58 protein-coding genes, 1 tRNA gene and 1 pseudogene are annotated in these 55,065 nt (G+C 71.8%); 31 read left to right on the top strand and 29 right to left on the bottom strand.

Going from position 1 to position 55,065, the window contains the following annotated elements; all coding sequences use genetic code 11:
* The first annotated feature begins 87 nt into the window (after positions 1–87).
* Positions 88–852 carry an MBL fold metallo-hydrolase gene (locus RIN75_RS23380; RefSeq protein ID WP_309114139.1) on the top strand — a complete coding sequence of 255 codons (765 nt, stop codon included), beginning with the start codon at positions 88–90 and terminating at the stop codon, positions 850–852.
* Positions 853–1,165: 313 nt separating this feature from the next.
* Here the strand turns inward: RIN75_RS23380 and RIN75_RS23375 are convergent, their stop codons facing one another.
* Positions 1,166–2,011, bottom strand: a complete 846-nt coding sequence (locus tag RIN75_RS23375; protein WP_309114138.1) for an SMP-30/gluconolactonase/LRE family protein — start codon at positions 2,009–2,011, stop codon at positions 1,166–1,168.
* Positions 2,012–2,185: 174 nt separating this feature from the next.
* On the opposite strand from RIN75_RS23375, the gene RIN75_RS23370 reads away from it, so the two are divergent.
* The 6 genes from RIN75_RS23370 (at position 2,186) to RIN75_RS23345 (ending at position 5,530) form a co-directional block, all read left to right on the top strand.
* Positions 2,186–2,431 carry a hypothetical protein gene (locus RIN75_RS23370; protein WP_309114137.1) on the top strand — a complete coding sequence of 82 codons (246 nt, stop codon included), beginning with the start codon at positions 2,186–2,188 and terminating at the stop codon, positions 2,429–2,431.
* Positions 2,432–2,468: 37 nt separating this feature from the next.
* Entirely contained in the window at positions 2,469–3,077 is a 609-nt protein-coding gene (locus RIN75_RS23365) for a rhomboid family intramembrane serine protease (RefSeq protein WP_309114136.1), read from the top strand.
* Entirely contained in the window at positions 3,074–3,868 is a 795-nt protein-coding gene (murI, locus tag RIN75_RS23360; RefSeq protein ID WP_309114135.1) for a glutamate racemase, read from the top strand. The genes RIN75_RS23365 and murI overlap by 4 nt, the downstream gene beginning before the upstream one ends.
* Positions 3,869–3,885: 17 nt before the next feature.
* On the top strand, positions 3,886–4,692 hold the full coding sequence (locus tag RIN75_RS23355; protein ID WP_309114134.1) for an MBL fold metallo-hydrolase: 807 nt from the start codon (positions 3,886–3,888) through the stop codon (positions 4,690–4,692).
* Between the two features lie 65 nt (positions 4,693–4,757).
* On the top strand, positions 4,758–5,153 hold the full coding sequence (locus RIN75_RS23350; protein WP_309114133.1) for an OsmC family protein: 396 nt from the start codon (positions 4,758–4,760) through the stop codon (positions 5,151–5,153).
* Entirely contained in the window at positions 5,150–5,530 is a 381-nt protein-coding gene (locus RIN75_RS23345; protein WP_309114132.1) for an SRPBCC domain-containing protein, read from the top strand. The genes RIN75_RS23350 and RIN75_RS23345 overlap by 4 nt, the downstream gene beginning before the upstream one ends.
* Here RIN75_RS23345 and RIN75_RS23340 read toward each other — a convergent pair whose 3' ends face one another.
* The gene (locus RIN75_RS23340) at positions 5,531–6,046 is read right to left on the bottom strand and encodes a DUF2231 domain-containing protein (RefSeq protein ID WP_309114131.1); all 516 of its coding nucleotides are present in this window, start codon (positions 6,044–6,046) and stop codon (positions 5,531–5,533) included.
* A gap of 54 nt (positions 6,047–6,100) precedes the next feature.
* On the opposite strand from RIN75_RS23340, the gene rph reads away from it, so the two are divergent.
* Both rph and rdgB read left to right on the top strand, forming a co-directional pair.
* Complete coding sequence (rph, locus tag RIN75_RS23335; protein WP_309114130.1) at positions 6,101–6,865, top strand: ribonuclease PH; 765 nt, start codon at positions 6,101–6,103, stop codon at positions 6,863–6,865.
* Complete coding sequence (gene rdgB / locus RIN75_RS23330; RefSeq protein WP_309114129.1) at positions 6,862–7,470, top strand: RdgB/HAM1 family non-canonical purine NTP pyrophosphatase; 609 nt, start codon at positions 6,862–6,864, stop codon at positions 7,468–7,470. The genes rph and rdgB overlap by 4 nt, the downstream gene beginning before the upstream one ends.
* Here the strand turns inward: rdgB and RIN75_RS23325 are convergent.
* The 5 genes from RIN75_RS23325 to RIN75_RS23305 form a co-directional block, all read right to left on the bottom strand.
* Positions 7,454–8,026: a hypothetical protein gene (locus tag RIN75_RS23325; protein WP_375296009.1), complete on the bottom strand. Its 573-nt coding sequence runs from the start codon at positions 8,024–8,026 to the stop codon at positions 7,454–7,456. The two genes, rdgB and RIN75_RS23325, sit on opposite strands and share 17 nt — an antisense overlap.
* A 66-nt stretch (positions 8,027–8,092) precedes the next feature.
* Positions 8,093–8,419, bottom strand: coding sequence for a multidrug efflux SMR transporter (locus tag RIN75_RS23320; RefSeq protein ID WP_309114127.1), 327 nt, complete (start codon positions 8,417–8,419; stop codon positions 8,093–8,095).
* Between the two features lie 223 nt (positions 8,420–8,642).
* A complete protein-coding gene (gene bcp, locus RIN75_RS23315; RefSeq protein ID WP_309114126.1) occupies positions 8,643–9,116 on the bottom strand; it encodes a thioredoxin-dependent thiol peroxidase in 474 nt (157 codons plus the stop codon).
* Positions 9,117–9,154: 38 nt separating this feature from the next.
* Entirely contained in the window at positions 9,155–9,688 is a 534-nt protein-coding gene (locus RIN75_RS23310) for a hypothetical protein (protein WP_309114125.1), read from the bottom strand.
* 288 nt (positions 9,689–9,976) lie between these two features.
* Positions 9,977–11,011: an LLM class flavin-dependent oxidoreductase gene (locus tag RIN75_RS23305; protein ID WP_309114124.1), complete on the bottom strand. Its 1,035-nt coding sequence runs from the start codon at positions 11,009–11,011 to the stop codon at positions 9,977–9,979.
* A gap of 156 nt (positions 11,012–11,167) precedes the next feature.
* Between RIN75_RS23305 and RIN75_RS23300 the strand changes: the two genes are divergently transcribed.
* Complete coding sequence (locus tag RIN75_RS23300) at positions 11,168–12,205, top strand: FAD-dependent oxidoreductase (protein WP_309114123.1); 1,038 nt, start codon at positions 11,168–11,170, stop codon at positions 12,203–12,205.
* On the opposite strand, the gene RIN75_RS23295 is transcribed toward RIN75_RS23300, so the two are convergent.
* Positions 12,183–13,481: a styrene monooxygenase/indole monooxygenase family protein gene (locus RIN75_RS23295; protein ID WP_309114122.1), complete on the bottom strand. Its 1,299-nt coding sequence runs from the start codon at positions 13,479–13,481 to the stop codon at positions 12,183–12,185. The genes RIN75_RS23300 and RIN75_RS23295 overlap by 23 nt on opposite strands.
* Before the next feature lie 67 nt (positions 13,482–13,548).
* Between RIN75_RS23295 and RIN75_RS23290 the strand changes: the two genes are divergently transcribed.
* Together RIN75_RS23290 and RIN75_RS23285 are read left to right on the top strand one after the other, a co-directional pair.
* Positions 13,549–14,619, top strand: coding sequence for a histidine kinase (locus RIN75_RS23290; RefSeq protein ID WP_309114121.1), 1,071 nt, complete (start codon positions 13,549–13,551; stop codon positions 14,617–14,619).
* Complete coding sequence (locus RIN75_RS23285) at positions 14,610–15,248, top strand: response regulator transcription factor (RefSeq protein WP_309114120.1); 639 nt, start codon at positions 14,610–14,612, stop codon at positions 15,246–15,248. Before RIN75_RS23290 ends, RIN75_RS23285 begins: the two co-directional genes overlap by 10 nt.
* Here RIN75_RS23285 and RIN75_RS23280 read toward each other — a convergent pair.
* The gene (locus tag RIN75_RS23280; protein ID WP_309114119.1) at positions 15,233–15,847 is read right to left on the bottom strand and encodes a DedA family protein; all 615 of its coding nucleotides are present in this window, start codon (positions 15,845–15,847) and stop codon (positions 15,233–15,235) included. The two genes, RIN75_RS23285 and RIN75_RS23280, sit on opposite strands and share 16 nt — an antisense overlap.
* A gap of 70 nt (positions 15,848–15,917) precedes the next feature.
* Positions 15,918–16,346 carry an SRPBCC family protein gene (locus RIN75_RS23275; protein ID WP_309114118.1) on the bottom strand — a complete coding sequence of 143 codons (429 nt, stop codon included), beginning with the start codon at positions 16,344–16,346 and terminating at the stop codon, positions 15,918–15,920.
* Between the two features lie 23 nt (positions 16,347–16,369).
* On the opposite strand from RIN75_RS23275, the gene RIN75_RS23270 reads away from it, so the two are divergent.
* From RIN75_RS23270 to RIN75_RS23260, 3 genes are all read left to right on the top strand, one after another.
* On the top strand, positions 16,370–16,918 hold the full coding sequence (locus RIN75_RS23270; protein WP_309114117.1) for a TetR/AcrR family transcriptional regulator: 549 nt from the start codon (positions 16,370–16,372) through the stop codon (positions 16,916–16,918).
* Between the two features lie 677 nt (positions 16,919–17,595).
* The gene (locus RIN75_RS23265; RefSeq protein WP_309114116.1) at positions 17,596–18,795 is read left to right on the top strand and encodes an ISAs1 family transposase; all 1,200 of its coding nucleotides are present in this window, start codon (positions 17,596–17,598) and stop codon (positions 18,793–18,795) included.
* Between the two features lie 284 nt (positions 18,796–19,079).
* Positions 19,080–20,045: a GTP-binding protein gene (locus tag RIN75_RS23260; RefSeq protein ID WP_309114115.1), complete on the top strand. Its 966-nt coding sequence runs from the start codon at positions 19,080–19,082 to the stop codon at positions 20,043–20,045.
* Here the strand turns inward: RIN75_RS23260 and RIN75_RS23255 are convergent.
* The gene (locus RIN75_RS23255; protein WP_309114114.1) at positions 20,030–20,608 is read right to left on the bottom strand and encodes a TIGR03086 family metal-binding protein; all 579 of its coding nucleotides are present in this window, start codon (positions 20,606–20,608) and stop codon (positions 20,030–20,032) included. The two genes, RIN75_RS23260 and RIN75_RS23255, sit on opposite strands and share 16 nt — an antisense overlap.
* A 64-nt stretch (positions 20,609–20,672) precedes the next feature.
* Between RIN75_RS23255 and RIN75_RS23250 the strand changes: the two genes are divergently transcribed.
* Positions 20,673–21,416, top strand: a complete 744-nt coding sequence (locus RIN75_RS23250) for a helix-turn-helix domain-containing protein (RefSeq protein WP_309114113.1) — start codon at positions 20,673–20,675, stop codon at positions 21,414–21,416.
* Positions 21,417–21,517: 101 nt separating this feature from the next.
* Here the strand turns inward: RIN75_RS23250 and RIN75_RS23245 are convergent.
* A pseudogene (locus RIN75_RS23245) lies at positions 21,518–21,673 on the bottom strand (XRE family transcriptional regulator); the annotation flags it as partial.
* A 5-nt stretch (positions 21,674–21,678) separates the two neighbouring features.
* Between RIN75_RS23245 and RIN75_RS23240 the strand changes: the two are divergent.
* Positions 21,679–22,158 carry a hypothetical protein gene (locus tag RIN75_RS23240; RefSeq protein ID WP_309114112.1) on the top strand — a complete coding sequence of 160 codons (480 nt, stop codon included), beginning with the start codon at positions 21,679–21,681 and terminating at the stop codon, positions 22,156–22,158.
* Between the two features lie 44 nt (positions 22,159–22,202).
* Here the strand turns inward: RIN75_RS23240 and RIN75_RS23235 are convergent.
* Both RIN75_RS23235 and RIN75_RS23230 read right to left on the bottom strand, forming a co-directional pair.
* Positions 22,203–22,279, bottom strand: a tRNA-Leu gene (locus RIN75_RS23235).
* Positions 22,270–22,713, bottom strand: a complete 444-nt coding sequence (locus tag RIN75_RS23230) for a hypothetical protein (protein WP_309114111.1) — start codon at positions 22,711–22,713, stop codon at positions 22,270–22,272. Before RIN75_RS23230 ends, RIN75_RS23235 begins: the two co-directional genes overlap by 10 nt.
* Before the next feature lie 117 nt (positions 22,714–22,830).
* Between RIN75_RS23230 and RIN75_RS23225 the strand changes: the two genes are divergently transcribed.
* Complete coding sequence (locus RIN75_RS23225; protein ID WP_121222506.1) at positions 22,831–23,052, top strand: DUF3618 domain-containing protein; 222 nt, start codon at positions 22,831–22,833, stop codon at positions 23,050–23,052.
* 6 nt (positions 23,053–23,058) lie between these two features.
* Here the strand turns inward: RIN75_RS23225 and RIN75_RS23220 are convergent, their stop codons facing one another.
* Together RIN75_RS23220 and RIN75_RS23215 are read right to left on the bottom strand one after the other, a co-directional pair.
* Positions 23,059–23,673 (bottom strand): TetR/AcrR family transcriptional regulator, encoded by a 615-nt coding sequence (locus RIN75_RS23220; protein ID WP_309114110.1) that lies wholly within the window; start codon positions 23,671–23,673, stop codon positions 23,059–23,061.
* Between the two features lie 52 nt (positions 23,674–23,725).
* Positions 23,726–24,016: a hypothetical protein gene (locus tag RIN75_RS23215; protein WP_309114109.1), complete on the bottom strand. Its 291-nt coding sequence runs from the start codon at positions 24,014–24,016 to the stop codon at positions 23,726–23,728.
* A gap of 201 nt (positions 24,017–24,217) precedes the next feature.
* Here RIN75_RS23215 and RIN75_RS23210 point away from each other — a divergent pair, with 201 nt between their 5' ends.
* The 3 genes from RIN75_RS23210 to RIN75_RS23200 all read left to right on the top strand — a co-directional run bounded on the left by RIN75_RS23210 (position 24,218) and on the right by RIN75_RS23200 (position 28,562).
* Positions 24,218–26,479: a Tat pathway signal sequence domain protein gene (locus RIN75_RS23210; protein WP_309114108.1), complete on the top strand. Its 2,262-nt coding sequence runs from the start codon at positions 24,218–24,220 to the stop codon at positions 26,477–26,479.
* A gap of 123 nt (positions 26,480–26,602) precedes the next feature.
* A complete protein-coding gene (locus RIN75_RS23205) occupies positions 26,603–27,343 on the top strand; it encodes an LPXTG cell wall anchor domain-containing protein (protein WP_309114107.1) in 741 nt (246 codons plus the stop codon).
* Positions 27,344–27,527: 184 nt separating this feature from the next.
* Positions 27,528–28,562 (top strand): alcohol dehydrogenase catalytic domain-containing protein, encoded by a 1,035-nt coding sequence (locus RIN75_RS23200; RefSeq protein WP_309114106.1) that lies wholly within the window; start codon positions 27,528–27,530, stop codon positions 28,560–28,562.
* Here the strand turns inward: RIN75_RS23200 and RIN75_RS23195 are convergent.
* Positions 28,552–29,130: a TetR/AcrR family transcriptional regulator gene (locus RIN75_RS23195; RefSeq protein ID WP_309114198.1), complete on the bottom strand. Its 579-nt coding sequence runs from the start codon at positions 29,128–29,130 to the stop codon at positions 28,552–28,554. The genes RIN75_RS23200 and RIN75_RS23195 overlap by 11 nt on opposite strands.
* 113 nt (positions 29,131–29,243) lie before the next feature.
* Here RIN75_RS23195 and RIN75_RS23190 point away from each other — a divergent pair, with 113 nt between their 5' ends.
* Positions 29,244–30,731 (top strand): NAD(P)/FAD-dependent oxidoreductase, encoded by a 1,488-nt coding sequence (locus RIN75_RS23190; RefSeq protein ID WP_309114105.1) that lies wholly within the window; start codon positions 29,244–29,246, stop codon positions 30,729–30,731.
* A gap of 862 nt (positions 30,732–31,593) precedes the next feature.
* Positions 31,594–32,136: a hypothetical protein gene (locus RIN75_RS23185; protein ID WP_309114104.1), complete on the top strand. Its 543-nt coding sequence runs from the start codon at positions 31,594–31,596 to the stop codon at positions 32,134–32,136.
* 44 nt (positions 32,137–32,180) lie between these two features.
* On the opposite strand, the gene RIN75_RS23180 is transcribed toward RIN75_RS23185, so the two are convergent.
* The 5 genes from RIN75_RS23180 to RIN75_RS23160 all read right to left on the bottom strand — a co-directional run bounded on the left by RIN75_RS23180 (position 32,181) and on the right by RIN75_RS23160 (position 36,972).
* On the bottom strand, positions 32,181–32,891 hold the full coding sequence (locus RIN75_RS23180; protein WP_309114103.1) for a glutamine amidotransferase: 711 nt from the start codon (positions 32,889–32,891) through the stop codon (positions 32,181–32,183).
* Positions 32,888–34,066: a MurT ligase domain-containing protein gene (locus tag RIN75_RS23175; protein WP_309114102.1), complete on the bottom strand. Its 1,179-nt coding sequence runs from the start codon at positions 34,064–34,066 to the stop codon at positions 32,888–32,890. Before RIN75_RS23175 ends, RIN75_RS23180 begins: the two co-directional genes overlap by 4 nt.
* Positions 34,067–34,181: 115 nt before the next feature.
* On the bottom strand, positions 34,182–34,664 hold the full coding sequence (locus RIN75_RS23170) for a helix-turn-helix transcriptional regulator (protein WP_309114101.1): 483 nt from the start codon (positions 34,662–34,664) through the stop codon (positions 34,182–34,184).
* Between the two features lie 133 nt (positions 34,665–34,797).
* Positions 34,798–35,463: an ElyC/SanA/YdcF family protein gene (locus tag RIN75_RS23165; protein ID WP_309114100.1), complete on the bottom strand. Its 666-nt coding sequence runs from the start codon at positions 35,461–35,463 to the stop codon at positions 34,798–34,800.
* A gap of 21 nt (positions 35,464–35,484) precedes the next feature.
* Complete coding sequence (locus RIN75_RS23160) at positions 35,485–36,972, bottom strand: LCP family protein (protein ID WP_309114099.1); 1,488 nt, start codon at positions 36,970–36,972, stop codon at positions 35,485–35,487.
* Between the two features lie 974 nt (positions 36,973–37,946).
* Here RIN75_RS23160 and RIN75_RS23155 point away from each other — a divergent pair.
* Positions 37,947–40,901 (top strand): glycine--tRNA ligase, encoded by a 2,955-nt coding sequence (locus tag RIN75_RS23155; RefSeq protein WP_309114197.1) that lies wholly within the window; start codon positions 37,947–37,949, stop codon positions 40,899–40,901.
* A 109-nt stretch (positions 40,902–41,010) separates the two neighbouring features.
* Here RIN75_RS23155 and RIN75_RS23150 read toward each other — a convergent pair whose 3' ends face one another.
* Positions 41,011–42,732: a S8 family serine peptidase gene (locus RIN75_RS23150; RefSeq protein ID WP_309114098.1), complete on the bottom strand. Its 1,722-nt coding sequence runs from the start codon at positions 42,730–42,732 to the stop codon at positions 41,011–41,013.
* A 313-nt stretch (positions 42,733–43,045) separates the two neighbouring features.
* Here RIN75_RS23150 and RIN75_RS23145 point away from each other — a divergent pair, with 313 nt between their 5' ends.
* Entirely contained in the window at positions 43,046–44,164 is a 1,119-nt protein-coding gene (locus tag RIN75_RS23145; RefSeq protein ID WP_309114097.1) for a substrate-binding domain-containing protein, read from the top strand.
* Here the strand turns inward: RIN75_RS23145 and RIN75_RS23140 are convergent.
* Both RIN75_RS23140 and RIN75_RS23135 read right to left on the bottom strand, forming a co-directional pair.
* Positions 44,161–44,883: a hypothetical protein gene (locus RIN75_RS23140; protein WP_309114096.1), complete on the bottom strand. Its 723-nt coding sequence runs from the start codon at positions 44,881–44,883 to the stop codon at positions 44,161–44,163. The two genes, RIN75_RS23145 and RIN75_RS23140, sit on opposite strands and share 4 nt — an antisense overlap.
* Positions 44,884–44,906: 23 nt before the next feature.
* Entirely contained in the window at positions 44,907–45,239 is a 333-nt protein-coding gene (locus tag RIN75_RS23135; RefSeq protein ID WP_309114095.1) for a hypothetical protein, read from the bottom strand.
* A gap of 247 nt (positions 45,240–45,486) precedes the next feature.
* Between RIN75_RS23135 and RIN75_RS23130 the strand changes: the two genes are divergently transcribed.
* The gene (locus RIN75_RS23130; protein ID WP_309114094.1) at positions 45,487–45,693 is read left to right on the top strand and encodes a cold-shock protein; all 207 of its coding nucleotides are present in this window, start codon (positions 45,487–45,489) and stop codon (positions 45,691–45,693) included.
* Position 45,694: 1 nt separating this feature from the next.
* Here the strand turns inward: RIN75_RS23130 and RIN75_RS23125 are convergent, their stop codons facing one another.
* Positions 45,695–46,114 carry a nuclear transport factor 2 family protein gene (locus tag RIN75_RS23125; RefSeq protein ID WP_309114093.1) on the bottom strand — a complete coding sequence of 140 codons (420 nt, stop codon included), beginning with the start codon at positions 46,112–46,114 and terminating at the stop codon, positions 45,695–45,697.
* A 116-nt stretch (positions 46,115–46,230) separates the two neighbouring features.
* Positions 46,231–47,940, bottom strand: a complete 1,710-nt coding sequence (locus RIN75_RS23120; RefSeq protein ID WP_309114092.1) for an acyl-CoA dehydrogenase — start codon at positions 47,938–47,940, stop codon at positions 46,231–46,233.
* 465 nt (positions 47,941–48,405) lie between these two features.
* Between RIN75_RS23120 and RIN75_RS23115 the strand changes: the two genes are divergently transcribed.
* On the top strand, positions 48,406–49,464 hold the full coding sequence (locus RIN75_RS23115) for an exo-alpha-sialidase (RefSeq protein ID WP_309114091.1): 1,059 nt from the start codon (positions 48,406–48,408) through the stop codon (positions 49,462–49,464).
* A complete protein-coding gene (locus tag RIN75_RS23110) occupies positions 49,465–49,749 on the top strand; it encodes a MoaD/ThiS family protein (protein ID WP_309114090.1) in 285 nt (94 codons plus the stop codon).
* A gap of 25 nt (positions 49,750–49,774) precedes the next feature.
* On the opposite strand, the gene RIN75_RS23105 is transcribed toward RIN75_RS23110, so the two are convergent.
* Together RIN75_RS23105 and RIN75_RS23100 are read right to left on the bottom strand one after the other, a co-directional pair.
* Complete coding sequence (locus RIN75_RS23105) at positions 49,775–50,596, bottom strand: SWIM zinc finger family protein (RefSeq protein WP_309114089.1); 822 nt, start codon at positions 50,594–50,596, stop codon at positions 49,775–49,777.
* On the bottom strand, positions 50,589–53,474 hold the full coding sequence (locus RIN75_RS23100) for a DEAD/DEAH box helicase (RefSeq protein ID WP_309114088.1): 2,886 nt from the start codon (positions 53,472–53,474) through the stop codon (positions 50,589–50,591). The genes RIN75_RS23105 and RIN75_RS23100 overlap by 8 nt, the downstream gene beginning before the upstream one ends.
* Positions 53,475–53,547: 73 nt before the next feature.
* On the opposite strand from RIN75_RS23100, the gene RIN75_RS23095 reads away from it, so the two are divergent.
* The 3 genes from RIN75_RS23095 to RIN75_RS23085 all read left to right on the top strand — a co-directional run.
* Positions 53,548–54,282, top strand: a complete 735-nt coding sequence (locus RIN75_RS23095; protein ID WP_309114087.1) for a hypothetical protein — start codon at positions 53,548–53,550, stop codon at positions 54,280–54,282.
* Positions 54,272–54,718 carry a very short patch repair endonuclease gene (locus tag RIN75_RS23090; protein WP_309114086.1) on the top strand — a complete coding sequence of 149 codons (447 nt, stop codon included), beginning with the start codon at positions 54,272–54,274 and terminating at the stop codon, positions 54,716–54,718. Before RIN75_RS23095 ends, RIN75_RS23090 begins: the two co-directional genes overlap by 11 nt.
* A gap of 232 nt (positions 54,719–54,950) precedes the next feature.
* On the top strand, positions 54,951–55,065 hold a 115-nt coding region (locus RIN75_RS23085; protein ID WP_309114196.1), incomplete at its 3' end, for a DNA cytosine methyltransferase.

The following is a 55,065-nucleotide window of genomic DNA, read 5'->3' as shown; positions in this document are numbered from 1 at the left end:
GTCTCGTTCGGATGAATTGCCCGAGTGGTTTTGGTCCACCCGGTTTCCGCAATTTTGCCGTGCCCGCGGACTGCTATCGTTTCGACCATGCAATTGACCGTCCTCGGCTGCGCGGGAAGTGCTCCCGGACCCGATCTGCCCACGTCCGGGTACCTGGTCGAGGCGGGTGGCGTGCGGCTCGCGGTGGAGCTGGGCGGCGGGGTTTTCGGGGCGCTCCAGCGCTACTGCGACCCGTACCGGCTGAACGCGGTCCTGCTGTCGCACCTGCACCTGGACCACTGCGCCGACTTCAGCGCGCTGACGACGTACCTGCGCCACCACCCGTCCCCGCCGCCGTCGTTCGGCCGGCTGCCGGTGTTCGCGCCCTCTCACGCGCCCGGGCGGCTGGCCAACGCGCACGCGTCGTCGGAGGAGGAGCTGGCGTCGCTGCGGTTGACGGACACCTACGACTTCGTGCCGTTGCAGGCGGGTCGGTTCGAGGTGGGGGAGGTGTCGGTCGACGTGGCGCCGATGCGGCACATCTGCGAGGCGTACGCGTTCCGGGTGGGGATCGCGGGGAAGTCGCTGGTGTTCACCGGGGACACGGTGCCTTGTCCCGAGTTGGTGGAGCTGGCGCGCGGGGCGGACTTGCTGTTGGCGGATGCGGCTTGGCGGGAGCAGGCGGGGCGGGCGAACTACCTGCACATGAGCGGGCACGAGGCGGGGGCGGTCGCGGCGGAGGCGGGGGTGGGGCGGTTGGTGCTGACGCACGTGCTGCCCTGGTCGGACCGGGACGGGGTGTTGACGGATGCGACGGAGTCTTTCCCGGGGCCGGTGACGTTGGCCGAGCCGGGCGCGGTGTACACGGTGTAGCGCGGCGGGCCAGCTGGCCGGTCTGTGCGGCGGGGTTGTCGATCGGTCTGTGGGCCGGGACTGCCGGCCGATTGGTCTGTCGGCTCCGGCCGGTCTGTCGTCTGCCGGTCGGCCGGCGGAATTGTCGGTGCCTGCCGGAAGAATGAGCCCCGGGGGCGCTGAGATCGGGATTGTCGTACCCCGGTGAGATAATGGAACCGGGGGCGGCAGCCAGTCCAGTGCGTGCGGCTTGTCGGTGTCGGGCAGGCGTGTTCGGGCCGGGTGCGATCCGCCAGTGACGTCGAACCCGAGTCCGCCGGCCTGAGCCGGGACGTCAGCCGGCGAAGGAGTGGGACATCTGGCCCTCGCCCGCGCCCCCGATGACCAACACCGAACCGGCCAACTCGGTCAGAGCCTCCCCCGACAACCCCGACCGCGCCGTCGTCACGTACAGATCGGTCAAGTCCGGCCCACCGAACGCACACGCAGTCGGCTGCCCCACCGGCAACTCGATCTCCGTGTCCAACCGGCCATCCGGCGTGTACCGCCGCACCGCCGACCCACCCCACAGCGCCACCCAGATCGCACCGGAAGCATCGACGCACAACCCGTCCGGCAACCCCCGGTCCACCTCCACCACCGTCCGCCGGTTGACCGCGCTGCCGGAGTCGCGGTCGTAGTCCAGCACGTCGATGCGGCGGGTGGCGGAATCCACGTAGTACATGGCTGTCGCGTCGGGGCTCCAGCCGATGCCGTTGCTGACGCGCACGTTGTCCACGACCACCTTCGCGTCACCGCTCGGCTCGACCCGCACCAGCCAACCGCCCGGGTCCTCGTCGTAGCGCATGGTCCCGGCCCACAGCCGCCCGGCCGGGTCGACGGCCGCGTCATTGCCGCGGTAGCCGTCGCGGGCCCAGTAGACGAGCCACGTCTTGGTGCCGTCCGGGTCCACCAACGCGATGCCGTCGCGCAGGTTCAGCACCAGACCGCCGCGGGTGCGGGGCTTGGCGGCACCCACGTGCTGGGGGACGTCGAGCACCGCGTCCTCGTCGCGGGATGGGGAGTAGCGGTGGACCTCACTCCTGAGAACGTCGACCCACAGGAGGGTGCCGCTGCCGTGGTCCCACGTCGGACCTTCTCCCAGTTCGGCTTCCGCCCGCACCGCAACGTCGATCGACACCGGACCAGCGTAGGCGTCGGCGGAGCCCCGTCTGACCGCATCGATGTGACTTGCTACACCGTCGAGACGGGGATTCCACCCGGATGGCCGCGTCGGAGACGACGAGCCAAAGGACGGCCAACCATCCGGCGCGGCCGACTGGTGGTACCGGCAAGGACGTCGGACGGGGGAGCGGTGGAATTACCCGAGGAGTTCGTCGCGAGGGCTTCGCCGCGCCTGTTGCGCATCGCCCACCGGAGGGTGGTGGTCGGCGGCGACACGGTTCTCGACACCAGCCACCACGACCACTGGCTCACCGCGTGGCACGACTACGCCGGCATCGACCTCTCGAACGTGCCGCCGGGGCAGCCGGTGGAGATCAGCGCGCTGCCGGCGGCGGCGCACGGCGACTGGTTGGTGATGCTGGCGGAGAAGGACTGACGCGCCCAACGCCGCCGAACGCACGTAGCCTGGAGGTGTGCACCCGGTCCCAGCGGCGCAGAAGTCGCCCGCCCAGCGCGTGATCCCGCCCAGACCGCTGCTCTCGGCGGTCGTGGTGGCGGGGTTCGTCGGGCTGCTGTTCGTGGTCGAGGCGGTGGACACCGTGTTGTTCGGCGCGCTGGACGACGACGGGGTCATCCCGCGCGACTTCACCGAGTGGGACAACATCATCTGGGCGCCGCTGCTGCACGGCGGCTGGGAGCACCTGACCAGCAACGCCGTGCCGCTGCTGATCCTGGGCTTCCTGGCGACCTCCGGCGGCATCAAGCAGTTCGCCCAGGTCACCGTCGTCATCTGGCTGACCGCGGGCCTGGGCACGTGGGTCATCGGCGCGGACGGCAGCCACATCGGCGCGTCCGGGCTGGTGTTCGGGTTCCTGGTGTTCCTGCTGGTGCGCGGCCTGTTCGTGCGGTCGCCGTGGCAGGTCGTGGTGGCCGCCGTCGTGTTCGCCGCCTACGGCGCGGTGCTGTGGGGCGTGCTGCCGGGCCAGCCGGGGATCTCCTGGGAGGGGCACCTGTTCGGCGCGCTCGGCGGGGTCCTCGCGGCGTGGGGCGTGGCGCGCGACGCGAAACGGGCGGTCGCGTGAGCGCCGCGGACGCGCCCATCGGGATCTTCGACTCCGGTGTCGGCGGGCTGACCGTCGCGCGGGCGATCATGGACCAGTTGCCGCAGGAGAGCATCCGGTACGTCGGCGACACCGCCAACGGCCCCTACGGGCCGCTGCCGATCGCCCAGGTGCGCAAGAACGCCCTGGAGGTGGCCGACCGGATCGTCGAGGACGGCGCCAAGCTGCTCGTCATCGCCTGCAACACCGCGTCGTCGGCGTGCCTGCGCGACGCCCGCGAGCGCTACGACATCCCGGTGGTGGAGGTGGTGCTGCCGGCCGTGCGGCGGGCGGTCGCCACCACGCGCACCGGCCGGGTCGGCGTGATCGGCACGCAGAGCACCATCACCTCCGGCGCCTACCAGGACTCGTTCGCCGCGGCCCGGGACCTGGACGTCACCGCGGTCGCGTGCCCGCGGTTCGTGGACTTCGTCGAGCAGGGCACCACCTCCGGCCGCCAGGTCCTCGGCCTCGCGCAGGCCTACCTGGAGCCGCTCCAGCGCGCCGACGTCGACACCGTCGTCCTGGGGTGCACGCACTACCCGCTGCTCACCGGCGTGATCCAGATCGTCATGGGTGACGGGGTGAGCCTCGTCTCCAGCGCCGAGGAGACGGTGAAGGACGTGGTCCGCGTGCTCAACGAGCGGGACCTCTTCCGCAGCGGACCGCCCGACCTGCGGTTCGCCAGCACCGGCCCGGTGGACAAGTTCACCAGGCTCGCCCACCGATTCCTGCCCGGCCTGGAAAGAGCCACCTTCCACCCCCACGAATGATTTGGCACTCTCCAACGGTGCTGTTGACCATCCTCGGCTGCTCGGGCAGCCTGCCGGGGCCACAGGGCCCCGCATCCGGCTACCTCGTCGAGGCGGACGGCTACCGGCTGGCCATCGACCTGGGCAACGGTGTGCTCGCGGCGCTCCAGGTGCACTGCGACCCGTTCTCCCTGGACGCGCTGCTGTTCTCGCACCTGCACCCGGACCACTGCGCGGACTTCACCACGCTGGCCGTCATGCGCCGCTACCACACCCACCCGCCGCACGACACGTCCGCGCGCCGGCTGCCGGTGCACGCCCCGTCCGACGCGCCGCGCCGCTTCGCCCGCGCCTACGCCGAGAGCGACGAAGAACTCCGCACCGCCGACCTCTCCGACGTCTTCGACTTCCACCCGCTGACCGCGCGGCCGACCACCGTCGGCCCGTTCACCATCACCGCGGCCCGCGTCGACCACCCCGGCGAGTGCTACGGCTTCCGCATCGCCACGGCCGGCGCGGTCCTGGCGTTCACCGGCGACTCGGGGCCGTGCGACGCGCTGCGCTCGCTGGCCGACGGCGCGGACGTGCTGCTGTCCGAGGCGACCTGGACCCACGCCGACGACCGCCCGCCCGGCGTGCACCTGTCCGGGACCGATGCGGGCCGCCTCGCCACGGACGCCGGTGTCGGCCGGTTGCTGCTGACCCACATCGCGCCCTGGACCGATCCGGACGCCGTGCTGGCCGAGGCGCGGGCGGAGTTCGCCGGACCGGTGGAAGTCGTGCGGCAGGGCGGGAAGTACGAGGTCGACGAGCCGGTCGTGCGGCGGATCGGCGGCAGCGCCTGATCGCCGGCTGGAGGTGCGCAAGATCGCAAGGGCCGGCGCCGACCGCATCGGCTAACGTCGGTGGGGTGTCGAACGTCGAGGTGCGCCGGGTCGGACAGCACGATTTCGTGGCCACGAACGACCGGGGCGCCTCGGTGCGCGTCGGCCGGTCGGGCGCGGAGGGCGCGTTCACGCCCGTCGAGCTGCTGCTGGCCGCCGCGGCGGGGTGCGCGATCGTGACCGCCGAGACCCTGGTCACGCGCCGGGTGGGCGGCGAGCTGACCGCGCGGGCGGACGACGTGCGGCCCGCCGGCGCGCACGAACTGGACGAAGTGCCGGTGACCCTGGACTACGACGTGTCGCGGTTGGACGAACAGCAGCGCGCGGCGCTGGAAGTCGCGGTGCGGCGGGCGATCGACCAGCTGTGCACGGTCACCCGGACGCTGAAGAAGACCCCGCCGACGCCGCTGCACCTGCCGTGATCGACGAGTCGGTCACGATCGCCGCGCCACCGTCCGACGTGTGGCGGGCGCTGGTGTCCCCGGAGGGCTGGTGGCCGCACATGCGGCTGTCGGCGACCTCCTTCGAGGAGCGCTGGACCGACTCCGACGGCACCCGCAAGGTCACCTCCGGCCAGGTCGTCGGCCGCGAGGAACCGAAGCGGCTGGCGTTGACGTGGGCGGACGAGGACTGGCCCACGCACACCGAGGTCGAGGTGACCCTGACCCCGGTGCCCGGCGGCACCTTGGTCCGCGTGCGCCACACCGGCTGGGCGTCCCTGCTCGCGGAAGTGGTCGAGGCACACCGCGAGGGCTGGCGAGCCCACCTCACCAACCTGAAAGCCTGGGTCGAGCGTTAACTACTGCCCGACTCCCGTCCACACGGCCGTCGAGCCGCTGTGGCCGATGCGAACGGTTTGGACGGTCGCGGCCGTTCCTGCGGCGATGACCAGGACGGCCACCACCACCGAGATCCGCCGCCACGTCTTGGGCACGTTCGTGTCGTCCGCCGCCGCGGCCCGTTCGCGGTCCGCCAGCCGCCCCGCGACCAGCAGGGCCACCACCACCACGAAGAACCCGAGCGCGAACGGCAGCAGGTCGTTGCCCAGCTCGGCGTGCCGCTGGATGAGCGGGTTCTCCAGGTTCGCCAGCCGGGCCTCCAACTGCTCGCCCGCCTTCTGCGCGGGCAGGACCGCGCCGACGCCGAGCACCGTGACGCCGAGCAGCGGCCACGCGTAGCGCTGCCGCCAGCGGGGCACCACGGCCAGCGCCGCGGCGGCCACCGCGGCCAGCGGCAGGAGCACCACGACCGCGTGGACCAGCAGCGGGTGCGCGGGCAGACCGAAGATCGTCACCAGGTCGTCTGCGAGTGCCATGCCTCTCCCTACGCCAGTGGGACGTTCCCGGGTTCAGCGCCTTAGGGTAGTGCCGTGCTGAGGACCGATGGCAGGAACGACGACGTGCTGCGCGACATCCGGATCACGCGGGGCTACCAGCAGTGGCCCGCGGGTTCGGTCCTGATCGAGTTCGGCAACACGCGGGTGCTGTGCGCGGCGAGCGTGACCGAGGGCGTCCCCCGGTGGAGGTCGGGTTCGGGCCTTGGCTGGGTGACGGCCGAGTACGCCATGCTCCCGTCCGCGACCCACAGCCGCAGCGACCGCGAGTCGGTGAAGGGCCGCATCGGCGGTCGCACGCACGAGATCTCCCGGCTGATCGGCCGGTCCCTGCGGGCGTGCATCGACCTGGCGGCGCTGGGCGAGAACACCATCGTCATCGACTGCGACGTCATCCAGGCCGACGGCGGCACCCGGACCGCCGCCATCACCGGCGCGTACGTCGCGCTGGCCGACGCCGTCACCTGGTTGGGGGCGGCGGGCCGGCTGGCCGACCCGCAGCCGCTGTCGTGCGCGGTGTCGGCGGTGTCGGTGGGCGTGGTGGACGGCCGGGTCCGGCTGGACCTGCCCTACGAGGAGGACTCGCGGGCGGAGGTCGATATGAACGTCGTCGCCACCGACGCGGGCACGCTGATCGAGATCCAGGGCACCGGCGAGGGCGCGACCTTCGCCCGGTCCACTCTGGACAAGATGCTGGACCTGGCGCTGCAGGGCTGCGCCGAGCTGAACCGCATCCAGTCGCAGGCGCTGGCCCTGCCCTACCCCGGCGTGCTGCCCGAGCCGAAGGGCAAGAAGAAGTGAAGCTCCTGCTGGCGTCCCGCAACGCCAAGAAGCTCGGCGAACTGCGCCGCATCCTGGCCTTCGAGGGCCTGGAGGGCATCGAGGTGGTGGGGTTGTCCGACGTGCCGGAGTTCCCGGAGGCGCCGGAGACCGAGCCGACGTTCGAGGGCAACGCCCTCCTCAAGGCCCGGGACGCCTTCAACGCCACCGGCCTGCCGTCCGTCGCCGACGACTCGGGCATCGCGATCGACGCGCTCAACGGGATGCCCGGCGTGCTGTCCGCCCGCTGGTCCGGCAGGCACGGCGACGACCTGGCCAACCTGGAACTGGTGCTCGGGCAGTTGAGGGACGTCCCCGACGAGCGGCGCGGCGCGGCGTTCGTGTGCACGGCGGCGCTGGTCGGCCCGGGCGGCCTGGAGACCGTGGTGCGCGGCGAGTGGCGCGGCGAGATCACGCGGGAACCGCGCGGTACCAACGGTTTCGGCTACGACCCGATCTTCCGGCCGGAGGGGCGCGAGGTGACGTCGGCCGAGCTGACCCCGGAGGAGAAGGACAAGCTCTCCCACCGGGGCCGTGCCCTGCGCCTGCTGCTCCCGGAGTTGCGCAAGCTCAACGCCGGTACGTGATCTTGACGCCGGGACCAGCCGCCCGGTACAGCTCCATCCGGCTCTGCGGAAGCTCGGACGCCCGCCCCAGGTTCAACGCGCACAGCAACGGGCTCGCGGTCAGCGCCCGCAGGTGCGGCCGGTTCCCCAACTGGCGCAACAACCTGCGCTCTGCCTCCGGCAGGTCCTCCGGCGCGCACGGCAGGGAGTCGGCGTCCCGCGCGGCCTCGTGCCGACGGCGCAGGAAGGTGCGGACGTCGTTGGGGTTCATCTGGTCCAGCACCACCGAGCCGAAACCCTCGTCGGCCGGCCACCGCTGGTCGGCGGCGGCCGGGCGGCGGTCACGGCGAGCCAGTCCAGCAGGGTCGTCTTGCCGGAACTTGGCCGCCAGCAACGGTTCCAGCTGGTCGCCGACCTGGTGGCCGATGCCCTCCACCAGGTGCTCCAGGCGGGCGCGGTGCCGGGTCGAAGACAGCTCCTCGGCGGCGAGCTGCGCCAGCGTGGCGGTGCGCTCGTGCTTCTTGCGGCGGCGTTCCCGCCAGGACTTGGCGGCGTGCTGCGCCACCGCCTGGCCGATCTTCCCGGCCGCGGCCTCCGGTCGGGTGATGGCCCCTCCCCTGGTCCCGCGGACCAGGTTAGTGGGTCACGTGGCGGCGGCGGTCGACACGACGCCCACCCCCACGGCGATCAGGGCCATGCCCGCGAGCACGGCCGGGCTGATGGGGTCGGCGAACAGCACGCGGCCCATGACGGCGACCAGCGCGATGCCGGCGCCCGCCCACACCGCGTAGGTCGTCGCGACCGGCAGGCCGAGCCGGATCACCTGGGACTCCAGGTAGAAGGCGGCGGCGTAGCCGGTGATCAGACCGAGGGTGGGGAGGGTCTTGGTGAAGCCGTCGGAGGCCTTCAGGCACAGCGTGGCGAAGACCTCGAAGCCGATGGCGACGGTGAGCAGGATCCACTTCAACATGTCGGGTGTCCCGAGCGGTGGTTTCGGTTGTGTGAGGGCGTGGTGGAACGCCCGCGTCAACCGCCGCGAGTGGGGAAGTGGACCCGGAGGACGAACTTGGAACGGGGGGCGTCGGGTGTCGTCGCGCGACACACGGTTATCACCCTTACGAGAGGTCTGAGCGGCCCTTGTGGCCTGTCCTCGGACCCCAGTGTACCCGGCGGCCCCCGTTCGGCGGCCCTCGTCAGGCGGGGAGTTCGCGCAGCAGCTTGGCGACGTGGCCGGTGGCGCGGACGTTGTACATGGCCTTGACGACCTTGCCCTCGGGGTCGACGAGGAAGGTCGAGCGGATCACGCCCATGACCGTCTTGCCGTAGTTCTGCTTCTCCCCGAACGCGCCCCACTCGGCGAGCACCTTGCGCTCCGGGTCGGACAGCAGCGGGAAGTTCACGCCCTCGGCCGCGGCGAACTTGGCCAGTTTCTCCGGCTTGTCGGGGGAGATGCCGACGACGTCGTAACCGGCCTGCGCGAGGTCGCCGATGCTGTCCCGGAAGTCGCACGCCTGCTTGGTGCACCCGGGCGTGCCCGCGGCCGGGTAGAAGTACACGACCACCGACCGGCCGAGGTAGTCGGAGAGCGAGACGGGCTTGCCCTCGCTGTCGGGCAGGGTGAACGCCGGGGCCTGGTCGCCGGGGGACAGGCGCTTCTGCTCGGTCATGCCGCAGACGCTACAGGTGCTGCGCGGGACGCCCGGGTCTAGGCGAGGCCTTCGAAGGTCGCGTTGGGCTCTTGGTTCGCCCCGTTGGGCTCGACCACGAGTTGCAGCCGCACGGGTCCTTCGGGGACGGCGAAGGCCAAGGTCAGCTTGGTGTCCGCGCCGGGGGCCACCTCGGTGACCGCCGCGGAGAGGCCGTTGAGGCCTTGCACGGTGTCCAGGACCTCGGGGACCGGGGTGCCGCCGACGGTCGCCCGGACGGCGAGCTGGCCGGTCCGGTAAGGGGTGCCGGTGCCGTTGACCAGGGTCACCACGAACACGGCCGTGCGCGGGGACTTGGGGAACGAGGTGTCGCTGGGCTTGAGCGACTTGGGCGGGGAGACGGTGATCGACAGGCCGTTGCCCCACACCCGTTGGGCGCCGAAGGCGGTGAACGTCGAGGCGGGGGGCGCCGGGTCCTGGTTCGCGGAGGAGGAGGTCGGCTCGGGGACGGCGTCGGCGAGCCCGGAGGGGTCCGCACATCCCGCCAAGGCCCCCGCCAGGCACAGGCCGGCGGCCAGTCTGGCGAATCTCACGAACCTCCCCTTCCCGCCCCGGCGGTGGGCTAGCAGCGACTCCCACCACCATGACGGGGTGTCGGGGCGCTCGGGGGCGGATGAGGGGGCTTGAAGCGGACCTGGTGCCTGCCTGTGGCCAAGCCGTGATGCCGCGTGTCCGCCCGCGTGGGCAGCGCCACAATTGGTGCGGCGCCACCCACGCGGACCGCGGCGGCGGTCGTGCTCCGGGCGCGGGGCCCGGGAGTTGGAGAGCGCGTCGGGGGGCGTGCGCGCTCACTCCAATGATCGCTGCCCTTCGGCTCTCTGCTACACCTCGACTTCAGTCTTCACTCGTTCGGGTGAACGTGAGATTCCTGCGAGTTCGGCCAGCAGCTCGTAGGAGCGCAGGCGGTCGGACTGCTCGGCGACCATCGTGGTGACCATCAGCTCGTCGGCCGCCGTGTCCTCCAGCAGTTGCTCCAGCTGCGCGCTGACCTGCTTCGGGTCGCCGATGACCTGCGTGGACAGGCGGTCCTCCACGATCAGCCGGTCCAGGTCGGTGTACGCGTAGTCGGCGGCCTCGGCGTTGGTGGCGAGCGGTTCGGGTCGGCCCGAGCGCAGCCGCAGGAACGCCAGCGCGCCGGGGCCCGAGATGTACCGGGCGTGCTCCGCCGAGTCGGCGACGATGACCGACGCGCAGACCATCGCGTACGGCTCGCTGAGCACCTCGGAGGGGCGGAACCGCTGCCGGTAGAGCGCGAGGGCGGGGAGGGTGTTCTCGGCGCTGAAGTGGTGTGCGAACGCGAACGGCAGCCCGAGCGCCCCCGCGACCTGCGCGCTGTAGCCGCTGGACCCGAGCAGCCACACGTCCGGCTTGTTGCCCTCGGCGGGCATGGCCTTGAGGTCCTCGGTGCCGTCGAAGTACCCGATCAGCTCGCTGAGCTGCTGCGGGAAGTCGTCCACCGACAACGGCCCGCTCGTCCGTCGCAACGCCTGCGCGGTCTTCTGGTCCGTGCCCGGCGCGCGCCCGATGCCGAGGTCGATCCGGTCCGGGTGCAGCGCGCCGAGCGTGCCGAACTGCTCGGCCACGACCAGCGGCGGGTGGTTGGGCAGCATCACGCCGCCGGAGCCGACGCGCAGGGTGGTGGTGGCGTCGGCGACGTGGCCGATGAGGATCGTGGGGGAGGAACTGGCGATGCCGGGCATGTTGTGGTGCTCGGCCAGCCAGAACCGGTGGTAGCCGAGGGCTTCGACGCGCTGCGCCAGCTCGCGGGTGTGGCGCAGCGCCGTCCGCGCGTCCGTGGCGGTCGTGACCGGGGCGAGGTCGAGCACGGACAGCGGGATGTCACGAAGTCGGCTCATACCGGCACCAACACCGGTCCCCCCGAATGCCTTCCGACTGTGACCCAGTGCTCAGGGCGAGAGGACGGCGGGTGTGCCCGGTGGACCGTGTGTTCGGTCGTTGACTCGTCCGTCACACCGGGGAAGCGCGCTTGCTCGTCGGACGTTGATCGGGTCATGGACGTGGTCGTCATCGGTGCTGGTCAGGCAGGTCTGTCGGCGGCCTACTTCCTCAAGCGGGCCGGGCTTGAGCACGTCGTGCTGGACGCGGACGAAGGGCCGGGAGGGGCGTGGCGGCACCGGTGGCCGACGTTGCGGATGGCCACCGTGCACGGGATCCACGACCTGCCCGGGATGCCGTTCGCCGAACCGGACCCCACCGCGCCCGCCAACGAAGTCCTCCCCGCCTACTTCGCCGACTTCGAGCAGCGCAACGGCATCGACGTCCGCCGCCCGGTCCACGTCCACGCCGTCCGCAACGAAGGCGACCTCCTCAAAGTCGAGACCGACAAAGGTGACTGGCTGACCAAAGCCCTGGTCAACGCCACCGGCACCTGGACCCGCCCCTTCTGGCCCCGCTACCCCGGCCAGGAACTCTTCAAGGGCCGCCAACTGCACTCCTCGCAGTACAAGGGACCCGAAGAGTTCGCGGGCAAGCGGGTGATCGTGGTCGGCGGCGGCACGAGTGCGGTTCAGCAGCTGTTGGAGATCGCGACCGTGGCCACCACCACCTGGGTCACCCGGCGCGAACCGGTCTTCCGCGACGAACCCTTCACCCCCGAAGTCGGTCGGGCCGCCGTCGCACTCGTCGAGGAACGCGTCCGCAATGGGCTGCCGCCGCGCAGCGTGGTCAGCGTCACCGGGTTGAGCCTCACCCCGCAGGTCCGCCAAGCACTCGAAGACCACACGCTCGACCGGAAGCCGATGTTCGCCCGCATCACAGAGAACGGCGTCGTCCGGCCGGACGGCACCACACAAGAAGCCGACGCCATCCTGTGGGCCACCGGTTTCCGCGCCGCCCTCGACCACCTCGCCCCGCTCGGCCTGCGCGGCCCCGGCGGCGGGATCAAGCTCGACGGCACGGAAGTCGTCGGCGACCCCCGCATCCACCTCGTCGGCTACGGCCCCTCGGCCAGCACGGTCGGCGCGACGCGGGCCGGCCGGGCCGCCGCCAAGAGCCTCAAGGACCTGCTCACGCGGGAGCTGGCCGCCTGAAAACCTTGCGCGCCAACACCTTGCGGGCCACCGCCGCCTTCAACCGCAGCACGTCCCACCGCCCGACCCCGCGCGTCCCCAGGTAAGCCCACGCGGCCGGCGCGTCGAAGAACCACGGGAACAGCGACGACGGGTCGTTGAACCCCTCCCACACCCGCTCCCCGATCACCGGGTCCCGCGACGCCGCCAGCAGCACCGCCTTCTGGTAGGACCTCAACGGCGCGAGCATCCCGTCGGTGAACGCGTTGGCGTACCGCCCGGTCTCCCACCACTGGTCGAACCGCGCCCGCAGCCACTCGGCCGTCCCGTCGTAGGAGTCCAGCCGGGCCGCGAAGAACCGGGCCATCCGGGTCGCGTTGTTCGCACCCTGCCCGGCCAGCGGGTCGTTGAGCACCACCGCGTCACCCAACCCCAGCACGTGCCGACCCGACGGCAGCACCGCGACCGGGTCCCGCACCACCGGCGTCACGGCACCCTTGAGCCAGGCCGAAGTCGGCGCGGCACCGGCCAGGAAGTCCGACCGCACGGGGAAGAACTCGTCCACCAGCGACCGCAAGGCCGCCAGCCCCTCGGACGCCGACGTCACATCCCGGAACCGGTCCGCGCGCCCGCCCGGCACCGCCTCCACCAGGATCGACCGCGACTCGCCGACGTCCTTGTCCCAGAACGGGACCCAGAACACCTCCACCGTCCCGGGCACCAACGTGAACACGATGTCCCGGTGCTCCGGATAAGCCCCCAGGTCGTACCCGTGCACGTTCACCATCAGGAGCTGCCGCTGCGCCGACGAGTGCGTGCTGCGGGCGTCGTCACGCGCGAACAACCCGGTGAAAGCCTTGTGCCCCACCGTCACCACGACCAGGTCGTGCGTCGCGGCCAACGAGTCCAGGTCACCCGTCGACACCGAACCGGTCACCACCCGCACCCCGCGCCGCGCCAACTCCCGCAGCCCGAACGCGAACTTCAACCGCTGGTCCACGGCCAGCGCCGGCCCCCGCAACGGCGCGTCGACGGAGAACAGCACCGACCCGCCGTCCTCGTGCAGGTCCAGGCGGATGCGGTGCGCGCGCGGGGCCTCGGGCCAGAAGTCCAGCCCCAGTTCGGCTTCGCAGGCCACCTGGTCGCCGAACAGGCACGCGGTGGGCCGCCCGGGCGTCTCCAGGTACTCGTCGGCGGTGAGGTCCGAGCACAGCGTGACCCGCCACCCGGCCGCGACCAGCGCCGCCGACAACACGATCCCCGCCTGCCCCGCCCCGACCCGCGCGATCGACCGCATCGGATGATCCTTCAGCGGCCCGCCGAGCGCTGCCAATCCGACGTTCGGGTCGTCCAACCTCGACCACGTGCTTCGGGGGGTGCGCGTCGTCGCCGGACTGCTGCTCGGGTTCGCGACCGGGATCGGCGGTCTGCTGGTGGTGGTGTTCGCGCGCCCGGTGGCGACCCGGTACGCCGACCTGGAGCGGTGGCGGCTGCGGCGATTCCTGGAGATCGACAGCGCCGCGCCGACCCGGCCGCAGGCGGTGAAGTACCTGGCCGTGCGCGCCCCGGTCGGGCTGTTCGGCGGGGTCGTGCCGGCGTGGCTGTTCTACGGCATCGCCCTAGGGGTGATCGCCGGCGTGCGGATCGTGCGCAACGGCTTGGACGGCATCGAGTTGCGGGACGACGTGGCCGCCACGCTCTGGACGGCGCTGGTCGGCGGCGTGCTGCTCTACATCGAGGTCCAGGGCATCCGCGGGGTGGTGGCGCTGGAGCGCGGCGTGGCGCGCCGCTACCTCGGGCCCAGCGAGGCCGAGCTGCTGCGCCGGCGCATCGAGGAGCTGTCGCTGAGCCGGGCGGGCATCGTGGCGGCGGTGGACGCCGAGCGCCGGCGGATCGAGCGCGACCTGCACGACGGCGTCCAGCAGCGGCTGGTGGCGCTGGGGATGCTGCTGGGCCGCGCGCGCCGGCACCCCGACCACGCCGACGACCTGCTGCGGCAGGCCCACGAGGAGTCCCAGCACGTGCTGGAGGACCTGCGCGAGGTCGCCTGGCGGGTGTACCCGGCCGCGCTGGACGCCCTGGGTTTGGCCGAGGCGCTGGAGGCGGTGGCGGACCGGTCGTCCATCCCGGTGCGGATCCACTGTGGACGGTTCCGGACCGGGCCGGAGGTGGAGACGGCGGTGTACTTCGTGGTGTCGGAGGCGGTGACGAACGCGGTCAAGCACTCGGGTGCGACGATGATCCGCGTGGACATCACCGACGACGAGCGCGCCGTGCGGGTGCGGGTCGAGGACGACGGCGGCGGGGGCGCGGACCCGGCGGGCGGCGGCCTCGCGGGCCTGTCCCGGCGGGTGCTGGCGCTGGACGGGACGTTCGCCGTGCACAGCCCGGTCGGCGGCCCGACCGTGATCACCGCGGAGGTCCCGTGCGGGTGATCCTGGCCGAGGACTCGACGCTGCTGCGCGAGGGCCTGGCACGGCTGCTGGCGGAGGAGGGCCACGAGGTCGTGGCCTCGGTCGGCGACGCGGAGGCCCTGCTCAAGGCCGTCGCCGCGCACCGGCCGGACGTGGTGGTCACCGACGTCCGGATGCCGCCCACGCACACCGACGAAGGCCTCAAAGCGGCCCTGGAGATCCGGCGCGACCTGCCGGACGTGGGCGTGCTCGTGCTGTCGCAGTACGTGGAGCAGCGCTACGCCTCCGACCTGTTCGGTGAGCACGCCGGCGGCGTCGGCTACCTGCTGAAGGACCGGGTCGTGCAGGTGGAGGAGTTCCTCGACGCGCTGCGCCGGGTCGGCGCGGGCGGCGCCGCGTTCGACCCGGAGGTGGTGCGCCGCCTGCTCGCGCGCACCGGGCACCCGCTGGACGTGCTCACCGAGCGGGAGCGGGAGGTGCCGGCGCACATGGCCGAGGGGCACACCAACAACGCGATCGCGGCGAAGCTGCACGTCTCGCGCAGCGCCGTGGAGAAGCACGTGAACTCGATCTTCGACAAGCTGCGGCTGTCCGACGTGGACGGTTACAGCCGGCGGGTGCTGGCGATCCTGCGCTACCTGCGTTCCTGAACCTTCTGGCGGTTGACCAGCCGCGACACCACGAACCACACCACGGCCAGCACGACGACGCCGACCACGACCTTGGACGCGATGCCCGTGTAGCGCTCCACCAGGTGCCAGTTCTCGCCCAGCGCGTAGCCGGCGAGGATGAGGGCGGTGTTCCAGATCGCGCTGCCCGCGGCGGTGAACACGAGGAAGGTGGGCAGCGGCATGCGTTCCACCCCGGCGGGGATGGAGATCAGGCTGCGGAAGATCGGGACCATCCGGCCGAAGAACACCGTGGCGCGGCCGTGCCGGCGGAACCAGTCCTCGGTCTTGTCCACGTCGGAGACCTTGACCAGCGGCATCTTCTCCGCGATCCGCCGCACCCGGTCCCGCCCGAGCAGCGCGCCCACGTAGTACAGCACCAGCGCGCCCGCCACCGAGCCGGCCGTGGTCCACAGGATCGCGGCCAGCAGGCTCATGCCGCCGCGGGACGCGGTGAACCCGGCCAGCGGCAGGAACACCTCGCTGGGCAGCGGCGGGAACAGGTTCTCCAGCGCGATCGCCAGGCCCGCGCCCGGCGCGCCGAACGACTCCATCAGGTCGATGACCCACTTGACATCCATGATCCTCACGCTATGGACGCACGGGGGTCCCCGGCCATGAGGCGGACCGCACACCGGGGTGTGGAAAACCTCAGTTCTCGGCGTGCGCGGCCAACCCCTTGGCGTACTGGGTGATCACCAGTCGCAACACGCGTCGGTAGAGCCACCCGGTGCCGGGCACCTTGGGGTGGAACGACGAGTGCCAGCGGATGCGGGTGCCTTCCCCCTCGGGCTCCAGGTCGATGAAGGCCCGGTAGTCGCGGATGGCCAGGCCGGACAGCAAGACGTAGCCGACCCTGCGGTTCGGCGTGAGTTCGACCACCTCCTCGCGCGTGGGGTTCCTCCTGCCGCGGTTGTGAAACACCCGCACCTCGCCCACGCCGTGCGAGTCGCCCGCCTTCTCGCGCTCGTAGCGCAGCACGGGGGACCAGTCCGGCCAGGTCGAACTGTCCGCCGCGAACCGGTACACCCGCGCCGGCGGTGCGGCGCTGTGCACGGTGACGTCCACTCTCTGTACCATGTGGTACATGTACCATCTGGTACATGGGTGAACAAGAGGCCAGAACCCGTCTGCTCGACCAGGTCGTCGACCACCTGTCCCGACACGGCCTGGGCGACCTCAGTCTCCGCCAGATCGCCGCCGCTGTGAACACCAGCCATCGAATGCTCATCTACCACTTCGGGTCGAAGGAGGGCCTGCTGGTCGAAGTGGTGCGGGCGGTGGAGGCGAACCAGCGCGCCTTGCTGTCCTCCCTGAAGGCCACCGACCACGCCGACCTGGCCCGCCAGTTCTGGCGCGCCCTGACCGACCCGGCCCTACGGGCCCACGAACGCCTCTTCTTCGAACTGTACGGCCAAGCCGCTCAAGGCCGGAAAGGCACGACCGCCCTGATGGACGGCATCGTCGAGTCCTGGGTCGAGCCGATCGCCGAGTTCGAACGCGCCCGCGGCTACCCACCCGAGCAAGCCGAGGTCCGCGCCAGACTGGGCCTGGCGGTCACCCGAGGCCTCCTGCTGGACCTGGTCGCGACCGACGACGTCGAGGCAGTGACGGCCGCCATGGACATGTTCATCGACTTCATGTCCTCGTGACCCACTCCACCCACTCACAGCGCCTCGCTCTTCCGCGCAGCGCACGCTTCAGGCGCGCAGCGCACGCTTCAGGCGCGTAGCGCCTGCTTTGGGCGCGCAGCGCCGTCGGGCAGTGCCGCCGGGGCACACACCCCAACCCGGGCTTCTTGCTTGTGTCATCCCCGTATGGCCCGCCCGAAGGGCTACCACAGATTTCCCGGGTGCAGCCGAAAAGTTTTGCGAGGAACGAGCAAAAGTTTTTAGCGGCACCCGGGAAATCTGTGGTCGGCTTTGCCGGGCCATGCGGGGATGACACAAGCAAGAAGCCCCGCTCTTGCAGTTGTGTCATCCTTGGCGGCTCGCCCGCCGGCGAGGCGCTTCTAATCTTTAAACCGGCGCTCACCTGCTCAAATCCACGCTTCGCGCGTGTAGACGCAACGCGCTCCGCGCTACTGGAGGAGGAACGCGCTCCGCGCTCTAGAAGCCGCGCTGCGCGCTCTCAAGCGGACGCGCTCCGCGCTCTCAAGATCAAAAGCTTGAAAGATCAAAAGCTACAAGCGGCGCTCGCCGCGCGGCAGGCCCCCGGGGGGTGGCAGGGTTCCGGCAAAGTCGTTGTGGCTGGTGTGCCCCGGTGTGGGTCGGGCACGACGCCTGGTTGATCATGTGAGTGTCTAGGTCCCATGATCGGGTGAGGTGTCGTGCCCGCTGGTTTATCGTGCCCGATCCCGGATGTGGTGGTCGGGTTGGGGTCGGTTCCGGTGGACGAGGTGCCGGATCTGCGGGGGTTTCTGGAGGCGGTGCCGGACCCGCGTGACCCTCGTGGTGTGCGGCATTCGCTGGTGTCGGTGCTGGTGGTGGCCGCGGCGGCGGTGGCGGCCGGGGCGAGGTCGTTCGCGGCGATCGGGGAGTGGGCGGCGGATGCGCCGCAGGCGTTGCTGGCCCGTTTGGGGGTGCGGGTGGACCCGCGCGGCGGCCGGTGGGTGGCGCCGGGGGAGTCCACGATCCGGAGGGTGTTGTCGCGGGTGGACGGTGACGCGGTGGACGCCGCGGTCTCGGCCTGGACCGCCCGACGCGAACCCGCACGCGAACCCGACGGGCCGGTGGTGGTGGCGGTGGACGGCAAGTCGCTGGCCGGCACCTATCCGCGCGAAGGCGGCAGCGGGGTGCAGCTGGTGGCGGCGCTGCGCCACGACGACGGCATCGTGCTCGCGCAACGCCAGGCCTCGCCCGGCGGAGGCGGGGAGCCGGCCGCGTTCGCCCCGCTGCTGGACACCCTGGACCTGGCCGGGGTGGTGGTCACCGCCGACGCCCTGCACACCACCCGCGCCAACGCCGACTACCTGCACACGCGAGGCGCCCACTTCGTGCTGACCGTCAAAACCGGGTGGAGCAGGGTGTTCCCGCAACTGGACACCCTGCCCTGGCACGAGATCCCGGCGCTGGAGACCCTCGACCGCGGCCACGGCCGCACCGAACGCCGCACCATCCGGGTCATGCCCGTGGGCGGCCACGACCGGGCGGTGGTCGACTTCCCGCACGCCGCCCACGCCTTCCTGGTCGAGCGCTACACCCACCACCACGCCACCGGCACCCGCAGCGCCTACGCCGAACTGGGCGTCACCAGCCTCACCGGCCCCGACGCCACACCCGACCGCATCGCCGCCCACCTACGACAGCACTGGCACATCGAGAACAGACTCCACTGGGTCCGCGACGTCACCTACACCGAGGACGCCTCCCGCATCCGCACCGGCAACGCACCCCGCGTCATGGCTAGCCTGCGCAACCTCGCCATCAACGCCCACCGACACCAAGGCGCCACCAACATCGCCAAAGCACTACGCCACACCGCCCGCAACCCCGAACGACCACTCCAACTCTTCGGAATCACAGCCTGAACAGCACAAACCGACTTTGCCGGAACCCTGCCGGGGGGTGGAAGGGCGTCGGTTCGTCCCGCGTACGGCCTGCCGGAGGCAACCACCCTTCGCCCTTCTTGGCAACCGGAAACGCTGGTTGCCAAGAAGGGCGAAGGCGGTTGGGCTGCGCCCAGGCCGTACGGGGGACGAACCGAGGCCCTTCCTGTGGCTGATAGCCCGAGCAAAAGCAGCGCCTGCGGCGCGAAAATCTGGCAGCCTGCCCCACGACCGCCGCCATCACCGCCACCGCGGCCGCCGCTAGCATGGGCCGGGTGAAACGGCTCCCGGTGATCGTCGTCGCGGGTTTCCTGGGCGCCGGCAAGACAACCCTGCTCAACCACCTCCTCGCCGGCGCCCGCGGCACCCGCATCGGCGTGGTCGTCAACGACTTCGGCGCCATCGGCATCGACGCGATGAGCGTGGCCGGCCAGGTCGAATCGACCGTCTCCCTCAGCAACGGCTGCCTGTGCTGCGCGGTCGACGTGTCCGGGCTCGACGAGATGCTCGCCAAGCTCGATTCGCAGGTCGACGTGATCGTCATCGAGGCCAGCGGCCTGGCCGAGCCGCAAGCCATGGCGCGCATGGTGCTGGCCAGCGAGAACCCGCGCCTGTCCTACGGCGGCCTGGTGCTGCTGGTCGACGCCGCCGAGTTCCCCGACGACCTCGAACGGCACCTGCGCGTCGCGGACCTCGTGGTGCTCAACAAGACCGACCGGGTCGCGAACACCGCCGAACTCGTCGACCGGATCGACCGCCTCACGCCGGGTGTCCCGATCACCGCCGTCACGCACGGCCGCGTCGACCCGGCCCTCCTCTTCGACCCGAAACCCCGCGAAACCCACGGCCAGCTGTCGTTCGAGGACCTCCTGGAAGAGGACCACGTCCACGTCCACTACGACAGCGTCGAGTTCACCGCCGACGCGATGAACCCGACCCGCCTCATGCACTTCCTCGACCACCGCCCACCCGGCCTCTACCGCATCAAGGGCTTCGTGCGCTTCGACGTCCCCGGCCACCGCCAGCGGTTCACCCTGCACACCGTGGGCGCGTTCCTGCGCTTCGACCGCGACCAGTGGGGCGACGTCCCGCGCCGCACCCAGCTGGTCCTGATCGGCACCGACCTCGACCGCGACGCGATCCGCAAAGCCCTGGACGACTGCGTCGAACCCGACCCCTCCTCCGTGGACCCGCAGTCGATGCTGGAAGTGCTGCGCTACCTCGACCAGTGAGGGTCCCGGCCGCTCAACCCGAGCACCCGGTGCAGGACCGGCGCGGTCTCCGCGACCTCCACCTCCGGCCCGTAGATGCCCATGTCCCGCCCCATCTGCGCGGTCTTCTCCACCTCGCCCAGCAGGTACTCCAGCAGGTCCTCGTCCCACACGACGTCCTGCCCGGTGGCCCGCGCGAGGTCCCACCCGTGGATCACGAACTCGCCGACCACCATCCCGCCGACCATCGACGCGGGCAGCTCCATCGGCCCGCCCATGTGCGTGATCCCGTCCCACGAACCCGGCCCGCTCCACGCCTCCACGGTCCGCGCGACGTGCTCCTTCAACGCGGTCGGCCAGTCCGCCACCGGCTCGACGTCCGACTCCGCCTCACCCAGCGGCGGCACGGCCTCCTTCCTGCCCGCCCCGACCAGCGACGGTCCCCAGAACAGCAGGTGGTGCGCGAGCCCGCGCACGTCGTACTCCGCACACGGGGTCGCGGCACCCCACTGCTCCGGCCGAACCGAGTCCACGATCTCCACGAACAACCCCGCCGCGCGGGTCAACATCCGAGCGTCCGACATGGACGGAACCCAACCCCAACCAACGCCGGCCTGTCTTGAAGGAACGCGACATACACTCGGACCCGTGCCGAGGGACGTGCGTGAACTGGGCGGCGCCTGGCAGACGTACCAGCGTCACGCCTTCCCCGCGCCGTCCCCGGACCTGGCCCGGCACGTGGCCCGCTATTGGCTGGTCTCCTGGGACTACGCCGAGCCGTACCGGCAGTTGATCGTCCCGTACCCGAACGTCCACCTCACCTTCCAGGACGGCCGGGCGACCGTGCACGGCGTGTCCAGCGGCCACCAGGTCAAAACCCTGGCGGGCCAAGGCCACGTGGTCGGCGTGGCCTTCCACCCCGGCGCGTTCCGCCCGTTCCTTGGCGCCCCGGTGTCGACCATCACCGACCGGTCGATCGACGCCTCAGCGGTGTTCGGCCCGGACCTCCCCACCGACCCGGACGTGAACGAGGTCGAAGACTTCCTCCGCGCCCACCTACCGGCCCCGGACCCCAGAGCCGACGAGGCGGTGGCCGTGGTCGCCCGGATCGCCGCCGAACCGGGCATCACGCGCGTGGACGCCCTCGCCGCCGACCTGGGCACCAGCGTCCGCCGCCTCCAGCGCCTGTTCGCCGAGCACGTCGGCGTGGGGCCCAAGTGGGTCATCCGCCGCTACCGCCTGCACGAGGTGACCGAACGCCTGGCCGCGGGCAGGGCCGTCGACTGGGCGACCCTGGCCGCCGACCTGGGCTACGCCGACCAGGCCCACTTCGTCCGCGACTTCCGCGAGATGTTCGGCGAACCCCCAACCCACTACGCCGCCCGCTACTGACCCCCGCCCGCCCCGCCGCGCGCTATATGGCCCCGCCCCGCCGCCCGCTACAAACCTCCGCCCCACCACGCCACGCGCTACCGACCCCGCTACGCCACGCGCTACCGACTCCCGGACCAAGCCCGAACCCGGACGGGCTGCCGGCCGAACAGGCTGAGCACCTCGACGTCCCCGCGCCCGGCCGCCCCGAACCAGTGCGGTGTCCGGCAGTCGAACTCAGCGGCCTCTCCAGGCCCCAGCACGACGTCCACCGCGCCCATACATGATCTCCTTCAACTACCTGTCCGCGGTCCTCACCGACGTCACCGGCGTGCCCGGGGTGTGGGTGCCGGCGGTGCTCGCACCGTTCGGCGTCGGCGCGTTCGCGGGCCTGTCGATCGGCGGCCGGATCGCCGACCGACGACCTGTCCGTGCGCTGACCGCCGGGGCGGTCGGCATCGCGTTCCTCTCCGCAACATTGGCGGTGTTCCCCGGTGCCCCGGAGGTCGTCGTGCCGACCGTGTTCCTGTTGGGCATCGCGGCCTTCGCGCTCAACCCGGCCCTCTGCGGCCGCGTCTTCACCATCGCCGCCGACGCACCGACCCTGGCAGGAGCCACCACCGTCTCGGCGTTCCAACTCGGCATCAGCCTCACCCCGGCCTTCGCCGCCGCCCTCGCCTCGGGCGCCCAGGTCACCACCGTGTCGTGGATCGGCGCGGCCCTGGCGCTCCTCACGCTCCCGCTGATCGCGCTGGACCGGTGAACGCGAACGCCCGCCGGACCGCGTGGAGCGGTACGGCGGGCGCGTGGTGGGGCCGGAGAGACTCGAACTCTCACTGGCACGGACCTAAACCGTGTGCCTCTGCCAATTGGGCTACGACCCCGTGGCCGCAAGCCTATCGGCCGGGCGAAGCAGGGCGATGCCGAGGGACACCACACCGGCCGCCAGGCTCAGTCCGCCGATGTAGAGCAGCGCGATCAGGCCGTTGGCCTTGGTCACGCCCTCGCCCATGGCGGAGAAGAAGAAGCCCGCCGGCATGAGGACCGCGGCCACCGGGACGCCCAGGCGGGTCACCCAGCCCAGCGCGCCGCGCACGTTCGCGACGTCGGCGTACAGCAGGCACACGAGGCTCAGGATCACCAGGACGCCGGCGTGCGCGTGCCCGGCGCGGAAGAACGACTGCTGGAACTCGGTCACCGCCCGCTCGCCCTGGACGACCGTGGTCATGAACCGGCCGCCGAACTCGACGCCGACCAGGCTCAGCAGCAGGACGCCCGCGATGCGGCGGGAGGCGAGGGACAACGGGATGGCGGACATGGGTGCTCCTCCAACGGAACGGAAACACCGTTATAAAACCACCCTCGGCCACACCGGTCAACGCCGTTCCGGCGGCTCAACTACCGTTACGGGCGCAGACCGCTGCTAGGAGGAGATGTGGCTCGCGACCCCGACACCATCCAGCGCGAGATCGAGCAGGCTCGCGACGCGCTGGCCGCGACCCTGGACGAGCTGGGCACGAGGGCCCACCCCCAGCGCTTCGTCGAGGCGGGCAAGGACAGCGTGCGCGCGAAGCTCGACGAACCCAAGATCCGGTACTCGCTGATCGCGGTGGCCGTGCTGCTCGGGTTCGCCTTGCTGCGCAAGCTGTTCCGCTGACGGCGGCTACTGCCCCTCGGCGACGAGGGGCAGTAGCACCTGCTCGGTCATCCGGTCGACGAACGCCGTGTCCAGCGGGTCGCCGGTGAGCATCAGACGGTAGATCAGCGCCGCCCCCGCCAGTTCCACGGCCATCCCGCGCGGCGCGTCCGCGCGCAGCTCGCCGCGCTCGTCGGCGCGGTCCAGGATGCGCCGCAGCACGTCCCGCTGGGCGATCAGGAAGGTCTCCCGGAACGCCGCCGCCAGCTCCGGCTCGTGCGGCAGCTCGCCCACCAGCGCCTGCGCCGCCTTGCCCACCGGCCCGGACAGGAACGCCGCGAACGAGGCCAGGAACTCCCGCAGGTCGCCCTGCAGCGACCCGGTGTCCGGCTCGGCGAGGTTCTGCGCCGCCAGGTGCGTGCACGTGTCGATCACCAGGTCGAGCTTGGACTCCCACCGCCGGTAGATGGTCGCCTTGCCGGCGCGGGCGCGCGCGGCGACGGCGTCCATGGTCAACGCCCGGTAGCCGACCTCCGCCATCACCTCCAGCGCGGCCTGCCGCAGCGCGTCGTCGCGGCTCGCGTCCCTGGGTCTGCCCCGCTGCGGAGATCTTGGCGCCCCGCTGTACACCGGTGTGGCCATGTCTGCTCCCGTTCGCCTTTGGCCGGACATCCTAGGCGGGACCAGACCGCTCTCAGGCCTCGAATGCCTGGTCGTGAGGGGTGCTCGCGTCACGGCTGAGCGGCAGTCCGTGCCGGGTGTGCAGGTACACCACGGAGAACGCGTACGCGTCGCCGTCGAGCATGTGCACCACCGCCCGGTCCTCGTTGCCCCCGGAGATCTCGTCGACGAGCTGGTCGGCTTGGACGCGGGCGGCGATCAGGCCCGGCGCGACGGCGTCGAGCGCGCGTTCGGCGGTGCGCACGGTCACCGCCCAGTCGTCGCCGTCGCGCCGGTAGTTGGCGGTGATGGGGAGCGTGGGCATGGGGCTCGACCTCCGTCCTTCCCTGCCAGTTGACCCGCAAATCGGCGGGCGCACGCGGTCTTTCCCCCTAACGAGTGGTGCGCGGTGTCGTCCCGGCCGTTTCCGGTCCGGCTCTTGCGCACCGACCCGCTTTGCTCCTACCTTTCGGGCTTACCGCCGCGCACACCGATCGCCGTTGTCGGCGTCCGCGGAGGGGTTCGGATGGGCCTGAACAGGCGTGTTTTCCTGGGTGTCACGGGTGCGGCGGTCACCGCCGGGCTGCTACCGGTGGAGCCGGCCCGCGCCGGGACATCGGAGGTATCGCTGACCGACCAGCAGTGGGCGGACTTCCTCGCCGGCCAGGACCTGGTCTGGAAGCGGGTGCCGACCAAATGGTCGCAAGGGCCGTTCCTGGGCGACGGAGGGCTGGGCAGCATGGTCTACGCCGTCGGCAACCGGATCAAGTTCACCGTCCAGCACGCCGAGGTGCAGGACCACCGGACCACCGGCGGCAGCGCGTGGGGCGTGCCCCGGCTGCCCGTGGGGCACGTGCTGCTCACGCCGGTCGGCGCGGTCCGCGCGGTGGACTGGCGGCTGGACCTGTGGCACGCCGAGCTGGTCGGCACCATCACCACCGACCGCGGGTCGTTGCGCCTGCACGCGATCATCACCGAGGGCGTGCTGGGCCTGTCGGTGACCCCGTCCGGCGATGAGCGTGCCGACCTCGTGTTCGTGCCGGAGAAGGCCATCCCGCCGCGCGCCGCGACCGAGAACCCGCCGGCGGGCTACGAGTTCAACCCCGATCCGGTGACGAAGACGTCCGGCAGCGAGCGGGTCGTGGTGCAGTCCCTCCTTGCCGGTGGCCAGACCGCCACCGCCTACCGGGTCATCGGGACGTCCGGCAAGCGCAGGATGCTGCTGTCCGTCGCGCACAGCTTCCCCGCCACCACGGCCGAAGCGTCGGCGCTGAGCAGCGTCCGCGCCGCCGCCGCGCTGTCCGGCGCGGACTTCCAGCAGCGCCACCGCGACTGGTGGCACGCGTTCTACAAGCGCAGCTTCCTGTCCATCCCGGACCAGCGGCTCCAGTCCTTCTACTGGATCCAGCTCTACAAGCTCGCCGCCGGCACCCGCGCCGGCGGACCGGTCATGGCGACCTGCGGACCCTGGCTGGAGCCGACGCCGTGGGCCGCGGCGTGGTGGAACCTCAACGTGCAGCTGGAGTACTGGCCCATCCATGGCTCGAACCACCTGGAGCTGGACGCGATCGCGACCACGTTGAAGGACAACGCCGCCCAACTCGTCCGCAACGTCAAGACCCAGTACCGCGACGACTGCGCGGGCGTCGGTCGCAGCACCGACCGGCACACGTCCAACACCGGCACCCTCGGCGAACCCGGCGGCACCGGCACGGTCGAGCTGGGCAACCTGACCTGGGCGCTGCACAACGTGTGGTTGAGCTACCGGCACTCGATGGACCGCGCGCTGCTCGCCGACGTCGTGTTCCCCTTGCTGCGCCGGGCGGTCAACTACTACCTCCGGTTCCTGACCAAGGGCAACGACGGCCGCCTGCATCTGCCCGCGACCACGTCACCGGAGTACGGCAACGCGCCCGACTGCAACTACGACCTCCAACTGCTGCGGTGGGCGTGCCGGACCCTGCTCGACTCGGCCCGGGTGCTGCGCATCGACGACCCGTTGGCCAAGCGGTGGCAGGAAGTTCTCGACACGCTCGTGCCGTATCCCGTGGACGCCAACGGTTTCATGGTGGGCACGGGTGTTCCGTTCGCCAAGTCGCACCGGCACTACTCGCACATGCTCGCGGTGTTCCCGCTCGCCACGGTCACCTGGGAGCAGCCGGAGAACCGCGCGCTGATCGAGAAGTCGTTGCGGCACTGGATGTCCCTCGAAGGCGCGCACCGCGGCTACAGCTACTCGGGCTCCGGCTCGATCGCCGCGCGCATGTTCCGCGGTGACGAGGCGCTGGCGTACCTGGTGAAGATGTTCGACACGTCGACGCGCTTCCCGGTGCTGGAGAACACCATGTACACCGAGGCCGGGCCGGTGGTGGAGACCCCGCTGTCGGCCGCGCAGACCCTGCACGACCTGGTCCTGCAGAGCTGGGGCGGGGTGGTGCGGGTGTTCCCGGCGGTGCCGACGGCGTGGGCGGACGTCGTGCTGGACCGCCACCTCGCCGAGGGCGCGTTCGAGGTGACCGCGGCGCGCCGGGGCGGGCGGACCCGGTTCGTGCTGGTCCGCAGCCTGGCGGGGGAGCCGCTGGCGCTGCGGCACGGCATCGCGGGCGAGGTCACAGTGCGCACGCCGAGTGGCACGCCCGTGCCCTACCGCGATCGCGGCGACGGCACCCTCGACATCGACCTTGCCCGCGGCGGCGAGGTCCTGGTGCACCCGAAGGGCGTCACGCCCGACCTCACCGTCGCCCCGGTCCCGATCTCGAAGCCCGGCCCACGCTGGGGCCTGCCGTAGACCGTCCGTGACCACGACACGTCACTCGGTCAGGTGAAGCATGACCTGACCGAGTGACGGGTAACACGCTGGCGTCCACGTCGATACCCCGGATGGATCAAGACTCTGCTCCAGGAGGACGCCATGTCCCGAAGATTGCTGATAGCCGCCACGGCCGCCGTCGGCCTGTTCTTCGCCCCCGTCGCGGCCACCGCGGACCCGGGCAACGGCAACGGCACCGACCCGGGCTTCGTCCCACCAGGACAGTCCCAGGAGCACAAGCAGGGCCAGGCCGGCGCGCACGGCAAGCCCCCGGCCGAGGACACCAACGCGCCGCAGCCGCCGTCCAACGCGGACTTCACCGACCACGGCGCCAACACGCACGGCCCGTACGACTCGACCCGCGACGGCTCGCCGTCGCAGAACGGCAACGGTGACGGTCAGCAGGTCGGCCGGCCGTGCGCCGGCTGCGTGGGCAACGCCGACAACAAGAACCCCCCTGGCCAGCTGCCGGGCGGTTCGGACGGCAACGCCGGCTACGAGTGCGACCGCAACGCGGGCGTGGGCCGCGGCAACCCCGCGCACACCGGCTGCACCCAGACCAACCCGCCGACGTCCACCACCACGACGGTGCCGACGACGACCGAGACTTCGACGTCGACCTCGACGTCCACTTCCACCTCGACGTCCACCTCGGGCACGGGCACCAGCACCTCGACGTCGACCCACACCCCGGCGGCCGGCCCGCGGAACCCGGTGGCCGCGGTGCTCGACCAGGCCCTGGCCTACACGGGTGCGAACGCCTCCTGGATGGTGCTGCTGGGCCTGCTCAGCGTGGGTGCCGGCGCGCTGACCCTCCTCGTGACCCGCCGCCGTCGAGCCTGACGCCCGGGCAGGTCGCCACCAGCCACACCCCCACGACCCGGCGGGAGCGGCCACCACCCCCGGCCACCACCCCCGGCCGCTCCCGCCGGGTCCCCGCACGCCCGCGCCCAAAGCCTGCTGACGAAACGTCGCCCCCTTGCGAGGATGGCCGCACCCGACGACCCCGCGACGACGAGGAGGCCCTGTGCGGGCGACGACCATCCACGGACCGAAGGACATCCGCGTCGAGCACGTCCCGGACGCCGTCGTGCGCGAGCCGGGCGACGCCGTGGTCAAGGTGGAGCTGGCGTGCATCTGCGGCAGCGACCTGTGGGCCTACCGCGGGGTCGCCAAGCGCGTGCCGGGCCAGCGGATCGGCCACGAGTTCGTCGGCGAGGTGGTCGAGGTCGGCCCCGGGGTCGGCAGCGTCAAGGTCGGCGACCGGGTGATCGCCCCGTTCGTCTGGAGTGACGGAACCTGCCCGTACTGCGTCCAGGGCCTGCCCACGTCGTGCCCCCAGGGCGGCTTCTGGGGCTCCGGCACGTCCGACGGCGGCCAGGCCGAGGCGGTCCGCGTGCCGTTCGCCGACGGCACCCTCGTGCGGGTCCCCGAAGGCGTCGACGACGCCCTGCTCCCGGCGCTGCTCGCGCTGTCCGACGTGATGGGCACGGGCCACCACGCGGCGGTCTCGGCCGGTGCCGCGCCGGGCGCCACGGTCGTGGTGGTCGGTGACGGCGCGGTCGGCCTGTGCGGGGTCCTCGCGGCCAAGCGGCTGGGCGCCGAGCGGATCATCTCCCTGGGCCGGCACGAGGACCGCGCCAAGGTGGCCCGCCTGTTCGGCGCCACGGACCAGGTGCCCGAGCGCGGTGCGGAGGCGGTGGAGAAGGTCCGGGAGCTGACCGGCGGGCTGGGCGCGCCGGTCGTGCTGGAGTGCGTGGGCACCGACGAGTCCTGGTCGACCGCGATCGGCCTGGTCCGCGACGGCGGGCGCATCGGCTACGTCGGCGTCCCGCACCAAGCCCCGAACCTGCCCACCGGCAAGCTGTTCCCGCGCAACATCGGCATCGCGGGCGGCATCGCGCCGGTCCGCACCTACCTGCCCGAGCTGATGGCGGACGTGCTGGCCGGACGCCTCGACCCGGCACCGGTCTTCGACCGCACGCTCCCGCTGGACGAGGTCGCCGACGGCTACCGGTCGATGGACGACCGCAGTGCGCTGAAGGTCGTCCTCACCCCGTGAGCCGGTTGGCCACGCCCCGCCAGACGACCTCCATGACGTAGGTGGTCGCGAGCGCGGGCCCCACCTCGGGCCTGCGCTCGCACCACAGCGCCAGCCGCTCGGTCGACCCGACCACGATCTCCGCGAACGCCTCCGCCTCGATCACGTCGATGTCGGTGTCGAAGCTCCCGATGACCGCCGCGATCAGGTCCGTCTGCTGCCGCCGGATGCCCTCGATCTCCTCCACCGCCGACGGCACGGTCACCGCCGCCTCCTGCCGCAGCAGCGCCCACGCCTGCTTGTGCTCCCCGATGAACTCGAAGAACGCCAGCAGACCCAGCCGCAGGATCTCCTCCGGTGTGGACGCCCCGGAGATGGCCTGCTGGGTGCGGTCGAGCAGTTCGGTGCGCGCCCGGTGGATGCACCCGATGAGCAGGCCTTCCTTGGACCCGAAGTACTCGTAGAGCATCGGCTTGGACACGCCCACGCGTTCGGCGATCTCGTCCATGGACGCCGCGAGGTAGCCGCGTTCGGCGAAGACCTGCTCGGCGATGTCGAGCATCTGCGCCTTGCGCTGCGCCTTGGGCATCCGCTTGCGGCGCGGCTCCGCGGTGGCGGTGTTGGTCACGAACTCCAGACTACCGGAGGTAACTTACTTCGAGTAACCTACTGAAGAGTATGTAGCCGGACGAGGAGGTCGGGATGCACCGAGAGGTCAAGGTCCTGGTCGTCGGCACGGGCTTTTCCGGCCTGGGCATGGCGATCGAGCTGAAGCGGACCGGCGAGCGCGACTTCGTCGTGCTCGAGAAGGCGAGCGACCTGGGCGGCACCTGGCGGGACAACTCCTACCCCGGCTGCGCCTGCGACGTCCCGTCCCACATGTACTCGTACTCCTTCGAGCTGAACCCGAAGTGGTCGCGGATGTTCGCCCGCCAGCCGGAGATCTGGGACTACCTCAAGCAGGTCGCGGACAAGTACCGGCTGCGCGCCCACATCCGCTTCAACACCAAGGTCTCCGGGGCGCGCTGGGACGAGGACGCCAAGGTCTGGCACGTCAGCACCGAGCATGGCGACACCTACACCGCCAAGGCGGTCGTAGCGGGCGTCGGCGCCCTGCACATCCCGAACATCCCGGCGCTGCCCGGCATCGAGAAGTTCAAGGGCAAGACCTTCCACTCCGCCGAGTGGGACCACGACCACGACCTGCGCGGCAGGAGGGTGGCGGTCGTCGGCACGGGTGCGTCGGCCATCCAGTTCGTGCCCCAGATCGCCGACGACGTCGAGCACCTGACGATCTTCCAGCGCACGCCGCCGTGGATCATGCCCAAGATGGACCGGTCGATCCGGTCCTGGGAACAGCGCGTGTTCCGGGTCCTTCCGGGTGCGCAGCGGCTGTACCGGAACTTCGTGTACTGGACGCGCGAGTCCAGCGCCCTGGGGTTCGCGGTGAACCCGAAGATCATGGAGTTCGCGCAGAACATCGCCAAGCGCCACATGCGCTCCCAGGTGCCGGACCCCGAGCTGCGGGCGAAGCTGAAGCCGGACTACACGATGGGCTGCAAGCGAGTCTTGATCTCCAATGACTACTACCCGGCCCTGTCCAAGCCGAACGTCGGCCTGACCACGGACGGCATCGCCGAGGTGCGCGCGCACAGCATCGTGGACCGGGCGGGCGTCGAGCACGAGGTGGACACGATCATCTACGGCACCGGGTTCCACGTGGTCGACAGCTTCGACTACCTGGACATCCAGGGCAAGGGCGGGGTGGACCTGGCCAAGCAGTGGCGGGAGAAGGGCATCGAGACCTATTACGGGATCACCGTCTCGGGCTTCCCGAACCTGTTCTTCCTGCTCGGCCCGAACACCGGTTTGGGGCACAACTCGGTGGTCTTCATGATCGAGTCCCAGATCCGCTACGTCCGCCAGTGCCTGGAGCTGCTGGACCGGCACCAGGCCGACGAGCTGGACGTGCGGCCGGATGTGCAGGCGAGGTTCAACCGGCAGTTGCAGCGGAAGCTGACGAAGGGCGTGTGGACGGAGGGCGGCTGCAAGAGCTGGTACTTGGACGCGCAGGGCATCAACCGGACCGTGTGGCCGGGGTTCACGTGGCGGTACTGGATGCGCACGAAGACGGTGCGGGCGGAGGACTACACGCTGACTCGGGCGCGGCGGGACCGGGTGTCGGTCTGAGGTTGTTGGACGATCGCGCTGTTTTGCGCGTCAAAACAGCGCGATCGTCCAACACCCGACACCTGGCACCCCCCGAACCCCTCCCCACCTCCCATCCCCACACCCGCCACCCCCACCGCCAGCACCCGCCCGCTGCTGTCGGCCGCCACCCGCCGCCTACCTGCCCGGCGGGCTGTCGCCGCCGCGTTCCCGCTGCCGGGCTGTCGCTGCCGGGCTGTCGCTGCCGGGCTGTCGCTGCCGGGCTGTCGCTGCCGGGCTGTCGCTGCCGGGCTGTCGCCGCCGGGCCGGCGTCACCCGCCCGCCGCCGCGCTGCCGGCCGCCACCCGCCCGGTGCTGCCGGCCGCCACCCGCCGACTGCCTGCCCGCCGCCATCCGCCCGCTGGCGCGCTCCCGCTGCCGCGTCCCGCCGCCGGGCTGCTGCCACCTGTAGGCCGCTGCTGGCCTCCACCCGCCGCCTGCGTGCCCGCCGTCACCCCGCCCGCCGTCACCCGCCCGCCGTCGCCGGCCTCCACCCGCCGCCTGCCTGGCTGCCTGCCCGCCGCCGTCACCCGCCCGCAGCCGCGCTGCCGCTGTCGCGCTCTCGCCGCCGCCCGGCCGCCTCCACCGCGGGTCGCTGCTCGCCACCGGCCAGCCACCACCCGCCCGCCGTCACCCGCTGCTTCGCCGAGATTGTCGGTACCCGGTGGGACAATGGTGTCGGGGGCCGGAGGCCGCGGGTCGGCAAGAATTCGCGCGGAGAATCCGCGCGATGTTCAGGCCCTGCGCCAGCGGCCGGTGTGCGAGCGGCCGGTGCGCGAGCGACATGAGCGGCCCCCGGGCGAAACGGGCCGGGGCGCGGCGGGAGCCGGCTACAGTCGCCGGCGTGCAGAACGCTCAAGTGCCGGCCTGGCTGGCCCTCCTCGCCACCGTCGGCGCCGCGCTGATCGGTGCCACCGGCCCCGTGCTGGCCCAGTTGGTCACCAGTCGTCGGGAGGAGAAGCGGTGGCGGCGGGAGCGGCACGCCGAGTCGGTGAGGTTGGCGCATGAGCACGCGGTGCAGTGGCGGGACAGCAAGGTTCGGGCGTACGGCGACTACCTGCTGAAGTTGCGCGAGTTGGAGTACCTGGTGGGTGCTGCGCGGATGGATCGGGACGTGCGGCACGTCGCCGAGTACCGGCGGTTGCGGGACGCCTTGTCCGAGCGGTCGGCGGAGATCCGGTTGTTGTGCTCCGGTGAAATGCTCGAGTTCCTGGGTGCGCAGGCGCGGGAGATCGACCAGTTCCGGATCCCGGACGCCGAACTGCTCGCCGACGAAGCGTTGCTGGAGCGGGCGGCGGACGTGGTGGGGCGGTATCGGAAGGGGTTTGTTGAGATGGCGCGCCAGGAGTTGGCGGTGGCGGCGCCGGTGATCGGCGAGCCGGAGTGAGGACGAGCCCGACCCCGCAACGGGATCGGGCTCGTCACAACAGCTCAGACGCCGGCGGCCTTGGCGCGTTCCGCGCGTAGTTGGGTGACGGCGGGCAGGTCGAGGGGCGCGGGCTTGGCGCCGGTGGCCCATTCGATCAGCAGGTCGGCCAGCGCCGGGTTGCGCGGCAACACAGGGCCGTGCAGGTACGTGCACAGGATGCGGCCCTGGACCGCGCCCTCCACCGAGCCGTCGTTGCCGGTGCCGACCTTCACGTGCGCCAACGGCCGTGCCGAAGGACCGAGCACCGTCCGACCCTGGTGGTTCTCGAAGCCGGTCAGCAAGCCCTCGAACAGGCCGTCCGCCGGAGTCGCGATGACCTCGCCGATCGCCCGGCTCCCACCCGCGTGGGACGTCGAGTCGATCAGGCCCAGACCCGGGTGGGTCACCTGGTCGGCCCGGGTGAAGTGCTCGCCGAAGATCTGGATGCCGGCGCACACCCCCAGGATCACCGCACCGCGCCCCGCCGCCCGCTGCATGCCCGGGTGCTCGCGCAGGTGCCGCACGGCCAGCGTCTGCGCCGTGTCCTCACCGCCGCCGACGACGTAGATGTCGCACGAGTCCGGCACCGGCTCGCCGAACCGGATGGTCACGATCTCCGCCGGGATGCCGCGCCACGCCATGCGCTTCTCCAGCACCACGGCGTTGCCGAAGTCGCCGTACGTGCCGAGCAGGTCCGGCAGCACCAGGGCGATGGAAACCTTCGAGGCACTCACTGGGCGGCCCTCGCGTTCAGGTCGCGGAAAGCGGTGTAGTTGGCGATGACCTCGACCGCACCCGGCGGCATGGCGTCGATCGCCTTCAGCGGGTCCGGCACGATCGTGTGCTCGACCTCCGCGTACGTCAACCGCACGGCCAGGTCCGTCGCCCGCTCGCCGGACGCGATGACCTGCCGGCCGCGCAGCCGCTCGAACGGCACGTCCCACAGCCACGACAGGTCGCGCCCGTCGGCCTCCTGCGCGTTGATCACCAGCACCGCCGGGTGGTCCGCCTCGCGCACCACGTTGAGCGTCTCGCTCCAGCCCGCCGGGTTCTTCGACAGCAGCAGCCGGGCCCGGTGGCCGCTGCGCTGGATGGTCCGGTACCGGCCGGCCACGTTGGACACCGCGCGCAGCCGCTCCACGGCCTCCGCCACCGGCACGCCCAGCGCGAACGCCGCCGCCGTGGCCATCACCGCGTTGGCCGCGTTGAACTTGCCCGGCAGCCGCAGCGTCAGGTCGACCTTCTCGCCGTTCGGCGTCACCAGGTAGCCGTCACCGGTCACCCAGTCCGGCTTGGGCCGGGCCAGGTCGCAGCCGGTGCAGTGCCAGTGCTCGCCCTCCCAGCGGATCGGGTCGCCGCACCGCGGGCAGGACGCCGCGTCGTTGTGCCAGCCGGTGCCGGTCGCCACCCAGACGACCTGGCGGGCGTCGCGGGCCGCGGAGGTCACCATGATGTCGTCGCAGTTGGCCACGACCACGCCGGGCACGCCGGCCACCGCCGTGCGCAGCGACTTCTCGATGGTGCGGACCTCGCCGACCCGGTCGAGCTGGTCGCGCGACAGGTTCAGCAGCACCGCGACCGACGGCGCGCTGGCCCGGCAGACCTCGGGGAAGTACCCCTCGTCCACCTCCAGCACGGCGAACGGCGCGTCCGGTTGCTTGGACAGCGCCGTGACGTGGCCGTCGGGCATGTTGGCGCCGCCGTGGTTGGTGGCGACCTGGCCCAGGAACGAGACGGCGCGCGCGAGCATCATCGTGCTCGTGGTCTTGCCGTTGGTGCCCGTGACCAGCGCGACCCGGCGGCCGGCGGTGAGGTGCGCCAGCGCCTGCGGGTCCAGCTTGAGCGCCACGCGGCCACCGATCATGCCGCCGGCGCCCAGGCCCATCTTCTGCGACAGCTTCGAACTCATGTTGCCCAGGCGCACGGCCGCCGCGGTGCGCAGCGGCAGGCGGGCTGGGTCTGCACCAGGAGTGTTCGGCAAGCGACTTCCCGCGTCGGTGGGGTGGGGAGGGATGCCGCCGATGCTACCGGGGCCGGTTGCCGTCCAGCTCTCGCAGGGTCCTGATCAGGTCCACCGTGCTCAACCGGCACAACTGGGCCATGTACTCCAGCGCGGGCAGGTCCAGGTGCACCTCGGGGGCCTGGCCGGGCGGGATCTGGTGCAGCCTGCCCTGGGCCCAGCGGCGCAGCGGCAGCAGCTGGGGCCGGGTGTCGGTGACCACGGCGGTCAGGTTGACCGCCAGGTGCCCGGCCGGGGCGTCGCCGAACACGCGGTCGTGCACGCGGGCCAGGACGTGGTGCGCGGGCACGCCGAGCGCGATGCAGATCTCCACCAGCCGCACCACCGAGCACTGCCGGGTGCCCAGCTCGTAGGTGGCCAGGGTCTGCAGCGAGATGTCGCTCTGCAGCCGCCGGTTCAGCTCCTTGCGGGTCCACCCGCGTTGCTTGCGAAGGCTGCGGAGCTCATCACCGAGCACGCGCTGGTACGCCGCTGTGTCGATCTGCACCGTCAAGTCCTCCATGTCCGCGGGGGCCCCGACAGACCCCACGCAGATGGAAAGCTCGACTCGTCGTCCGCTTACGCGACTCGCCCGAATTATCCCCCGATTGGGCTAACCGAGTAGTACTCCCAGTAGTTCTTCAGCGCTCAAGTGCGCTGGTCACGCCGGTTTCGAGCGGTCCGAGGAAGCGCGGGTCGGGCTTGGCCACGAGGCCGTCCCACATCGCCTTGCCGCTCGCGAACGCCTCGCGGAAGTGCCCGTACGCGGTCGTCGAGGCCCACTGCCGGGACGTGTCGTGGCCGACCCCGAACGCCTCCAGCCCGGCCGACCGGCACAGCGCGACCGCGCGCGGCAGGTGGAACTCCTGCGTGACCACGGTCAGCCTGGTGACCCCGAAGATGCGCTTGGCCCGCGTGCACGAGTCCCAGGTGTCCAGGCCCGCGTAGTCCGCCACGACCCGGTCCGCCGGGACGCCCCTGGCCACCAGGTAGTCGCGCATGGCGGTGGGCTCGTCGTAGTCCTTGCGGCTGTTGTCCCCGCTGACCAGCAGGACCTTGACCTTGCCCTGCCGGTGCAGGTCGGCCGCCACGTCCAGCCGGCCCGCCAGGAACGGCGTTGGCCGCCCGCCGCGCAGCCCCGCGCCGAGCACCAGCGCGACCGGCGTCTCGGGGACGTCCGCCGCGGTGTGCCGGTAAGGCGCGCTGGACACCCGCACCCACACCAGCGGCACGGACGCCAGCACCGCCGCCAGCGCGGCCACCACCAGCACCCGCTTCCAGCGGATCCGCCGGACGAACGCCCCCATCGCCTACCCCCAGGTCATGGATCAGTTGACGCAGCGCACCCCGTCCGCCGTGATCGGCGGCTCCTCGGTGGTGCTGGTGCCCGGCTGGGCCCGCTTGGCCCCGTCCAGGCCCACCAGCGGCGCGCCCGCCAGATTCTGCGTGCCGGGACCGGAGTAGTCGCTGCCGACGAACACCCGGGCCCGGCCGGCCGGGATGTTGTCGTCCTGCTCGACGGCCAGCCCGCCCAGCGCGTCGGCGACCGCCTGCGCGCCCGCCTCGCCGCCCTTGCCGTGGCGAACGACGGACTTCGCCATCGGGGTGTCGGCGTTGGCCGCGCCGCCGGAGACGAACTTCTTCGCCACCAGCGCGTCCAGCACCCGAGCAGCCAGGCCGCCCGTGCCCGAGGCGTTGCGCACCTCGACGGTGACCGTCGACGGGTCGACGGCCGGGGTGGTCGAGGTGTCCGGCGCGTCCTTGCCGAGGTTCTTGAAGAACCGCTTCACGTCGGACTCGACGATCTCGATCGCCGTGCCGTCCTCGGGCGTGGCCAGCTCCGGGTTGCCGGTCGGGATCGTCTCGAACTTGATGTTGCCGCCGGACAGGTCCTTCATCCGGGTGGCGAACTTGAACACGTCCCAGCCCTTGTCCAGCACGATCGACTTGGTCAGCGCGTCGATCAGGGCGCGCAGCTTGCCCGGGTCGGACAGGGTGCCGGCGGACAGCATCTTCTTCGCCAGGCCCGCCATGAACACCTGCTGGCGCACGATCCGGTCCAGGTCGCCGCGCAGCAGCCCGTAGCGCTGGCGGACGAACGCGAGCGCTTCGCGGCCCTCGATGGTCTGCGGGCCCTTGGCGAAGTCGGCGCCGGAGTAGTCGTCCTGGGTGGCCTGGTTGAGGCAGACGTCCACGCCGCCGACGGCCTTGGTGATGTCGTAGAAGCCGACCAGGTTGATCTCGGCGTAGTGGTCGACGGTGACGCCGGTGAGGTCCTGGACGGTCTGGATGAGGTTCTTGGCGCCTTCCTTCTTCGACTCCTGCTCCACCTGGGCGGGGTCGGTGACGCCCTTCTTCTGCAGCTCGGCGACGGCGGCGTTCTTGCCGTAGCCGTAGGCCGAGTTGATCTTGTGCCGGCCGTGGCCGCCCGCGATCTTGACGTAGGAGTCGCGGGGGAACGACACGGCGACGGCCTTGCCGGTGTCGTTCGGGATGTGCATGAGGATGATCGTGTCGGTGTTCAGGCCGCCCGCGCTCTCGTCGCCGGCCTGGAGCTCGTCGAGGATGTGCTGGGGGAGCGGGTTGCCCTTTGCGTCGGTGCGGGCGTCCATGCCGACCATGAGGATGTCGATGGACCCGTCCGCGGGGCGCTCGCCGCCGCCGTCCTCGCCGATGACGTCGGTGGTGGTGAGGTTGTTGGCGAGGGACTGGAAGTTCGCCCACGCGTAGCCGGTGCCGACGAGGACGGCGACGGAGAAGAAGGCGACCACGGTGCGGCCGACGAGGTTGGCGCTCTTCACCTGGTCCCGGCGCACGGGCCGGCGGGCGGGGGGTCGCTGCGGGGGGCGCTGGGCGGGGCGGCGGGCTCCGGCCTGGGCCTCGGCGCGCGCCGGGCCGCCGGCGGGTCGCCTGCCGACACCTTCGGCACCCGCGCGGGCGGTGGTGCGGGCGGGGTCACCGGCGCGGGCGGGGCGGGCTTCGCCACGGCCGGCGGCGCCGCGCTGGTCGGCGTTGCGTGGGCCGGCGCCGCGCTGGTCGACGCCGCGTGGGCCGGCGCCGCGCTGGTCGACGCCGCGTGGGCCGGCGCCGCGTGGGTCGGCGCTGCGGCCGGGGGTGTTGCGCGGGTCTCCGCTTCGCCCGGCCGCGCCACGGCCGCCGGCTTGGCGCCCAGCACCGCGGCTGTCCTCGCCGCGAGCCGCGCTGCGGGAGTCGCCGCGTGCCGTGCCGCGCGCGCCGGCTTCGCGCCCGGCTGCGCCGCGGGAGTCCTCGCCGCGAGCGGAGCGGCGGGCGTCGGAGCTGCGGGGATCGTTGTCGCGGGATGCGCCGCGGGCGTCGGCGGGGTCGGGGCGGCGTGGGGTGCCGTCGTGGCCGGGGCGGGGGTCGCGGCCGCGGGGGGCGTCACCGCCACCCGTCGCGCGGGGTGGCTCGGGGGAGCGGCCGTGAGGTTCGCCACGGGTCGGGCGGCGTGGGTCGCCGTCGGCGGGGGAAGGGTGGGGCGGGCGCGGGTCGTGGCCCGCGCGCGGGGGTTGTGGTGCGCGAGGGGGCAAAGGTCGCCGGCGAAACCCGTCGGGTTCGCCCGGCCTCGGCGGCCGGTTGTCCACTCGCGCTCCTCCCTTGTGTTCCGGACCTGCCCTGGTGGACGCGCCGGTGCCCTCTGGGGTTGCCCAAAGGGTGGCACAGCCCCACATCACGACGAGGTGATACCGGGTCTTGACAGCGTGTGACCAGTGAAGTAACCCGACCGTGAGGCTCCGGGTGCCCCGTTCGTAGACTTCACCCCGTGCTCACGATGCAGGACGCGCTGCTGGCGCTGACCAGGTACTGGACCGAACGGGGCTGCATCGTCGTGCAGCCGTACAACACCGAGGTCGGTGCGGGCACCCTGAACCCGGCGACCGTGCTGCGCGTCCTCGGCCCGGAGCCGTGGCGGGTGGCCTACGTCGAGCCCAGCGTGCGGCCCGACGACGCCCGGTACGGGGAGAACCCCAACCGCCTCCAGACCCACACCCAGTTCCAGGTCATCCTCAAGCCCGACCCGGGCGACCCGCAGGAGCTGTACCTGGGCAGCCTGGAAGCCCTCGGCATCGACGTGCGCGCCCACGACGTGCGGTTCGTCGAGGACAACTGGGCCTCGCCCGCCCTGGGCGCGTGGGGCCTGGGCTGGGAGGTGTGGCTGGACGGGCTGGAGATCACCCAGTTCACCTACTTCCAGCAGGCCGGCGGCATGTCGCTGGACCCGGTGTCGGTGGAGATCACCTACGGCATCGAGCGCATCATGATGGCGCTGCAGGGCGTGGACCACTTCAAGGACATCGCCTACGCGCCCGGCATCTCCTATGGCGAGGCGTTCGGCCAGGCCGAGTACGAGATGTCCCGCTACTACCTGGACGACGCCGACGTCGAGGCCAACAAGCGGCTGTTCGAGGAGTACGCGTCCGAGGCGCGGCGGATGCTCGACGCCCGCCTGCCCGTGCCCGCGCACAACTACGTGCTGAAGTGCTCGCACACGTTCAACGTCCTCGACGCGCGCGGCGCGATCAGCACCACCGAGCGGGCCCGCGCGTTCGCCCGGATGCGGGGTCTGGCGCGCGAGGTCGCGCAGCTGTGGGCCGCGCGGCGCGAGGAGCTGGGGCACCCGCTGGGCCTGGTCGAGCCGCAGGAAGCGCCCGCGCTGCCCGCCGCCGGCACCACCGACAAGCCCGAGACGCTGCTGTTCGAGATCGGCACCGAGGAACTTCCGCCCGCCGAGGTCACCCGGACCGTCGAGGCGGTGCGCGCGGCGGTGACCGAGAAGCTGGCCGGGACCCGCCTCACGCACGGCGAGGTCCAGGTGCACGGCACGCCGCGCCGCATCGTCGTGCTGGTGCCCGAGGTGTCGCCGCGCGAGCCGGACGCCGAGAAGACCATGCGCGGACCGCGCGTGTCCGCCGCGTTCGACGCCGACGGCGCGCCCACCAAGGCCGCGCAGGGCTTCGCGCGCGGGCAGGGCGTGGACGTCGCCGACCTGACCCGGGTGGTGGAGAACGGCGTCGAGCACGTCACCGTGGTGAAGACCGTGCCCGGTGGCGGCGCGGTCGAGGTGCTGGGTTCGCTGCTCGCGTCCGTGGTGGCGGAGCTGCGCGCGGAGAAGAACATGAAGTGGAACGACCCGAAGCTGTCGTTCACCCGCCCGATCCGCTGGCTGCTCGCGCTGCTGGGCGGCACGCCGGTGCCGGTGGGCGTGTCCGCCCTGGTGTCCGGCACCACGACCCGCGTGCACCGCACGGCCGAGACGCCGGTGGTGGAAGTGTCCACTGCGGACGGTTACCTGGAGTTCCTGGCACAGCACGGGATCACGGCCTCGGCCTCGGTCCGCGGGGACGTCGTCGTCGAGCGCGCGGCCGAGCTGGCCAAGTCGGTCGGCGGGGTCGTGGACTTCGAGGGCGTGCTGGACGAGGTGACGAACCTGGTCGAGCAGCCCACGCCACTGCTGGGCTCGTTCGACGCCAAGTACCTTGAACTGCCCCAGCAGATTCTGACCACGGTCATGCGCAAGCACCAGCGCTACCTGCCGGTGCGCGCCGAGGACGGCTCGCTGCTCCCGCACTTCGTGGCGGTGGCGAACGGGTCCATCGACGAGGACCTGGTGCGGCGCGGGAACGAGGCCGTGCTGCGCGCCCGGTACGAGGACGCGGCGTTCTTCTGGCGTGCCGACCTGCGCACGCCGTTGGCGGACATGAAGGCGGGCCTGGAGAAGCTGACGTTCGCCGACAAGCTCGGGTCGATGGCGGACCGGGCCGGGCGGATCGCGGCGCTGGCCGGCCGGCTGGCCGACGTCGTCGGCGGCGCGGACGACACGCTGACCCGGGCCGGTGAGCTGGCCAAGTTCGACCTGGGCTCGCAGATGGTGATCGAGCTGTCCAGCCTGGCCGGCGTGATGGCACGGGAGTACGCGGTGCGGGCGGGCGAGACCCCCGAGGTCGCGCAGGCCCTCTACGAGATGGAACTGCCCCGCTCGGCGGGTGACGCGCTGCCCGCCTCCCGGGCGGGTGCGCTGCTGTCGCTGGCGGACCGCTTCGACCTGCTGGCGGGCCTGTTCGGCATCGGCGCCAACCCGACCGGCAGCTCCGACCCGTTCGGCCTGCGGCGGGCGGCGCTGGGCGCGGTGAGCGTCCTGCGGGCGTTCCCGGAACTGCGGGACATCACGCTGACCCGGGCGCTTTCCCTGGCGGCGCAGGACTTGGACGTCTCGGCGGACGCCCTGGAGAACGCGCGGGAGTTCGCCGTGCGCCGGTACGAGCAGCAGCTGCTGGACGCCGGCCACGACCACCGGTTCGTGAACGCGGTCCTGCCGCTGGCGGACGCCCCGGCCCAGGCCGACGAGACGTTGGCGGAGCTGACCTCGCTGGCCGGGTCCGAGGACTTCGCCGCGCTGGTCGCGGCCTTGCAGCGGGTGCGCCGGATCGTGCCGGCCGAGACCGCGCCGGAGTACGACGCCGGGGCGTTGACCGAGCCGGCCGAGGTGGCGCTGCACAAGGCGCTGGCGGAGGTGTCCTTCGACGGCGCCGGGCTGGCCGCGTTCGCGTCGGCGGCGGGCGGGTTGACCGCGCCGGTGAACACGTTCTTCGACGAGGTGCTGGTGATGGCGGAGGACCCGGAGGTCCGCAAGGCCCGACTGGGCCTGCTGGCGTCCATCCGCGACCTGGCCGCGCCGGTCCTCGACTGGCAGGCGCTGGGCACCGCCCTGGGCGAGCGGAGCGCCTGACCCGCGAGGCGGCGGAAGCCCCCGCCCGAGCCGAGAAGGCGGAGGACCCCGCCCGAGAAGCGAAGAGCCCCCGCCCGAACACCGGGCGGGGGCTCCTTTCGCGCGTCGATCAGATGTGGCTGCCGCCGCGGGTGACCGCTCCGTACGCGTCCACGATGCCGTGGCCGTAGAAGCCGTTGAACGCGGTGTCACCCTCGCAGGTCGCCGTGAACTCGGCCGGGCGACCCTCCCGCTCGTAGGAGACGGTGCGCGGGAACGGGCAGGCGCGCTGGGTCGCGGTCTTGTAGAGGACCTTCTCGACCTTGTCCGGGGACAGGGTCAGGGTGCCCGGGTGGGAGCGGTCCTTCTTGCCGTACTCGCTGACCACCAGGGCGGCCACGCCGGCCGCGTGCGGAGCGGCCATCGAGGTGCCCTGGAGGTACTGGTAGTAGCCGCACGTGGTGCCCGCGCAGTACTTCGCCACGCCGGCCGCCTGGCCCTTCGGGGTCACGTTGCCGGCCTCGTCGATGTTGCCCTCGGCCAACGCAACGTTGCGCGGGTACGTCGACCGGATCAGGTTCTCGTTGGTCCGGTACCACGGGGTGCCGAAGCCGTCGCGGAACCAGCCGCCGGGGGCGGACAGGTCGGTCTGCTCGGTGCCCCAGTTCGAGTAGTCGGCCTTGGCGGTCGACGGGCCGAGCGACGACACGGAGATGACGTGCTCGCCCTCGGTGGGCAGGTGCAGGCACTTGGAGTTGTCGATGGTGCGGGTGTAGTTGGTGCCCGCCGGGTAGTTCGGGCTCTGCGCGTCGGAACGCGGGTTGCCCAGGTCCTCGTGGTTGTTGCCGCCGGCCGCGATCAGGGTCACGCCCTTGCGGTGGGCGTAGTTCAGCGCCCGCTGCACGGCGGTGATGGTGGCGCGCTGCTCGATCCGGGCCTGGGGGCTGTCGGCCGGGTTGTCGATGCAGTTCATGTACCACGGGTCGATGTAGAACGACATGTTGATCACGTCGAGGCCGACGTCGGCGCCGTAGGTGATCGCGTCCACGACCGGCTGGAGGAAGAAGTAGCCGGAGTCCTGGGCGCCGCGGATGTTCACCAGGGACACGTTCGGGGCCACGCCGGAGATGCCGAACCCGTTCGCCGCCGCGCCGATGGTGCCGGCGACGTGGGTGCCGTGGCCGTTGTCGTCGTGGTCGTCGGGGTCGACGCAGCCGCGGAACTCGCAGGGGCCGTCGACCTCGTTGCCGTTGGGGTCGGTGGGGATGTCGATGGTGAAGTTGCGGGACAGCTCGCGGTTGAAGTTCGGCGCGATGTCCGGGTGATTGCCGTCCACGCCGGTGTCGAGGATGCCGACGTAGACCCGCTTGTCGCCGGCCTGCCGGGTGCGGGCCTTGTCGGAGCGGACCAGCTTCAGGCCCCACAGCCCGCCGTCGAGCGGGTCCATGCCGGCCGTGGCGTCGGGGGCCTTGGCGGGGGACTGGGCCGCCGCGCCGAGGTGCTCGCGTTCGACCTCCCGCCACTCCCGGTTGTCCGGGAGGTCGGTGGGCGCCGCGCCGAGCGGCTTGAGGCCGGTCGCGCCGAGCACCGCGTCGGAGGCGGAGACGCGCTGCACGAAGCCCTCGGCGGGGGCCTTCACGGTCAGGGTGCCGACCGCGGTGTTCTCGCCGACGACCTCGCCGCCGGCGGCGACCACGGCGGCCTTGGCCGCGTCGGCGCTCGCGCCGTCCTCGACGACGACGGTGAAGTCGGCGGTGCCCTGCTGGCCGGTCGCGGGCTGTGTCCCGGTCGCCAGCAGCGCGGCGGTGGTCGCCACCACCAACGCCGACGGAACGATTCTGCGTGTTCTCACGCGTGTCTCCTCACAGACCCGGTGGGGGTATGGGTCGGGCGACACCCTGGCAAACAAAACCGGGCCCCGGTAGACGTCGTTCGTAGTCAGTGTGGACCGTAGCGGGACGTGCGCGCTCAGTTACATTTTGTGTTTTGGTAACGATTCGACCTGCGGTTTCGATCTTCCCCGGAGGTCGACACGCCGAGCGGTGCGGACCATTTGGCACCAATGGGTTGCTACGTCTTGACGAACGCGTGTCGCGAGGGATGGAATTCCGCACATTCTGTTTCGATCCACCGGACGGCGGTCGGTCCGCGCAAGGGGTTGGCGAATGCGAAGAGTACGCGGATTGGTGTCCTGCGGCCTGCTCGTGCTGACCGTCGCGGCGTGCGGCGCCGAGAAGAAGCCGAGCGGCCTGGAGCCGGTCGCGCCGTTGCGGCCGTCGGACAAGCCGGTGGTCGGCGTGATCCTGCCGGACCGCGCGTCGTCGGACCGCTGGGAGGAGCAGGACCGGCCGCTGCTGGAGTCCGCGCTGAACTTCGCCGGCATCACGCCGCTGATCGAGAACGCCGAGGGCGACGAGAAGAAGTTCCAGAGCATCGCCGACGACATGATCGGGCGCGGCGTGAAGGTCTTGATGACCACGCCGCTGAGCACCGAGGGCGGCGCGACCGTCGAGCGCAAGGCGAAGCAGGCCAACATCCCGGTCATCAACTACGACCGGATCAGCCTGGGCGGCCAGGCCGAGTACTACGTCTCCTTCGACAACCTCAACGTCGGCGAACTCCAGGCCGAGGGCCTGCTCAAGTGCCTGGGCAACAAGCCGGGCGCGCAGATCATCGAGATCCAGGGCTCCCCGACGGACAACAACGCGACCCTGTTCGCCGACGGCCAGCGCCGCAAGCTCGGCCCGAAGTACGACGCCGGCGCGCTGAAGCTGGTGAAGAGCCAGGCGGTCGACAACTGGGACCCGGTGCTGGGCAAGGCCACCTTCGAGCAGATCCTGGACGCCAACGGCGGCCGGGTGGACGGCGTGGTCGCGGCCAACGACGGCCTCGCGGGCGCGGTGATCGAGGTGCTCCGGGAGCGCGGCCTGGCCGGCAAGGTGCCGGTGACCGGCCAGGACGCCACCCTGGAGGGCCTGCGCGCGGTCCTGCGCGGCGACCAGTGCATGACCGTCTACAAGCCGATCCGGGACGAGGCCGAGGCGGCGGCGCGGCTGGCCATCGCGGTGGCGCGCGGGGACATCAGCGGCGCGGACGACCTGGCCACCGGCAACACCCGGGACCTGGTGTCGCGGCGGGACGTGAAGTCGGTGCTGCTGGGCGCGGACCTGATCACCAAGGCCGACGTGCGGCGGCTGGTGGCGGAGAGCGTGGTGAAGTCGGTGGACCTGTGCGCCGGCGATGTCCGGCCGGTGTGCGACGAGCTGGGCATCCTGGTCAACTAGTCGCCGTCGTGGCGGCCCGAGATGAACTCCTGGAACCGGATCTTCGCCCGGATCAGCGGCTGGCGCACCCGCGCCTCCCGCCGGTACGCCCGGCGCAGCTTTCGGGACCCCTCGGTGTACCGCCAGCGCGCCCACGGTGACCCGGGCCGGGCCAGCCGCAGCGCGCCGATCTCGGGCAGGACCGGCACCAGCAGCCCCAGCAGTCCGGTCCACACCTTGCCCTTGAGCAGCGCGACGATGGCGAAGCCCAGGTTGACCAGGATGATCACCACCCGCACCCACACGCCCTCGCCGTAGAACTCGTCGTACCCCAGCGGCCGGGCGCCCAGCAGCAGCAGGCCGGTCATGCCGATGGCCAGGAACACCGCGTCCACCGACAGCCGGCCGTCCTTCTCCCAGTACACGTCCCGCAGGTGCAGGATCAGCGCGAACTCGTCGAGCACCAGCGCCGCGCCCACGCCCAGCAGCGCCGCCGCGGCCACCCGCCACCCGTGCTCCTCGTCCGGCACGGCCAGCCCCGTCACGCCCCCGACCAGCATGAACACCGTGCCGAAGACGACGTGGTGGATGTGCGTGCCACCGGGGGTGATGTTGCCCGGCCACCAGCGCACCTTCGCCCGGATCATCCGCACGCTGATCCTGATCAGGACGAACGTGACGACCAGGCCGAGGAAGAAGAACAGCAACCGGGTCTGCGGGTGGTGGAGGGTCGAGAACACCCCTCCATCTTCACTCGACCGGCCTACTTGAAGGTGATGTCCCCGGTGATCTCGCCCGCTTGCACCACCTGGTGGTTGGCCCCACCCGTGACCTTGTTGTCGACCTTGTACAAAGTCACCCGTTCGTGTTCACGGCGGAGCCGGTCCCCGAACGGGGGATCTTCGGCTTCGGCCCTCCGCAGCGCCTCGGCCAGGGCGGCGACCTGCGGCGAACCGGGCGCGGCGCCCTCGGCGGCGGTCAGCGCCGCGGTGGCCTCGGGGTCGTCCGCGAACTTGGCCCGGACCAGGGCGTACAGGCCCGCGAAGGCGCGGGTGGCGAGCGATGCGGCGATGGTCACCAGAACGGGTTCGGTCATGGCGGAAACCCCCTGTGATCGCGTCCTCGCCCACAGTAGCAGTGCGACTCGCCGCGTTCTTGCGCTCGACTGCCACCGGGGTGGCGTGGTTGACTGTGTTCGGTCGTACCTATCTGTGTTCGTGTTCCACCACGCTCGCGGATCGGAGTTGCGGGCGTGGAACTTCCTCGACGGGAGGGGCTCAACGCCCCAACGGACCCGGTGGTCGCAAGCGCGATCCGGCACCTGTTAGAGGAGAAGTAGCAAGATGGCAGTTCAGGGCACCGTCAAGTGGTTCAACGCGGAGAAGGGCTTCGGCTTCATCTCCCCGGACAACGGTGGCGCCGACGTGTTCGTGCACTACTCGGAGATCCAGTCCACGGGCTACCGCACGCTGGAGGAGAACCAGCGGGTGGAGTTCGAGATCGGCCAGGGCCAGAAGGGCCCGCAGGCGCAGACGGTTCGACCGCTCTGACCTAGGTCCGATTCCCATCGGATGACAGTGGAGCCGCCATCCCGGCCACGGGGTGGCGGCTCTTCTCGTACCACCCGCCGTACACCCGCTTGCCGACCAGCCGGGCACCGTCGAACAGGAAGAACACCCCGCTGCGACCGAGGACGCCATCCCCGTCGTGCCGCAGTTCGACGATCACGGCCCCTTCGGCGTGGTGCAGGGAGACGACGTGGCTGCGCAGCTCCGGCCCGGCTGCCACGACCCGCTCGTAGTACCCCACCACCGCCGCGCGCCCCTCGATGACCTCGCCGGTGGCCATCACCTCCCAGCGGGCGTGGTCGAACGCCCCCACGGCGACCTCGAACTCCCGCTCGTTCTCCGCCTCCAGGTGCTCGAGCACGATCGCCTCGCGCAGCGCCCGGAGCGACTTGGACGCGGTCACTGCGTCCCCTTCCCTCGCCCAGGTGCCCGACCAAACACCCCTCGACCCCACCAGTCAAGACGGCACCTGACTGACCCCGGGACGACCAGGGGCCGTCCCGGGGTCGTTGGTCCGGGCTACGGCCGCATCTCGTACGCCCCCGAGAGCGCCGCGACCCGCTCCCACACCCGCTGGAACCGCTCGCGGTCCACCACCGGCTTGCGCACCTGCCCCAGCGCCCACTCCTGCTGCGCCCCGGTGGACGAAGCCTTGCCGTGCAACGCGACCGCCCAGCTGGAGAAGTCCCGCACCAGCACGTCGAACACCTGGTCCACGACGTCGGTGTCGAGGCTCGTGAGCGCCGCCTGCTCCAGCGCCAACTGGCCGTAGACCACGAGCGTGAACAGCTGGCCGAGCGTCAGCAGGAAGTCGAGGTCCTTCTGCTGCTCGGCGTCCGGCGCGGCCGTGGTCAGCAACGTCCGGAGGCCCTGCGCCTGCTGGTGGAACCGCGCCACGTTCGGCACGTGCGCGAACCGCCGGTAGGCGGCTTCCCAGTCGTGGAACCGGATCGAGCCGAGGCCGCGGGCCGGTCCCTGCCGCCAGAAGAAGTCGTCGTCCTCGGCGTCCGAGACGGTCGGGACCTCGTCGTACTCGGCGGGCTGGAACAGGTAGGCGGGCATGAACTTCAGCACCAGCGCCAGGTTCACGTGCACGGTGCCTTCGAGCTTGGGCAGCGCGCCGATGTCCCGTCCGGCCATGGAGAAGTAGGTGTCCTTCTCGAAGCCCTTGGCCGCGATGACGTCCCACAGCAGGCCGATCACCTGCTCGCCCTCGCTGGTCACCTTCATCTTGGTGACCGGGTTGAACAGCAGGTACCGGCGGTCTTCGGGGGACGCGGTGCGGAAGTAGTCGACGGAGCGGTCGGCGAAGAGCTTCATGGCGACCAGCCGGGCGTACGCGTCGACGAAGTTCTGGCGCACGTGCGGGAACTCGGTGACCTTCTTGCCGTACAGCACCCGGTTGTGCGCGTGGGTGATGGCTTCGTAGAAGGCGTGCTCGGAGATGCCGATGGACGCCGTGCACAGGTTGAACTTCCCGACGTTCACGGTGTTCAACGCCGCGCTGAACGCCTCCGCGCCGGTGTGCAGGACGTCTCCGGGGGCGACCGGGTAGTCCTCCAGGCGGAACTCGCTGACGAACATCTGCGAGTCGACGACGTTCTTGACCAGCTTGTAGTTCGGGTGCGCGCTGTCCACCGCGAAGAACACGTACCCGTCGGGGCCTTCGACGTCCGCGCGGCGGCCGAAGACGGAGACCATGCCCGCGACGTTGCCGTTGCCGATGTAGTACTTGCCGCCGTTGGCGACGAACCCGCCGTCGGCCTTCGGCGTGAGCACCATGTCGGTCGAGTAGACGTCCGCGCCGTGCTCCTTCTCGGACAGCCCGAACGCGAACACCGCGCCGCTGTCGAGCAGGTCGGCGGCGCGCTTCTTGGCGGCGGCGTTGTCGCTCATCCAGATCGGGCCGAGGCCGAGGACGGTGACCTGCCAGGTGTACCAGTACTGGAGGCCGTAGAAGCCGAGGATCTCGCTGAGGGCGGCGTTGCGGGTGGCGTCCCACCGCTTGTCCGGGTTGCCGCCGCTTTCCGCGGCCGGGGTCAGGAAGGTCGCGAACAGCTTCTCGCGGGCCGCGAACTCCAGGAATTCGGCGTACCAGACCCGGGACTGGTCGTCGGCGATGAGCTTCTTCTTGCCGCGCTCCTCGAACCAGTCGATGGTGGCCCGCAGCAACCGCCTGCTCTCGGGGTCGAGGTGCGCGCCCTCGAAGCTGTTGGGATCGAACAACACCGGCCTGCTCCCTTCGTCTCCCGGGCACGTTACCAGCGAGTAACTTCCTCCGTCGCGCACCCTCCGCCCGCCACCTCCCGCCCTTCAGCCCTCACGGCGGCCTGGCGGTGCCGTGGCGCGGTGGCGAGGCGCGGCGGCGGCTTGGACGGTGGGGCGGCGCGGTGGAGAGGCGCGGCGGCGGCCTGGGCGGTGCGGCGGCTTGGCCCTGGCGTGGCGGCGGTGCAGTGCGGCGGGGTGGCGGTGCGGTGCGGCGTGGCTGGGCGGGGCGGCGTGGCTGCGCGAGGCGGCTGGGTGGCGTGGCGTGGCTGGGCGGGGCGGCTGGGCGGTGGCGGGGTGGGGAGGTGGCGGGGTGGGGAGGTGGCGGGGTGGGGAGGTGGCGAGGCGGTGGCTCATTCCCGGCCGGCGCGAAATTGTCGTACCCCGCGCGTAGCGTGCTCCACGTCACACCCACCGCCGGAGGACGCCATGCACCTGCTCGCGATCGGCACGCGAAAGGGCCTGTGGCTCGCGACCAGCCCCGACCGCAGGTCGTGGGAGGTCCGCGGACCGCTGCTGCCCATGACCGAGGTCTACGCGGTCGCCATCGACCCGCGCCGACCCCGCCTCCTCGCCGGGACCACCAGTCCCCACTTCGGCCCCACCGTCATGACCAGCGACGACCTCGGCGAGACCTGGCAGGAACCCGACCACGCCCCCATCGCCTTCCCCGAGGACACCGCGCTGGAACGCGTCTGGCAGCTGACCCCCACCGACGACCCCGACGTCGTCTACGCCGGCACCCAACCCTCCGCCCTCTTCCGCTCCGACGACGGCGGCCGCACCTACGCCCTCGTCCGCGGCCTCTGGGACCACCCGCACCGCGATGACTGGGGCGCCGGCTACGGCGGCCAGGCGATCCACACGATCCTGCCCCACCCCACCGATCCCGACCGGCTCACCGTGGCCATGTCCACCGGCGGCGTCTACCGCACCTCCGACGGCGGCGCGTCGTGGACCGCGAGCAACAAGGGCGTGAAGGCGTACTTCCTGCCCGACCCGTACCCCGAGTTCGGCCAGTGCGTGCACAAGATCGCCCGCCACCCGGCCGCGCCGGACCGCATGTACCTCCAGAACCACCACGGCGTCTACCGCTCGTCCGACGGCGGCGCCACCTGGGACTCGATCGCCGACGGCCTCCCGTCGGACTTCGGCTTCCCGATGGTCGTCCACCCGCACGAGCCCGAGGTCGTCTACAACTTCCCGCTCGTGGCCGACGGCGAGCGCTTTCCCCCGAACGGCCAGTGCGCCGTCTACCGCTCACCCGACGGCGGCGACACGTGGACAGCCCTGCGCACCGGCCTGCCGGACGGCTTCTGGACAGCCGTCATGCGGGACGCGATGTGCACCGACACGGCCACCCCCGCCGGCGTCTACTTCGGCTCGCGCTCCGGTTCCGTCTACGCCAGCCCCGACGAGGGCGAGTCGTGGCACCGGGTGGTCGAACACCTGCCGGACGTCGTGTGCGTGCGCGCCGCGGAGGTCTGAGTGAAGATCACCGTGCTGATCCCCGGCGTCCTGCGCCCGGCCGCGCAGAACCAGTCCACCCTCGAACTGGACCTGCCCGAACCCACCACCCTGGGCGCGGTCCTCGACGAGCTGGCCGGTCGCTACCCGCTCCTGGACCGCCGCCTCCGCGACGAACGCGCCACCCTGCGCCGCTACGTGAACTTCTACGTGGACGGCGAGGAGTGCCGCCGCCTCGACGGCCCGTCCACGGTCCTGCGCCCGAACGCCGAGATCCGCATCCTCCCGTCCGTGGCCGGCGGCTGACCCCACCCTCAGCCGCGAAGACCCATCACCGACCGCCGCCGAACCGCCGGTACAGCGGCCGGAGCTCGTCCGTCACCGACCGCCCCCGAACGGAAAGCGGCCCGAGCCGGTCCAGGATCGCGCCCGGGTGGTGGGCGACCGGCTCGTCGGGCTCCGGCACCGCCTCCACCGCCGGCCGTTGCCAGAACACGTCCAACGACTCCGCCAACGGCCGCACCCCACCCGACACGGCCTCCTCGGCGGGCATGGGCGCGCGCAGTTCCCGCAACCGCTCCAGCAGGTCCTCCCGCCCCCGCCCGCGCCACGCCAGGATCTCGAACGGGTCCGCGTCGAACGACTCCGCCAGCAGGTAGCAGGCCGCCGCCAGGTGCTTGCACGGCACCTCCCAGTCCGGGCAGGTGCAGTCCATCGACATCTCCCGCGGCGACGCCGGGAACAGCGTCAACCCCAACCCCGCGAACAACTCCTCGATCTCGGCGGGCATCTCCCCGGCGAGCAGCTTCGCCGCGAACACCGCCCGGTCGGCCAGCGCCCGCTCGATGCGCACCCAGTCCTCGTCGGAGAACTTGCGCACCCCGATCCGCGCCCGGTACGGCTCCGGCCGCGACCCCATCACCAGCGCCACCACCACGCTGGTCGACAGCGACAGCGACATCACCTGCCCGGTCCGCGCGTAGGTCCGCCCGCGCGCGAGCCGCCCGCCCATCCCGAACGACTCCAGCACCTCGACGAACCGCCGGGACCACCACGTCCGGGCGACCTCGCCCCGCTTGCTGCGCAGCGTCAACCCGCCCTCGACCCGGATGGGCCGCCCGTACGTCGGCCGCTCGCCGTGCCAGTCACTCACCGACGGCCTCCCCGGACAACGCGAACAGGTCCCGCAGCTCCGCCGTCGACAGCTCGGTCAACCAGTCCTCCCCGGCCCCGACGACCAGTTGCGCCAGCCCCCGCTTCTCCTCGATCATCCGGTCGATCCGGTCCTCCACCGTCCCCACGCACACGAACTTGCGCACCTGCACGTGCGACCGCTGCCCGATCCGGAACGCCCGGTCCGTCGCCTGGTCCTCGACCGCCGGGTTCCACCACCGGTCCAGGTGGATCACCTGGTTCGCCGCGGTCAGGTTGAGCCCCGTCCCGCCCGCCTTGAGCGACAGCACGAACACCGAAGGGCCGCCGGGTTCCTGGAACCGCCGCACCATCTCGTCACGCGCCTTCGCGGGCGTCCCGCCGTGCAGGTACAGCACCTCGGTGTCGAACCGCGCCGCCAGGTGCGGCACCACCATCGCGCCGAACTTGGTGAACTGGGTGAAGCACAACGCCTTGTCGCCGTCGGCGAGCGCTTCCTCCAGCACCTCCTCCAGCCGGGCGAGCTTCCCCGACCGCCCGGCCACCCGCGACCCGTCGCCCAGCAGCTGCGCCGGGTGGTTGCACACCTGCTTGAGCCGGGACATCGTGGCCAGCACCAGGCCCTTGCGCTTGATCCCCTCCGCCTCGGCGATCCGGGCGAACATGTCGTCCAGCACCGCCTGGTAGAGCGTCGCCTGCTCGGGCGTCAGCGTGCACAGCTGCTTGACCTCGATCTTGTCCGGCAGGTCGCTGATGATCCGCGGGTCGGTCTTGAGCCGGCGCAGCACGAACGGCCTGGTCACCCGGCGCAGCCGGACCGCCGCGTCCTCGTCGTGGTGCCGCTCGACCGGCACGGCGTAGCGGGCGCGGAACGTGTTGACCGTGCCCAGGATGCCGGGGTTGGCGAAGTCCATGATCGACCACAGCTCGGCGAGCCGGTTCTCCACGGGCGTGCCGGTCAGCGCCACCCGGTGCCGCGCGGACAGCGCCCGGACCGCCTGGGACTGCCGGGTGGCGCTGTTCTTGACGTTCTGCGCCTCGTCCAGCACCACGCGGTCCCACTCGACGCCGGCCAGCGCCTCGGCGTCCCGCGTGGCCACCGCGTACGTCGTGATCACCAGGTCGTGGCCCGCGGTCAGCGCCGCCGCGACCCGGTCGCCGCCGTGGTGCACGTGGACCTTCAGGCCGGGCGTGAACCGCTCCGCCTCGCGCTGCCAGTTGCCGACCACGGACATCGGGCAGATCAGCAGCGTCGGCGGGCGGCGGCCGTGCTGCCGCGTGTAGGCCTCCAGCGCCAGCAACTGCACGGTCTTGCCCAGCCCCATGTCGTCGGCCAGGCACGCCCCGAGCCCCAACCGGTCCAGGAACACCAGCCACGACAACCCGCGCAGCTGGTACGGCCGCAGCACCGCCGTCAGCCCCTCCGGCGGGTCCACCGGGTCCAGCCGCTGCTCCGCCTCGCCGGACAGCAGGTCGCCCAGCCACCCGTCCGCGTGCACGGCGGTGACCGGCAGCGGCAGGTCGGTGTCCTCCTGCGCGGCGATCCGCAGCACCTGCCCGGCGGTCATCCGCCCGCTGCCCAGCACCGCGAGCCCTTCGGCCAGCCGCTTGCGGTCCAGGTGCACCCACTGGCCGCGGATGCGCACCAGCGGGGCCTTCGCCTTGGCCAACGCGGACAGTTCGGCCTCGGTCAGCTTCTCGTCGCCCAGCGCGAGGTCCCAGCGGTAGTCCAGCACCGCCTTCAGGCCCAGCTCGCTCTCCTTCCGGACGACCCCGGCCGCGCCCCGGCTGGTGGCGGTCAGCGACAGGCCGATCTGCCGCGGGTGCCGCCACCACGACGGCAGCATGACCCCGAACCCGGCCTCGGCCAGCAGTGAGGCGCGGGTCAGGAAGTCGTAGGCGCCGTCGAGGTCCAGGTCCAGCGCCACCGGGTTGCGCTCGGCCAACGCCCGGTCCAGCGCGGGGAACACCTTGGACGCCCGCCCCAGGTCGCCCAACAGCACTTCTTCGGGCCGGGGCGTCCACCGCCGCAACACGGCGTCGTGGCGCCACACGTCCCGCGCCGGCACCAGCACGCTCGGCTCGTCCACGACCTGGAGCAGGAACTCCAGCCGCCAACCCTCCTGGTCCGGCCCGCCCTGGTCGGGGGAGGCCAGCCGGAAGCACGCCCGCACCACCTGCGACTGCTCCACCCGCCACGCCTCGACGGCGTTGACCAGCGCCTCGTCGTGGGGGCGGACACCACGACCCGTGAGCGCCTTCAACCACCGCCCGACGACACCGCTGCCGTCCACCTCGACGCCCCGCAGTCGAGTGCGGACTTCCTTGTCCACCAACGAATCCAGCACCGCGTCCAGCGGGTCCTCGACGTCCTGCACGGCCCGGAACGCGGGCGGCATGGCGTCCCGCAGCCGAGCCAGCCGCAACCGTTCCGGGGCGGCCCGCCAACGCGCGTCACCACCGGGCAGCACACGCCCCCGCGCGACCAGGTCCTGAGCGAACTCCACCACCTCGGCCAGGTAGCGGGCGGACGCGCCCAGCCGGCACTCGGACGGCGCGTCCGGCACCTCGTCCACCCACACCACCGGCACCCGCCAGGCCCGCAGCCGCACCGCGCCGCGTCGGACCGGGGGCTTGGCCAGCGGGTCGCGCACCAGTTCCGGCGACTCGACCGGTCCGGAGGCGTAGGAGGGGAGGCGCACCACCAGTTCGCCGTGCTTGCCGTCCAGCAGGGTCGCGAGGTCCGCGCCGGGCGCGGCGAACGGGTGCGGCACGGGCGACTTGGGCAGCCGCGAGCCGACCTTCACCGGGAGCCGGGCGTCCTCGGCCCACACGGCCGTCCGCCCGTCGGGCGCGCACAGCCCGTGGAGCACCAACACCCGGTCGACTCTAGGCGGTCCGCGACCAGCGCATTCGCCGGGACTGTCGGTGGTCGTCCGTACCCTCTGGGTCATGACGACCACCGCCATGGACGTGCGCAAGACCTTCAACGTCACCCAGGAGACGAGGTACCGCTTCAACGGCTGGTTCCGCGACCGGACACCGCTAGTGGAGCGGGTGATGTCCCACGTCGCCTCGGCCGTCCTCCGGGTCACGCCCGACGAGGTCCGGTCGGCGTGCCGCGACGTCCCGAGAACCGGTCCGCCCCCCGACATCCCCCAGATCCGGGGTTGGCGGCCGGAGTTCCCGTTCACGCAGGTCGCGCACCACGTGGTGGAGCGGCTGGGCCGATTACCGGCGTGGGACGAGTTCCGCGAGTTCTGCGAGTCCGACGAGGCGACCCGGGCGATGCTGTGGACACCCGCCACCGAGGCCATCGCGTCGACCGCCGACCGGGCGCGGGCACGCGATGCCATGCGGCACAAGGTGGTCACGGAGTTCGTGGCGTTCCTGCGGTACCTGTCCGTGGTCGCGCACCTCCGGCAGGCCGGGCTCGACGTGCGCGTGCACCCGTTGGCGGACCTGGTCTTCGAGGTGGACGCCTGGGTGGAACGGCTGGTCCTCAACCCGCGCGGGGGCGGTCAGCGCTCGTCCCGCCTGCTCCTGCACGCCATGCCACCGTTCTTCTTCCACGACCTGGCGATCACGGAATCCGAGCAGGTCGGCAACGTCCGATTACCCGCCCGCCGGGACTTGGACCGCGCCACCCGGAGCCTGCGCGGGGTCCTCTACCCGGATGCACCATGATGACCGCGTGCCGAACCTCCCGACCACGTCGGACGTCAGCGCGCGGATGAGCAGGCAGCGGTCCCGCGACACCGGGATCGAGGTGGCCCTGCGCCGAGAACTGCACCGGCTGGGCCTGCGCTACCGGGTGCACCAGCGCCCGGTGCGCGCCGTGCGGCGGGAGGCGGACGTGGTGTTCGGCCCCGCGAAGGTGGCGGTGTTCGTGGACGGCTGCTTCTGGCACGGCTGCCCCGAGCACGGCACGTGGCCCAAGCGCAACAGCGACTTCTGGCGCACCAAGATCGAGTCCAACCAGACCCGCGACGCGAACACCGACGCCCTCCTGTCCGAGGCGGGCTGGCTCGCGGTGCGCGTCTGGGAACACGAGGACCCGACCACCGCCGCCGCGAAGATCCACGAAACCGTCCTGTCCCGCCGCCCTCCCCGCCGCCCCTGACGCTCGCCGCCCCTGACCAGTCCGCCCCTGACCAGGCGCCACCCCTGCACCGGCCCGACCACGCCCACGTCCCCACGCCCCCGACCCACGCCACCATCCCCGCCCCCTGGGCCGACCACGCCCACGTCCCCGCCCCCTGGGGCTGACCACCCCGCCCTCCCCCCTGCACCCGGGCCGGCGTGTCGATGTCCGGCGCGCGCAACAGGCCGGCTAGCCTGGCCCCGTGCTGTCCATGATCGACCTGTTCGCCGGCTGCGGCGGCATGACCTCAGGCTTCACCGCGGCGGGCGGCTACCACCCGGTCATGGCGGTCGAATGGGACCTGCACGCCGCCGCCACCTACGCCG

This window comes from Saccharothrix sp., assembly GCF_031180885.1.
Lineage (GTDB): Bacteria > Actinomycetota > Actinomycetes > Mycobacteriales > Pseudonocardiaceae > Actinosynnema.
Note: the sequence above shows the minus strand (reverse complement) of the source record. Positions and strands in the feature narration are given on the sequence as shown.

Coding starts and splice junctions, on each gene's coding strand:
- RIN75_RS23380 (WP_309114139.1), top strand. CDS start 88: ATGCAATTGACCGTCCTCGGCTGCGCGGGAAGTGCTCCCGGACCCGAT.
- RIN75_RS23340 (WP_309114131.1), bottom strand. CDS start 6,046: ATGGCACTCGCAGACGACCTGGTGACGATCTTCGGTCTGCCCGCGCAC.
- RIN75_RS23320 (WP_309114127.1), bottom strand. CDS start 8,419: ATGTTGAAGTGGATCCTGCTCACCGTCGCCATCGGCTTCGAGGTCTTC.
- bcp (WP_309114126.1), bottom strand. CDS start 9,116: ATGACCGAGCAGAAGCGCCTGTCCCCCGGCGACCAGGCCCCGGCGTTC.
- RIN75_RS23305 (WP_309114124.1), bottom strand. CDS start 11,011: ATGAGCCGACTTCGTGACATCCCGCTGTCCGTGCTCGACCTCGCCCCG.
- RIN75_RS23300 (WP_309114123.1), top strand. CDS start 11,168: ATGGACGTGGTCGTCATCGGTGCTGGTCAGGCAGGTCTGTCGGCGGCC.
- RIN75_RS23295 (WP_309114122.1), bottom strand. CDS start 13,481: ATGCGGTCGATCGCGCGGGTCGGGGCGGGGCAGGCGGGGATCGTGTTG.
- RIN75_RS23280 (WP_309114119.1), bottom strand. CDS start 15,847: ATGGATGTCAAGTGGGTCATCGACCTGATGGAGTCGTTCGGCGCGCCG.
- RIN75_RS23275 (WP_309114118.1), bottom strand. CDS start 16,346: ATGGTACAGAGAGTGGACGTCACCGTGCACAGCGCCGCACCGCCGGCG.
- RIN75_RS23270 (WP_309114117.1), top strand. CDS start 16,370: ATGGGTGAACAAGAGGCCAGAACCCGTCTGCTCGACCAGGTCGTCGAC.
- RIN75_RS23260 (WP_309114115.1), top strand. CDS start 19,080: ATGGGCCGGGTGAAACGGCTCCCGGTGATCGTCGTCGCGGGTTTCCTG.
- RIN75_RS23255 (WP_309114114.1), bottom strand. CDS start 20,608: ATGTCGGACGCTCGGATGTTGACCCGCGCGGCGGGGTTGTTCGTGGAG.
- RIN75_RS23240 (WP_309114112.1), top strand. CDS start 21,679: ATGATCTCCTTCAACTACCTGTCCGCGGTCCTCACCGACGTCACCGGC.
- RIN75_RS23230 (WP_309114111.1), bottom strand. CDS start 22,713: ATGTCCGCCATCCCGTTGTCCCTCGCCTCCCGCCGCATCGCGGGCGTC.
- RIN75_RS23220 (WP_309114110.1), bottom strand. CDS start 23,673: ATGGCCACACCGGTGTACAGCGGGGCGCCAAGATCTCCGCAGCGGGGC.
- RIN75_RS23215 (WP_309114109.1), bottom strand. CDS start 24,016: ATGCCCACGCTCCCCATCACCGCCAACTACCGGCGCGACGGCGACGAC.
- RIN75_RS23210 (WP_309114108.1), top strand. CDS start 24,218: ATGGGCCTGAACAGGCGTGTTTTCCTGGGTGTCACGGGTGCGGCGGTC.
- RIN75_RS23205 (WP_309114107.1), top strand. CDS start 26,603: ATGTCCCGAAGATTGCTGATAGCCGCCACGGCCGCCGTCGGCCTGTTC.
- RIN75_RS23195 (WP_309114198.1), bottom strand. CDS start 29,130: ATGCCCAAGGCGCAGCGCAAGGCGCAGATGCTCGACATCGCCGAGCAG.
- RIN75_RS23190 (WP_309114105.1), top strand. CDS start 29,244: ATGCACCGAGAGGTCAAGGTCCTGGTCGTCGGCACGGGCTTTTCCGGC.
- RIN75_RS23175 (WP_309114102.1), bottom strand. CDS start 34,066: ATGAGTTCGAAGCTGTCGCAGAAGATGGGCCTGGGCGCCGGCGGCATG.
- RIN75_RS23165 (WP_309114100.1), bottom strand. CDS start 35,463: ATGGGGGCGTTCGTCCGGCGGATCCGCTGGAAGCGGGTGCTGGTGGTG.
- RIN75_RS23155 (WP_309114197.1), top strand. CDS start 37,947: ATGCAGGACGCGCTGCTGGCGCTGACCAGGTACTGGACCGAACGGGGC.
- RIN75_RS23145 (WP_309114097.1), top strand. CDS start 43,046: ATGCGAAGAGTACGCGGATTGGTGTCCTGCGGCCTGCTCGTGCTGACC.
- RIN75_RS23135 (WP_309114095.1), bottom strand. CDS start 45,239: ATGACCGAACCCGTTCTGGTGACCATCGCCGCATCGCTCGCCACCCGC.
- RIN75_RS23130 (WP_309114094.1), top strand. CDS start 45,487: ATGGCAGTTCAGGGCACCGTCAAGTGGTTCAACGCGGAGAAGGGCTTC.
- RIN75_RS23115 (WP_309114091.1), top strand. CDS start 48,406: ATGCACCTGCTCGCGATCGGCACGCGAAAGGGCCTGTGGCTCGCGACC.
- RIN75_RS23095 (WP_309114087.1), top strand. CDS start 53,548: ATGACGACCACCGCCATGGACGTGCGCAAGACCTTCAACGTCACCCAG.
- RIN75_RS23090 (WP_309114086.1), top strand. CDS start 54,272: ATGCACCATGATGACCGCGTGCCGAACCTCCCGACCACGTCGGACGTC.